The organism is Pannonibacter sp. (assembly GCF_051860505.1).
In the GTDB taxonomy this organism is placed as follows: Bacteria; Pseudomonadota; Alphaproteobacteria; order Rhizobiales; family Stappiaceae; genus Pannonibacter.
On sequence record NZ_JBHYDX010000026.1, the window covers coordinates 1 to 56981 of the forward strand.

Here is a 56981-nt window from a genome sequence, read left to right on the forward strand (position 1 = left end):
ACGGTGCTCCGCCCGCGGACCATTCACGCTCCACCAGATCAATCTGGCAAGAGGCGCTCGGATAGACAGGGGTGACGCAGAGCAAGGCGTGATCTGTCCCCCAAAAACAAAACGGGGCCTGACGGCCCCGTTCATAATCTCATGCTGCGAGCAGGATCAACCCTTGGTCCAGGACGCCATGACCTGCTCCAGGGCGCGGGCGCCGGGTGTGCCCTTTTCCAGGGTCAGGATGGCGCGCTTGCCGGTCTCATAGAGCATCGGAATATCGATCCAGCCGCGTTCGCGCAGCAAGGCGAGGTTGCGGTCGCGCTCGTTGTCGATGCTTGACAGGGCAATCCAGAAGAAGCCCGGCGAGACTTTCACCGAGGCCCCCATCAGCGCATCCCCACGCGCCTCTTCGGTCGGCTTCATCACGAGCCCCGGAACATTGGCAACGTCCTTGCCGGTAAAGCCGTCGGGAAGCTGATACTGGATCTCGACCAGATGGCTGGCCGGAAGCGAGGCATCGGTGTTCGGCTTGATTCGCACGGAGACGGCGATATTGCGGTCGGGGATCTCAGCTTGAGCGGCCAGAACCTGTACCGGCTTGCCGGAACTATCGGTTTCCTCGATGACGCTCCAGGCCACGCGGCCCTGGGACGCGGTTCCCGAGCCGGAAGCATCCTCACCCTCTTCATAGAGGATGGACCGCTGCGCCACGATGGATTCAACCGGAACTTCCGCAACCGGTGCCGGGGGCGTTATCGGCGCAACTGCGGCCGGTGCCTCGACAGCTGGCGCCGCCGGAGCTGGTTCAGGAGCCGCCTGTGCTGTTTCAGGGGCCGCAGGCTGCTGCGACGGGGTGATAAGCGTTGTGGTCACGGTGCGCGCGTCAGGCGCCACGGCAGGCTCACCATTGTCCGTCAGAAGACGGTCATTGGCCTTCTCGACCTTGCCATTCTCGGCAGGGGCGGATGCAGCCGGATCAGACGCTGCGGCCGGATCTGACGGGGCAACCGCAACAGCCGGAGTGCTGTCACCCGAGAACAGGCCCGCGATCAGATCGCGCTGGCCGAACAGAACAGCTGCAAGCCCGATGATGATCAGAACGAGACCGCCCAGCAGGGCATAACGCGTGACAGGAACACCGCCGCCATGTTCCATCTTGCGCGCACGGGGCGGCTTGCGGTCGGCATGGGAAGCAGCGGAGACAGGCTCCGGTACATAATCCGGCTCGATGCGGCGGTCGCGGCGCGGCTCGGCCTGGCGCGGGGCTGCAGGGGTCAGGGCATCATAGGACGGCGCGGAGATGGCACGGGGCGAAGCGTTGCTAGCACCGGCGATCTGGCCCTGACCGGCCGGGGGCGCAACCGGTTCTGCCCCGAAGCTCGGCTCGCGGCGCTGGACCGGTTCGGCCGGCTGAGGCGCCACAGGATCGGGGGCAAAGGCATCGCGTGCGGTCTGGACAGCCCGGGCCGAAGCCTGGCCAAGCCGCTCGGCCTCCTGGACGGTGTTGCCCAGAGGCGTGCGCGCGGCAGGAGCCGCAGGCGACGTGTCGGAGGTCCTGGGAGCCGCCGGGGCCGAAACCGGAGCAGCCGGCTGCGGACCATCAGCGGCAACCGGGGCAGCCGGACGGCTGGCCATCAGAGTTTCGCGGGCGGCTTCTGCCTCAACCTTCCGGATCGCCTCTTCCAACCGAAGCTGTTCCGCGGTGATCTCGGAGGGGGAAAGGGGCGGCTCGTAGGCCTTGAGCTGATTGACGATCGCGTTGCGCGCGCGGCTGTAGACATTTCTGCGGGCCGCACCGTTGTTTTCCGGCAACGAGGCGATCGTTTTCTTCAGGATCGAATAGTAATCAGCCATTGGCTCGCTCGTGAGGGGCTCCGGTGCCGCCAGTGTCCCGCAAATCAGGGACCGCAGACATCAACCATTTGTAGGCGCATCGCCGTCATGCGCAAGTGCCGTTTCTGACCTGCCGTAAAGGCAGAAATGGGGCGGTGCTGCCACCGCCCCCTTCATGGGGCATGCCCCGTGTCTCAATCCTGGAACGGGTTATGCACCAAGATAGTGTCGTCGCGCTCCGGGCTGGTCGACAGGATCGCCACCGGAGCGCCGATCAGTTCCTCGACATAGCGGACATATTTGACCGCCTGTGCCGGCAGTTCGGCCCAGCTGCGCGCGCCCTTGGTGGTTTCTTTCCACCCCGGAAGGGTTTCATAGATGGGGACGACGCGGGCCTGCGCGCCCTGCGATGCCGGCAGGTAATCGATGCGCTTGCCATCGAGTTCATAGGCAACGCAGATCTTCAGCTCATCGAGGCCGTCCAGGACATCGAGCTTGGTCAGCGCGATGCCGGTGATGCCCGACGTGCAGACCGTCTGGCGAACGAGAACCGCATCGAACCAGCCGCAGCGGCGCTTGCGCCCCGTAACGGTACCGAATTCATGGCCCTTGGTGCCGAGGAAGGTGCCGATCTCATCGTTCAGCTCGGTCGGGAACGGACCTTCGCCGACGCGGGTGGTGTAGGCCTTGGTGATGCCGAGGACGTAGTCGATGGCATTGGGGCCAAGACCAGAACCAGCCGAAGCCTGGCCGGCAACGGTGTTGGACGAGGTCACGAAGGGATAGGTGCCGTGGTCGATGTCGAGCAGAGCGCCTTGCGCACCTTCGAACAGCAGGCGCTTGCCTTCGCGGCGCTGGCCATCGAGCAGGCGCCAGACCGAGTCCATGTACGGCAGGACGGTTTCGGCAACGGAGGCCAGCTCCTGGTAGATCGCCTCGGCGGAAATCTCGGACTGACCAAGGCCACGGCGCAGCGGATTGTGATGCGCCAGCAACCGGTCGATCTTGGCTGGAAGGGACTCCAGATTGGCAAGGTCCATCAGGCGGATCGACCGGCGGCCGACCTTGTCCTCATAGGCCGGGCCAATGCCGCGGCCGGTGGTGCCTATCCGGGTGCCGGTGTTGGAGTTCTCCCGCAGGGCATCCAACTCGCGGTGCAGCGACAGGATCAGCGTCGCGTTCTCGGCAATGCGCAGGGTTTCCGGCTCGACGGAAACGCCCTGGTCGCGCAGGCGGCCGATCTCGGCAACCAGCGCATGCGGATCGACGACAACGCCGTTGCCGATGACGGAGAGCTTGCCTGGACGCACGACGCCCGAGGGCAGCAGGGAGAGCTTGTAGCTGACGCCATCGATGACGAGCGTATGGCCGGCATTGTGCCCGCCCTGGAACCGGACGATCACGTCTGCCTGGACGGACAGCCAGTCGACGATCTTGCCCTTGCCTTCATCGCCCCACTGGGAACCGACGACAACCACATTGGCCATTGGTGCCAAGCCCTCCTTGAAAAGGAAAAACAGGTCGGAGGCCCCGAATGCCCCCAACATACAAAGCCCCGGAGGGTACCGGGGCAAACGCGGCGGACTATAGCCACTTGCGCGCGATCATGCGAGCCGAAACGTGCGCGTTTTGGGCTTTACCGGCCAGATCGCCTTTCGGGTGGGAAGAAATGGTGTCTCATGCTAGGCGAACGAAACCGACATCCGCCTCGCGGCCTGACCCTTCCGACTGGACCTGATCATGAGCCTCATCAACTGGCTGCTGCTGGCAGCCCTCAGCGCCTTGTGGGGCGGTGCCTTCCTGTTTGCCAAAGTTGCGGTCAGCGAAATCCCGCCCTTCGTGCTGGTGTTCCTGCGAGTTGCGCTCGCGGCCGCGCTTCTGCATGTCGTCCTGCGGCTGTCCGGCCATCGGCTGCCGCTGGACCGCAAGAGCCTCGCCGCGTTCCTCGGGATGGGGCTGCTCAACAACGTCATCCCCTTTTCCCTGATTTTCTGGGGCCAGACGGGGATCGCAGCCGGGCTTGCCTCGATCCTGAATGCCACGACACCGATGTTCACCTTTTTCGTCGCAGCCGTCATCCTGCGCCAGGAGCCCGTGGCGGGAAACCGGATCGCCGGCGTGCTGCTGGGGTTCGCCGGTGTGGCGGCCATGCTGTCGGCAGGTCTCGCCGGACTGACCTCCGACCCGCTCTGGGCGCAGGCAGCCTGCCTGGGTGCGGCCCTGTCCTATGCCTTCGCCGGCGCCTTCGGCCGCAGGTTCCGTGAGACGCCGCCAATGGTAACCGCCACCGGCCAGTTGACCGCCTCGACCCTGATCATGACGCCCGTCGCCCTGATGACCGCAGGCGACTGGTCACCCGGCACCGTCAGTCTTCTGGTCTGGGCGAATGTCGCGGCGCTTGGCATCTTTGCAACTGCCCTCGCCTATCTGCTGTTCTTCCGCCTGCTCGCCCGTGCCGGGGCAACCAACACGTCGCTGGTCACCCTGTTGATCCCGGTTTGCGCCCTCATCTTCGGGCACCTGTTGCTGGGAGAAAGGCTCTACCCGACCCAGTTTGCCGGGCTTGTCGTGCTTCTGGCGGGACTTGCGCTGCTGGACGGGCGGATTCTCGCCCCGTTCCGCCGCAAGACCAAAGCGTGATGCAAAAGGGCGGCGGCCAGGTTTCCGGCCGCCGCCCGCTCAGGCATGGAACCTGTCCTGCCCTGGGAGAGATCAGAAGCGCAGCGGCTTTACCTGCTTGACCATCGGCAGGGAAGCGATGGCTGAAAGTGTATCGGCCGGCACCTCGCCGTCGACTTCCAACAAGGCAATCGCATCGCCGCCCGGCCCGGTGCGGCCGAGGTTGAAGGTGGCGATATTGATGCCGGCATCGCCCAGAAGGCTGCCGAACTTGCCGATGAAGCCCGGCTTGTCCTCATTGGTGATGTAGACCATGTGCGGGCCGACACCGGCTTCCATGTTGATGCCCTTCACCTGGATGATCCGCGGCTTGCCGTCGCCGAACACGGTGCCGGCGACAGAGCGTTCCTGCCGGTCAGTGACGACGGTCAGGCGGATATAGGTTTCATAGGCGCCGGTCTGGCCACGGCGCACTTCCTCAACCTGGATGTTGCGGTCGCGGGCGATGGACGGGGCAGAGACCATGTTGACGGTTTGCAGCAGCGGCGTCAGGACGCCGGTCAGCGCAGCCGCCGTGAGCGCGCGCGTGTTCATCTCGGCGACCGCCCCGGCATATTCGAGGCGCACGGCCTTGATGCCCGTTTCCGTCAGCTGGCCGGCGAAGGAGCCGAGCTGCTCGGCAAGACGCACGAAGGGCACGAGACGCGGGGCTTCCTCGGCCGTGATCGAGGGCATGTTGAGGGCGTTGGTGACGGCGCCAGCCACAAGATAGTCCGAGATCTGCTCGGCCACCTGCAGGGCGACATTCTCCTGCGCTTCCGTGGTCGAGGCGCCCAGATGCGGCGTGCAGACCATGTTGGGCGCGTTGAACAGCACGTTCTCCTTGGCCGGCTCCTCGACGAAGACGTCGAAGGCAGCGCCGGCAACATGGCCGCTGTCGAGGGCCGCGCGCAGGGCATGTTCATCCACCAGACCACCACGGGCACAGTTGATCAGATAGACCCCGCGCTTGGTCTTCTGCAGCGCATCGGCGGAAATGATGTTGCGCGTCTTGTCGGTCAGCGGCGTGTGCAGCGAGATGAAGTCCGCGCGGGCGAGCAGAGCGTCCAGATCGACCTTCTCCACGCCGAGATCCAGAGCCCGCTCCGCCGTCAGGAACGGATCGTAAGCGATCACCTTCATCTTAAGGCCGAGGGCGCGTTCGGCGACAATCGAGCCGATGTTGCCGCAGCCGATGAGGCCGAGCATCTTGCCGGTGATTTCGACCCCCATGAAGCGGGTCTTTTCCCACTTGCCGGCCTGGGTCGAGGCATTGGCCTCCGGGATCTGGCGGGCGACGGAGAACATCATCGCGATGGCATGTTCTGCCGTGGTGATGGCGTTGCCGAAGGGCGTGTTCATCACGATGATGCCCTTGGCGGTGGCGGCCGGAATGTCGACATTGTCGACGCCGATGCCGGCCCGGCCGATGACCTTCAGGTTGGCCGCCGCCGCAATGACCTTCTCGGTCACTTTGGTGGCGGAACGGATGGCAAGGCCATCATACTGGCCGATGACGGCGAGCAGCGCGTCCTTGTCCTTGCCGAGTTCGGGGCGGAAGTCGACCTCGACCCCGCGCGACTTGAAGATCTGAATGGCAGCGTCGGACAACTGGTCCGAAATGAGAACTCTGGGAGCCATGACTGATTTGTCTCCTGCGACCGGGAGCAACGTCAGCACCTCAAAGGGGATGCACGTTCAGGCTCGACCGGCGATGAGGTTGCAAGGGGCTGCCGGGAAACCCGGCTGCCGGAGTTGCGAGAAAAACGTCAGAATGCCTCAGGCTGCAATCTGCAGCTTGGCCTTCTGGATCTCGAAGGCCCAGTCGAGCCAGGGCAGCAGCGCGGCGACGCTTGCCGGATCGACCGTGGCACCGCACCAGATGCGGAAGCCCGTCGGCGCATCACGATAGGAGCCGATGTCATAGGCAACGCCTTCGGCCTCCAGCGCCGCGACCATTGCTTTTGCAAATGCGGCCTGGCCGGCCTCATCGAGCGCGGTGACGGCAGGATCCACAATCTTCAAGCAGACGGAGGTGTTGGACCGGGTTGCCGGATCGACCGCCAGGAAATCGACCCAAGGGGTGCGACCGACCCAGCCGGTGATCTGCGCCGTGCTTTCGTTGGCGCGGGCGATCAGCCCCTCGAGACCGCCGATGGACGAGGCCCATTCCAGCGCGTCGATATAGTCCTCGACGCAGAGCATCGACGGGGTGTTGATCGTCTCGCCCTTGAAGATGCCTTCGTTGATCTTGCCCTTGGAGGTGAGGCGGAAGATCTTGGGCATCGGCCAGGCCGGGGTGTAGCTCTCCAGCCGCTCCACAGCACGCGGGCTGAGGATCAGCATGCCATGTGCGCCTTCCCCGCCGAGCGCCTTCTGCCAGGAGAAGGTGACGACATCGAGCTTTGAGAAATCCATGTTCTGCGCAAAGGCGGAGGAGGTGGCATCGCAGATGGTCAGGCCTTCACGGTCGGCCGGGATCCAGTCGGCGTTCGGCACGCGCACGCCGGAGGTGGTGCCATTCCAGGTGAAGACGACATCGCGGCTGAAATCGACCTGCGACAGGTCCGGCAGCTCGCCGTAAGGGGCATCAAGCACACGCGCGTCGAGCTTCAGCTGCTTGACCACATCGGTCACCCAGGTGGCACCGAAGCTTTCCCAGGCGAGCATGTCAACGCCGCGGGCGCCGAGCAGCGACCACAGCGCCATCTCGACCGCGCCGGTGTCCGAGGCCGGAACGATCCCGATGCGGTAATCCGCCGGAACCTTCAGCACGTCGCGGGTCATGGCAATGGCGAGCTCAAGCCGGCTCTTGCCGATCTTGGCGCGGTGGGAGCGGCCAAGCGAGGTCGTGGCAAGCGCGGCGGCAGACCAGCCGGGGCGCTTGGCGCAAGGACCAGACGAAAAATGGGGATTGGCCGGGCGAAGTGCCGGCTTTGCAGTCGCTGTCATGTAACTACCCTCTCAGATAGGTGCCCCTCGTTGGGGAGGGGTGTCCCACGGACGGTGGTAATGGCTGCGACCGTTTGCGTCAAGATGAAAGCCTGGAGCGGACAAGATCCGGAAAGCGCGCCGCACAACCCAGCATTTTTATTCCGTCAGGAGCGGGCCAGACGCAAGATAGCGTCGCCCCCTTCCCGAGCCGGTCGACGGCTACCGGGTAAACAAAAAGGCCCGCACGGGGCGGGCCTTTCACATTGCAAATCTTTGTCGGATCAGAAGCGGCGGGAAATCGCGTCGCCCTGGTACAGCATCGGCTGGGAGACCGGGGCGCTGTCGAAGTTGTAGCGCACGCCGAGACGGATCTCATGCGCGGTCAGGTCCTTGTAGGTGATGCGCGTCTGGCCTGTGCCGACGTTGTAGAGCTTGACCGACTTGGCATCGCCCAGGTTCTTGTAGCGATAGCCAGCGTCGATGCTCCAGTTCGGGGTCACCGCATAGGACGCACCGGCCATCAGGGCCCAGGCGAGGTTCCACTTGCTGTGCGACCCGTCGTAGCTCGGGCTGCCACCACCCGGATTGACGGACTTGGTGCCGGAGGTGTTGACCCAGGCACCACCGAGGCCGGCACCGATATAAGGCGTCAGGCCGTTCCAGGTACCGACATCGACATAACCGTTCAGCATGACGGTCCAGACGTCGATCTTGGTGCTTTCCTTGGAGAAGCCGCCCACGCAGCCGCCGCAGACGGCGTAGCCGGTGTAGTCAGCCGGGGTTTCGTAGTCGACGGTCACGTCCGCACGGAAGTAATCGTTGAACTTGTAACCGACACCGGCGCCAAACATCCAGGCGTCATCGAGATTATTGCGCTGAAAGCGCAAGTCACCAATGACAGGGTCGTTGAACGAGCCCTTTGGCTCTTCGTAGATCTTGTAGGCGATATCGCCACGCAGATACCAGCCGCCGACAGCAGGCACTTCCGGGATATGCTCAATGATTGGCGCCGGCATATCTGCTGCGAAAACCGACGTGGAAATGGCCATCGCAACACCGGCCAAAGACAATTGCTTGAACACGTTGCCCATGTCCTGGTCCTTCGAAACAAGCGTCCGCACCGAACAGGGTGGGTCGCGTTGGGGAAACACAGGCAGAGTTTTGACCGGAAACGATTAAGAGCGACTTAACCGTATTCTTTAACTGTAATTTTTTACCTTAACAAAGACTTACTGCGCTTGAATTTCGGTAACCAAACATTAACAAAAAGGCCCCAGCGCGAAGGCTGGGGCTCAGAGGCAACTGCAGGACGAGACGTCAGGCGGCGCTGCGGGCGACGACGTCGACGATCTCGTCCACGACCTCATTGACGAGGGCCGCGTCGTCCCCTTCCGCCATGACGCGGATCAGGGGTTCCGTCCCCGACGGGCGGATGACAAGACGGCCGGAACCGCCCAGGCGATCTCGGCCGGCGTCAATGGCGGTCTTGACGCTCTCGTTTTCAAGCGGTGCACCGCCGCGATATCGAACATTCTTCAGCACCTGCGGCACGGGCGTGAACTTGGCACAGACTTCCGAAACCGGACGCCCCTCCTCGCGGACGCAGGCCAAGATCTGCAAGGCAGCGATGAGGCCATCACCGGTGGTGGCGTAATCGGACAGCACCAGATGGCCGGACTGTTCGCCGCCCACGTTGAAGCCGTGGCTGCGCATGTGTTCGACCACATAGCGGTCACCCACCTTGGTGCGCGCCAGCGACAGGCCCTTGCCGGCCAGGAACCGCTCAAGTCCAAGATTGGACATGATGGTGGCAACGATGCCCGGCGCCGACAGGCGGCCAGCAGCATGCCAGCTCTCGGCCACAACGGCCATCAGCTGGTCGCCATCGACCACCTGGCCGCGTTCGTCGACGATGATGACTCGATCCGCATCACCATCGAGCGCGATGCCAATGTCGGCGCGCACTTCATGCACCTTGCGCGACAGGGCATCGGTCGACGTGGAGCCGCAATCCTTGTTGATGTTGTAGCCGTCCGGATTGACGCCGATGGAGATGACTTCGGCTCCCAGTTCCCACAGCGCATCAGGCGCGACCTTGTAGGCGGCACCGTTAGCGCAGTCGACGACGATGCGCATGCCTTCGAGGCTCATGTCACGCGGCAGCGCACGCTTGGCGAATTCGATGTAGCGCTGCTGCGCCCCGTCGATACGTTTGGCCCGGCCAAGCTCATGCGATCCGGCCAGACGTGGTGCAAGATCACTTTCAAGCAGGCTTTCGATCTCCAGCTCGATCTCGTCGGACAGCTTGAACCCGTCCGGGCCGAAGAACTTGATGCCATTGTCGGCAAAGGGATTGTGCGATGCCGAGATCATCACACCGAGATCCGCCCGCAGAGAGCGGGTGAGCATCGCGACAGCTGGTGTCGGCAGCGGGCCAAGCAGGAAAACGTCAAGCCCCACTGATGTGAAGCCCGCCACCATGGCGTTCTCGAGCATGTAGCCGGACAAACGCGTGTCCTTGCCGATGACGACCCGGCTGCGATGGCCGCCGTTGCGGAACATCAAGCCCGCGGCCATTGCGACCTTCAGAGCGACCTCTGCCGTCATCGGGTGTGTATTGGCCTTGCCGCGAATGCCATCGGTGCCGAAATACTTGCGCATGGTGGAATCACTGCCTGTCTGGAATGAGTTCATGAATGCATGTAGCGCATAGAGAAGCATAGGAGCGTTCAAAAACTGTGAGCGAGTGTTACGGCGCAGCACGGATGACCGGGCGAAAAGCAAGACGCCCGGCACAAGGGCCGGGCGTCTCGAACTTGGTCTTGAGCGACAGGATCAGGCGCTCGGCTGCGGTTCCATCCCGGAGGGCGCGCCCCCTTCACCGCCGCGCTTGACGCCGGTGGAGGGAACCGCGGAAGAGCGGCCAACAGGGGTATCATCCCCGTTGTCGCGAACCGGCGGCTTGCCCTCGAGCAGGTTCTTGATCTCCTCGCCGGACAGGGTCTCATATTCGATCAGGCCCTTGGCCAGCGCTTCGAGCTGATCGGCCTTCTCGGTCAGGATCCGCTTGGCTTCCTCGTAGCCCTCGTCCACATAACGGCGGACTTCGGCGTCGATGATACGGGCGGTCTCTTCAGAGACATTCTGCTGCCGGGCGACAGAGTGACCGAGGAACACTTCTTCCTGGTTGTCGCCATAAGCCACCTTGCTGAGCTTGTCGGAGAAGCCCCACTGGGTGACCATCGCACGGGCAAGACGCGTCGCCTGCTTGATGTCGGAGGACGCGCCGGAGGTGATGTTCTCCTTGCCGAAAATCAGCTCCTCGGCGACGCGGCCTGCCATCATGATCGCCAGACGCGAGGTCATCTGCGTGTAGCTCATAGAAATTTCATCGCGTTCCGGCAACTGCATCACCATGCCAAGCGCACGGCCACGCGGGATAATGGTCGCCTTGTGCACCGGATGCGCCTTCGGCACGATCAGGGCAACCAGCGCATGGCCAGCTTCATGATAGGCCGTGCAACGCTTTTCTTCCTCGCTCATGACCAGCGTGCGACGCTCCGCACCCATCATGACCTTGTCCTTGGCATCCTCGAACTCGGACATGGTGACCAGCCGCTTGGAGCGGCGGGCGGCCAGAAGCGCGGCCTCGTTCACGAGGTTCATGAGGTCTGCGCCCGAGAAGCCGGGAGTGCCGCGTGCGAGCGTCTTGACGTCGACGTCCGGCGCCAGCGGAACCTTGCGCATGTGCACCTTGAGGATCTTCTCGCGGCCGGTGATGTCCGGGTTCGGAACCACGATCTGCCGGTCGAAACGGCCTGGGCGCAGCAGCGCCGGGTCCAGCACGTCCGGACGGTTGGTCGCGGCGATGATGATGATGCCTTCGTTGGGCTCGAAGCCGTCCATCTCGACGAGGAGCTGGTTCAGTGTCTGCTCCCGCTCGTCATTGCCACCGCCAAGGCCTGCCCCACGGTGACGGCCGACGGCGTCGATTTCGTCGATAAAGATGATGCAAGGCGCGTTCTTCTTGGCCTGCTCAAACATGTCGCGAACGCGCGAAGCACCCACGCCGACGAACATTTCAACGAAGTCGGAACCGGAGATGGTGAAGAACGGCACATTGGCTTCGCCAGCGACGGCGCGGGCCGTCAGCGTCTTGCCGGTGCCCGGGGGGCCGACGAGGAGCACACCGCGCGGAATGCGGCCACCCAGACGCTGGAATTTCTGCGGATCACGCAGGAACTCGACGATTTCCTGGAGATCTTCCTTGGCTTCGTCGATGCCGGCGACATCGTCAAACGTCACGCGGCCATGCGCTTCGGTCAGAAGTTTGGCCTTGGACTTGCCAAAGCCCATGGCCTTGCCACCGGCACCGCCCTGCATCTGGCGCATCACGAAGATCCAGATCCCGAGGATGATCAGCATCGGGAACCAGGAGATCAGAGCGCCGATGAGCGAAAAGTTCTCCGACGGCGGACGAGCATTGATCAGAACGCCCTTGTTGCGCAACTCGTCAACATACTGCGCGCCATCGGGAGCATAGGATGTGAAAGCGGTGTTGTTTGTCGTCCGGCCAGTGATCAGCTGCTGCTGGATTGTCACCTCGCGGATTTCGCCCTGATCAGCCTGGTTAAGGAACTGCGAGAACGGAATCTCATTGCTCGGCGCTTTCTGTCCCGGGCCCTGGAAGAGCTGGAACAGCGCGATCAGCAAGAGCGCGATGATCACCCAGAGTGCGAAATTGCGGAAGTTTGCGTTCATTTCGATCCCTTGTCCGCCATCCGGCGGCCAGTTACGCGGAGAACCCTGTCCCCTGTTTGATCCCAAGATAGGTCGCGGGACAGGCCCTGCCAAGGCGGTGTGGCAGTGTTGCGCAGCCGGGCTCACTTTTTTCTTAAAAAAGCTGGCGAAAGAACGGCAACAGGCCGGATTTCAAGCTCCTTGACCGAAATGCCATGCAAATAATCGACAGGACGGGCGCGACTATCCCCGCAAGTCACAGGCGCAGCGGCAGGTGAGCGAGACTTACACCGGCAGGCAAGGGCGAGAAACCGGGGACAACAGCCGGCGCATCGTCCGCTGAGCTGGCACTGACAAGCACCGGCGATCGGACAAAGGCTTCGGCCGGGAACCCGGCGCGCAGGTCCCGGTCAAATCCGGAATGACAACCGCCAGCCGGACCGATGCGCAGCCTTTCAGCAGCAGCTGACAGGCTCAGACGAAAACGGCCGTCCCAGAGCAGGGAGCTGCCAGGTTGAACGTTGACACTGTCAGCAGGCTGCCGACCCGGTTCGCGCCAGAAGCCGACATAGGCCGGTTCGGCGGCAATCACGCAGCCGGCAAGCGTCTGCCGGGTGGTTCCGCTGGAGGAGAGAACACTGTCCAGCCGTTCAAGCCGTTCAAACCGGGGCGGATAGGCCTCGCCGCCAATGTGGCCAAGAACCCGCTGCAGCAGCCGCATCCGCACTTCAGCCGGCAGGGCAGCAAGGACCGACCGGTCAAGCCAGCCGGGGCCTGCGGGGTGTTGGGAGAAGTTCTGTTTCAACACCTCGCTGCCCCAGGCATCCAGCGCCTCGGCGGCCGAGGCCATGCGCTGAACGGTCACCAGAAGCCGTTCAGGATCAAGTCCCTCGCTGCCAAGGTGGGCCATCAGTCGGCGCAAGCGGACGCGCTTGAACGTCTGATCTTCGTTCGACGGATCTTCGCTATGGGCAATGCCAGCCGCTGACAAGGTCGCCCGCAGGCGCGCGCCCGGAACGGAAAGCAGTGGCCGCAGAATGCGCAAACCACATGGCCCGTCGTGGACATCAGGCCGCATCGCAGCAAGCCCGTAAACCCCGGAGCCGCGCGTCAGGCGGTCGAGGAAGGTCTCGATCTGGTCGTCGCGGTGATGCGCCGTCGCCAGTGCCTCGATGCCGCGCCTGGCCATGGCTTCGCCCAGCAGCGCATAACGCGCATGGCGGGCTTCAGCCTGAAGATTTGTGAGATCGGTTGGCGGGGACCAGGTCAGCAGTTCGGCGGGAAGACTGAGCCGGGCACAGAGCGCCACAACCTCTTGCGCTTCTGCGCGGGCCTGGGGGCGCAGGCCATGATCGACCGTGAAAACAACAACATCGGGTGCCGGGAGGGCTGCTGTTCGGCGGCGCTTCAACCAGTCAGCGACCAGCCAGAGAAGACAGGTGGAATCGGCACCGCCCGAGACGGCGAGCGCGACGGCGGGCAAACCGGACAGTGGCGCAAGCAGAAGGTCCGCCTCCGCAGCGTCAATCGGGTGCCACGCGGAGGGGTCAGGAGCAGCGGACACGCTGCTGTTCGGCACGGGCCTGATCCCGCACGGCCTTCGGTGCTTCGGGATACTTGGACAGAAGTTCGGCAAAGGTCGCGCAAGCGGCCGTTCCCTCGCCAAGGCCTTCCAGCGACAGGCCGAGCTTGAGAAGGCTTTCGGGCCCCTTTGTCGTGTTCGGATATTGGGTGTAGGTCTTCAGGAACGCATCCGCCGCCTGACGATAGTCCTGCTGACCGTAATAGCTCTCCCCCAGCCAGTACTGGGCGTTCGGGACGAGATCACTCTTGGGATAGGCGTCAAGAAACGCGCGGAACGACTGCTCTGCTGCGACATAGTCGCCGTTCAGCGCATGGGAATAGGCCGCGTCATAGTCCGTGCGCGGATCGCCGGTCAGGCTGAGGCTGGCCAGTTGTCCGGCGAGCGGATCCGGCCGCGCGGCAACGCCTGGAGGGGTCAAGGTCCGCGCACTGCCGGATGCCGGGTCCACAACCGATGTCTGGCCGCGCGCGAGGGCCGAAAGATCGAGCGGACCACCTGCCCCCGGCAACGTGACAATCTCGCCCTGCGTAACCTGATCAGCCGGAAGCTGGCCCAAGGTCCCGGCGGCAGGGGCAAGTCCGCTGCTTGCGGACAAATCCTGGCCCTGCACCTGGCCTGCAATTTGCCCGGAAATCTGGCCGGAAACTTGACCCGTGGCCGGGGCAGCGCCCTGCGGTTGGACCGCAGGGGCTGCATCCGAGCGCTTGCCGGGCTTCGGCGCGGATTCGAGTTGCTGGAACCGGTACTCGTTGTCTTCCTGCATGCGCCGCAGTTGCTCCTGCAACTCGCGCATCTGGAAGGTCAGCTGCTCGATCTGGCCATTCAGCCGGCGCATCTGATCTTCCATGTCATTGAGGCGCACCTGCGCATCACCGCCTCCGCTGCTCCCGCCAAACAGCTGGGCATTTGCCTGGGGCGCGAACGCGCTGACCATGCAAACGGCAGCAAGCGCTGCAACGAGCGTCTTCCAATTCACCATGCTTCACCTCCGGTTTGCCTCATGGCAGCCGATGGATAGCACAGGGCGCGCCGACTTCGGCCAAATTTTGACGCGCTGCGCGGACGTTACACCGCAGATGCAAAAAGGGCGCAACCTTGCGGCTGCGCCCTTTTGCAAATAACCGAGAGACCTTGCCAGATCAGGAACCGGCGCTGTTCAGCACGGTCACCGCGCGGCGGTTCTGCGACCAGCAGCTGTTGTCGTTGCAGACGGCGACGGGGCGCTCCTTGCCGTAGGAGATCGTGCGCAGGCGCGAACCGGCGACGCCGCGCGACACCAGATAGTCGCGAGCCGCGGTGGCGCGGCGGGCACCCAGGGCAATGTTGTACTGGCGCGTGCCGCGCTCATCGGCATGGCCTTCGATCGTGACCATGTACTTGCCATAGGTGCTCAGCCACTGGGCCTGCTTGTCCAAAGTGGCGCGCGCCTGGACGTTGACGGTCGACTGATCTTCCTCAAAGAAGATGCGGTCGCCGACATTGACGACGAAGTCCTGGCTGGAGCCCGGAGTGGCAGCCGCGTTGCCGTCAAGGCCGTCCGGCTTGGTCTGTGCGCAAGCGGCCAGCGTCAGGGCAAAGCCGAAGACCGCCGCAATGCGCGCCCCGCGAGTCATGATACCCGAATTCAACATCTCTCTGCTCCTCGTCCCCACCGTCCCCCGACAGGGTGAACGCAATCTATATTGGGTTGGTTAACAGCCGGTACGCGATCACGGTAAAGACTTTGTCAATCCCGCGCCTGCGTCCAGCATTCCTGCGACATTTCTGTCGCGCTCAAGAGCTGCCGCCGTGGCGGCAGTTTTCCGTTTGGCCCGTCAAGGCGCTCAATCGATCAGCGGCGACCAGGACGGATCCGAAGCAAATGCCGGCGTTGCGATGAGTTGCTCGTTGTAGCCGGTGAGGTCCACGGTCCAGACTTTCGGGCCGCCATTGGCGCCCGGCGCATCACGGAAGAACGTCAGCACACGGCCGTTCGGCGCCCAGGCCGGACCTTCATTGTGATAGCCTTCGGTCAGGATGCGCTCGCCCTTGCCGTCCGGCTTCATGACGCCGATCATGAAGCGACCCTGGTGCTGCTTGGTGAAGGCAATCAGATCGCCACGCGGCGACCACACCGGTGTGGAGTAACGGCCCGGACCGAAGCTGATGCGCTGCGGGTTGGACCCGTCTCCGCCCATCACATAGATCTGCTGCGTGCCGCCACGATCGGATTCGAACACGATCTGCGACCCATCGGGCGAGTAGGACGGGCTGGTGTCGATGGCCGGGGTATTGGTCAGGCGCGTGGTCGCGCGCGACCGCAGGTCCATGACAAAGATGTTGGCGTTGCCGCCCTGCTGCAGGCTCATCACGACGCGCTGACCATCGGGCGAGAAGCGCGGGGCAAAGGTCATGCCGGGGAAATTGCCGACAATCTCACGCTGACCCGTCTCGATATTGAGCAGGAACACGCTGGGATCATTGCCGGTGTAGGCCATGTAGGTGATTTCCTGGGTCGTCGGCGAGAAGCGCGGCGTCAGCACCAGTTCGTCGCCCCGGGTCAGGTAGCGCACATTGGCACCGTCCTGGTCCATGATGGCCAGGCGCTTGACGCGGTTGTTCTTCGGGCCGCTCTCGTCGACGAAAACGATGCGGGTGTCGAAGTAGCCCTTTTCACCGGTCAGGCGCTCATAGATCGCATCGGCAATGATATGCGCAAGGCGGCGCCAGTTTTCCTGAGTGGTGAAAAACTGCTGTCCAAGCATCTGCTCGCCGGCGAAGACGTCCCACAGGCGGAACTCGGCCCGCAAGCGGCCATCGGCCTGACGGGCCAGAGACCCGGCCACAAGCGCCTGTGCGCTGATCGTGCGCCAATCGCCGAAGCGCGGCGAGGAATTGGCTGTGATCCCCTTTTCAATGAAACTGGCCGGATCAAGCGGCTTGAACAGCCCGGAGCGGCGCAGGTCGTTGGCGATCACCGCCGTCAGTTCACGCGCCAACTGCGCATCCGCCCCTTCCGGGGCAAAATCAGGCAGCGCGATCGGCAGCGGCTCGACCGTGCCCTGGGTGATGTCGATCTCGATCAGGGCCTGCGCCGGGACAACCGGCGCAAGGCTGGCCAGGGCGAACAGGCAGCCGGCCGCAGTTGCCTTGATCCAGGCAACACACCCGGTCTTGGTGCGAAGGTTTCTCATGGGCAACAGGGCTCCAGGTTCACGTTTCACGCTCAGCCCCCCAGCATTTCTCGGGGGTCGAAATTGATGATCACTTCCCGCCAGGCGTTGTATTTCTCAGCTGGCAAGGAATAAGGCGCACAGCGCATGACAGCCCGGATGGCACTGTCAGAGGCCGCACGGAACGACGGATTGCCGTTGGAATTCAGGATCCTCGGCGCGCCCTGCACCTCACCGGCCTCGGTGAGGTTGAACTGGACACGAACTTTCAGATCCTCAGCCCCCACAGCGCCGGCAGGCGGGTTCCAGCAGCGCGATATCTGGCCACGCAATGCATCCAGCTCGGAAACCGTCATCTTGACATTGTTGTTCCCGTCGCGGCTGCCAAGCGAGGCGCTTTCCTTGTTGGCGGCCGAGCCCCCGCCGGACGGATCCACCTTGTTCAGAAGCGCGCTGATCTGGTTCGGATTGAAGTCCTGCGGCTTGGCCGGCTGCGCCTGGGCGGTCTGGGTTGGCGTTGCCGGTTTCGGCGGCGTCGGCTTGGACTTCGGCGTCACCTTCACAGGCTCGAAGGGAACAGCCTTCGGGGCTTCTTCGGCCGGCTTTGCCTCGGCGACCTCCGGCTTTTCCGGTGCCGGGGTCGGCGGCGGCGGCGTTTCGACCGGCTTCGGCGGTTCAGGTTTGGGCGGCGTCGGCTCGGGCGGCGTGGGAGCCGGTGGCGGCGTGGAGGCCGGCTCGGGGGCTTTCACGGGCTGCGGCGTCGGGCGCGGAGTGGGCGGCGTCGGCAACTCCACCTTCGATTCTCCGGCCGCCTTGTCCGGCTCCGCCTTGGCGTTCTTGGTCTCCTTGGACGTGGACTCGCTCGGCTTCTCCTTCAGCTCGGCGGTCTTCTCGCCTTTGTTGGGCTGGGTGAACTCGCCAATCGGCACCAGATCCACCGGCAAGGATTCCACCGGCTTGGTCTCAAAACCCTCCACGGCCGGGAGCCCGACAAGCGCCCAGATGCAAATGGCCACATGACCCGTCAGCGATGCAATCAGGCCGGCACGCATAAGGCGTCAGGACCCTTCTTCAATCGTCACAAGCCCAAGGCGCTTGAAACCGGCCGCATTGATACGGGCCATGATCTTCATCATGGTGCCGTAGTCGGCGTTCTGGTCGCCCCGCACATAAATCCGCTCTTCATAGCCATTGGCGGCGATGGCGGTGAGTTTCGGCACCACCTCGTCGAGCGGGATTTCGGTGTTCTGAATGTAGATCTGCCCGGATGAATTCACCGAGATCGTGATCGGCTCCTTGTCGCCTTGCAGCGGCTTGGCGGCCGTCTCCGGCAAATCAATCGGCACGCCAACAGTCAGCAGCGGCGCAGCGACCATGAAGATGATCAAAAGCACGAGCATCACGTCCACGAAGGGCGTGATATTGATCTCGGCGATCGGGGCGGCCCGTCGTCCACGGCGTCTGCGGCCACCGCCACCTCCGCCGCCTTTTCCAACGCTCATCCCCATGGCTTACATCCGCTCGTCGATCTGCCGCGACAGGATCGCGGAGAATTCATCGGCAAAGCCTTCCATCCGGGACGCCAGCTTGCTCGCGTCCGTCTGCAGCTTGTTGTAGGCGATAACTGCCGGAATAGCCGCGACAAGACCGATGGCCGTGGCCAGAAGCGCTTCTGCAATACCGGGCGCGACAACGGCCAGCGAGGTGTTCTCGGACTGCGCAATCGCCTGGAAAGCGGTCATGATGCCCCAGACCGTCCCGAACAGACCGATAAACGGAGCGGCCGCGCCGACAGTCGCCAGCACCAGAAGCTGCGATTCCAGGCGCTCGCTTTCACGCTGGATGGTGACATCCATGACCCGGTCGATGCGCTGCTGCAGGCTGTGCAGGGCCGGGCGGGCGCCTTCATGGCTGCGCTTCCATTCCCGCATTGCAGCAACGAACAGAGCCGCCATGGAATGGTTGGCCCGGCTCGACAGCGTCTTGTACAGTTCCTCCAGCGACTGGCCGGACCAGAACACCGTCTCGAACCGCGACATCTGCCGCTTGGTGCGCGTGTAGAGCAACGTTTTGTCGACGATGATCGCCCATGTCCAGACCGACGCCGCAAGCAGGCCGATCATCACGAGCTTGACGACAAAGTGGGCCTGCAGGAACAGGCCGAGAAACGACATGTCACCATGCTGCGCCGCCATGGTCGTCTGGGCAATTTCATTCATCGATAAAGGACCTCTCGGCCGTAAAGTTGTTTTGAGTGTTTGACTGCAGCTGGAGACCGTCACTTCGCCGCCGCTCGGCAAGCCCCGGAACTTCGCCTTCCTGACGGCTGAATTTGGCAAAACTGGGACTGCATGCTGCAATGCAGTTCGCCCTAGAAAGACCGGTTTATGGTTACCACGGTGTTAATTGCGTGAATTTTCCGCGAACAATCAACCACATCACCAGATTGACAAACACGGTTTCCGCACGACAAAGTTTCCGGCAGGAAAAATAAAAGTCGATCATGTCATGAGATTAGTGACTGTTTTTCTCTTTGCCTGCTTCGTTTCGGCGGCAGCCTCTGCTGTAGAGCCACCCGTCATCGCGGAAATGCCAAAAGAAACGTTGGCCGTTTCGAGTGCAATCGCGACGCGCCTGGCTCAGAACTATTCCTGCACGCCGGCGCGCACCTGCAAGGCGATTGCCAGTTGCGAGGAGGCCAGGTGGTATCTGCAGAACTGCCCCTGGGGCGGCAAGCTGGACAGGGACAGGGATGGCCATCCCTGCGAAAGCGGCCCCTGCTGACGTCACGCCGCGCCGGCTCTCCTCAGACAGCCGGATGGCCCATAGCCGCAAGCCGCGCTGCCAGCGCCGACGGGAGCCGGACAGGCCGGCCATCGGCCGTGATGACCGCGACGGTCACGTCTGCCTCGGCAAGAACCTCGGCATCCCGCAGGCCTTTCTGGTGCAGCGCAATCCTTGCGCCCCGCGCTTCGACCAGGGTGGTCACGATTTCGAGAACATCGTCGATCCGCGCCGGACGCAGGTAGCTGACATTCAGTTGCCGGACAGCAAAAGCAATGGAAGGACCATGCGCCCCGTCGGCAAGCTCGGCGTGATGGATCCCGCAATGACGCAGGAAATCCGACCGCCCACGTTCGAAGAAGCGGACATAGGAGCCATGATAGACAAGGCCGGTAAAATCCGTGTCCTCGTAATAAACGCGAACGGGAAGCACATGGCTCCCCGATGTGAGATGACCTGAAAGATCGGTCCAGTCCTGCTGCATGTCAGCCCTTTCCGGCGAGATGACCTTGGCTTAGGCGCAAGGCACCGGACATGCAAGACCCCGCCGAAGCGGGGTCCCAAAGTTCGTAGACTGCAAGTCAGGCACTGATCAGGCGGCGGCCACCTGGGACAGGAAGCGCTCGACCGACTGGCGCAGGGTATCGGCCTGCCGCTTCATGGCGATGGTGGCCTCACGCATCGTCTCGGCTGCCGTGGAGTTGTCCGTGATGTCGGAGTTGAGCGTCGCAATCGCGCCGGTCACCGCCATCGTGCCACGGGCTGCTTCGGACACATTGCGCGAAATCTCGCCCGTTGCCGCGCCCTGCTCACGCACGGCACCGGCGATGGAGGCAGTGTAGCTGTTCACCTCTTCCATCGACTGCGACACTTCACCGATCTCGTCCACGGCATCGGACGTCGAGGCCTGGATCGCCGCGATCTGGGCCGAGATTTCCTCGGTCGCCTTCGATGTCTGGTTGGCCAGTTCCTTCACTTCGGCGGCGACGACCGCAAAGCCGCGACCGGCCTCGCCGGCGCGAGCAGCCTCAATGGTCGCGTTAAGCGCCAGAAGGTTGGTCTGCTCGGCAATCGCCCGGATGAGATCGACGACCTCACCGATCTTGTTGGCGGCCTGGGCAAGGCCGGCAATCTTGACGTTGGACGACTGGGCGTTGGCCGTGGTCCGGCCGACGACTTCCGCCGTTGTGGCGACCTGACGTGCGATTTCGGAGATCGAGGCGTTCAGCTCTTCCGTGGCAGAGGCCACGGCCTGCACGTTCCCAGAAGCATTCTCGGAGTCCATGACGGCCTGCGACCCACGCTGCGCGGCTTCGGCAGCGCGCGCATTCAGGACGCTCGACAGTTCCTCGACATGCACAAGGTTCTCCTCCACCGCGCTCAGCACCGACTGTGCTTCATGGCGGAAGGAATTGATCATGGCGTCAATCGCGTGCTCACGCTGTTCACGGGCGACGTGACCGGCGCGACGTTCTTCAGCAAGGCGCTCGCGTTCAATGGAATTGTCCTTGAACACCTCGACGCAGCGCGCCATCTCGCCGATCTCGTCCTTGCGGTCGAGCGCATTGACCACGACAGTAAGATCGCCGTCGGCAATCTTACGGGCGCCGCCGGCCAGGGCCTGCAACGGGGCAAACATGCGGGCGGTCAGGAACCAGATCACAGCAACAATCGGCAGCAAGGCGACAACACCGGTGATGATCGCACCGAAAGTGATCTCCCGGGCAGCTTCTGCCAGTTCCGACACAGAGACAGCAGACCCGACGGCATAGCTGGTGCCCATCAGGTCACCGGTCTCGGTCGAGTACTGGTAGGAAGTGCCGGTGATGTCGACGGTGTTGGATCCGGTCGAGATCTGGGCCAGCGGCGCGGCCGTGCCCTGAACATCGCCGGCGTCAAAGATCGCCGCAACTCCCTTCGGGTCGACCAGGAGCGCATGTTCCGTCCGGCCAACGCCGCTTTCCTTGACGATCAGCGGGATCAGCTTGTCCATCGCGATCTGGAAACCGATGATGCCGAAGAACCGGTCATGCGAAAACACCGGCGTGGCAAACAGCAGCTCTACGTTGCCTTCAGGGCTAACACGGAAGCCGGATGTCGCGATTGCAGGCATACCGGTTGGCGTCCGATCGCTTGCTGCAAGCAGCGGCCCAACAGCAGCCTTGAGGGCAGATTCGCTGAGTTCAGGCGCGTTCAGGTTGCGCGCAAACTCCTCGCCCTTCTGGTAGCTGTAGATCACGTTGCCATCCACATCGACCAGCATCAGATCGCTGAACAGGCCCTGACCGATCAGGTTGCTCATCGATTGATGAATTGGCTTGTGATTGTTGGCATAGAAATTGGAGACCTGCGGCTCGATGAGCTTGTAGCGCTCGCCGGCCGGGTTCGGGTTGTCGTCAACGAAAATCTTGCGCAACTGGGCGGTGTGATTCTCTTTCAGAACCTTCCAGCCAGCCGTCATCTTCATCATCGCGTCCTTGGCGTCCGAGACCGACGCGAAGAAGCGGGCACTGTCCTGACGCTGCGCGAGCGCCAGAGCGAGGGTCTGGCTTTTGCCCAGTGTTGCACTGTTCAGGGCGCGTGCGGCCTGTTCATCGGCAACGCGGCCAGCAAGTTGCGAGGTGACCAGCACAGTGGCTGCGCACATGACAGAAGCGCCGATGAAGAACATCAGAGCCATCTTGTTAGACAAGCGATTTAGGATCATAGCAGCGTTCCCGCCCTCCGGTTTTGTTAGACGGTGGCGGAAAGTCACAAAAAAAACCTTAACCCGATCCAGCAGTATCCCAAATTCTCACTAGTTCCAGAAACAGTTAGTCTGGATAATCTGCATCGACAGCCTAGAACATGCTTAAAATCCGAGCATTCCCCGTAACTTGACGTTGCTGGGTCAGGCATCGGGCTCTTCTGAAAAAAGTCCGAGCTGCGGAGCATCCGGGCGCGGAGGGACGGCCAAGCCGAGATGCCTAAACGATTGCGGCGTCAGGATCCGCCCGCGTGGCGTGCGCTGAATAAATCCGTTCTGAATCAGGAACGGCTCGACGATCTCCTCGATCGCATCGCGTGGCTCGGACAAGGCTGCCGCAATCGTTTCAATCCCGACGGGGCCGCCGCCGAAGTTCAGGGCAATCTGTGTCAGGTAGCGGCGGTCAAGGCTGTCGAGACCGGCGCTGTCGACTTCGAGCTGCGACAAGGCCCGGTCGGCGGTTGCCCGGTCCACGGTGTCGTTGCCGGCATAGACGGTAAAATCACGCACCCGGCGCAAGAGACGTCCGGCAATGCGGGGCGTACCCCGGGCACGGCGGGCGATTTCACGGGCACCATCCGGCGCCATGCCAATGCCCAGCAGGCGGGCACCGCGATTGACGATATGCTCCAGTTCCTCGACCGTATAGAACTCGAGCCGGACCGGAATGCCGAAACGGTCGCGCAGCGGCGTGGTCAGCAGGCCGAGGCGCGTGGTGGCGGCAACAAGCGTGAACTTGGCAAGGTCAATCTTCACCGAGCGCGCCGCCGGACCTTCGCCGATAATCAGATCGAGCTGGAAATCCTCCATCGCCGGATAGAGCACTTCTTCCACCGCCGGGCTGAGGCGATGGATCTCGTCGATGAACAGAACATCACGTTCTTCGAGATTGGTCAGCAGCGCGGCCAGATCACCCGCCTTGGCAATGACGGGGCCGGATGTCGCCCGGAAGTTGACGCCAAGCTCGCGTGCCATGATCTGCGCCAGCGTCGTCTTGCCGAGCCCCGGAGGACCGACGAACAGCACGTGGTCCAGCGCCTCACCGCGCGCCTTTGCCGCGCCGATAAACACCTTGAGATTGGCGCGCGCCTGTGCCTGGCCGACAAACTCGTCCAGCGACTGCGGCCGCATGGTGGTGTCGATTTCGTCGCCCCGGATCTGCGGGCTGACCAGCCGTTCGCTGTCGTCCATACGCCTTCACTTTCCACGCCGCGGCAGCGCACTGCCGGCAAACCGGTTACTGGACCGCCAGTTCCTTGAGGCCGAGGCGGATGAGGGTTTCCGTTGTTGCCCCCTCCCCGGCCGATTTCACGGCCTTGGCCACCGCCGCGCTCGCCTGCGCCGGGGCATAGCCCAGATTGCTCAGCGCCGAAACTGCCTCGGCGACCGGACGGACGGCGACATTCTCGCTGACTGTCTGCGCCACGGCCAGCGTCTCAGCGTCCAGCGCCGAATACCCCGGCGCCTTGTCCTTCAGCTCAATAACGAGACGCTCGGCGACACGCTTGCCAACGCCCGGCGCGCGGGAAAGTGCGGTCTTGTCGCCAAGGGCAATCGCGGTCGCCACATCGCTGGCCTTCATCACGCCGAGAACCGCAAGAGCGACTTTTGCCCCGACGCCCTGCACGGTCATGAGAAGCCGGAACCATTCGCGCTCCGCCTCGGAGGCAAAGCCGTAGAGACGGATCATGTCCTCGCGCACGATGGTCTCGATGAACAGCACGGCCGCCTCGCCCGCGCGCGGCAGCTGCTGCAGCACACGCGAGGGGCAGAAGACCTGATATCCGACCCCATGCACATCGAGGATCAGATGGTCCTCGCCGAAGCTGTCGATCGTACCCTTGAGTTTTCCGATCATGCCGCACCTCTCGTGGCTGCGGCGATCTTTGCCGCCATTTTTGTTTCCAAGCTGGCCGCCCCCCGGTGATGGGCATGACAAACCGCAATCGCCAGCGCATCCGCCGCATCGTCGCTGTCGAACTTTGCCTTGGGAAGCAGGATCTTGACCATGTGGCGGATCTGGTCCTTTTCCGCGTGGCCGGTGCCGACCACGGTCTTCTTCACGAGGTTCGGCGCGTATTCAGACACGGCAAGCCCATGCAGCGACGGTACCAGCAGCGCAATGCCGCGCGCCTGGCCGAGTTTCAGCGTCGCGCCGGCATCCTTGTTGACGAAGGTCAGTTCGACGGCCGCCTCATGTGGCGACTGCGTGGCAATTACCTGCTGCAACCCGTCATGCAACTGCACCAGACGTTCGGCCAGATCATTTTTCTCGCTGGAGGTGACCGTCCCTGCAGCCACAAAGCTCAACCGGTTGCCCAGCGCCTCAATGAGACCCCAGCCGGTACGGCGCAGACCGGGATCAATCCCGAGGATTCGAATCGGATGGTTCATAGAACAAAGCGGTAACAAAACTCGCGCCCCGACGCCAGCACAGACGGTCAGGGGGGAGGAGAACAGCTCGTTTTCGATGATTGGCGCTGCGGAAAACGTCGCGTGGCGAGGGAAGTAGTGCTGCCTGCCTCTCATTGGTCATCCCGGACGCAGCGAAGCGGAGATCCGGGACCGGAGAGCCAAAGCGTCTGCGACGTTTACTCATTCAAACATCGGCACCTCGACCCTCCGGTCCCGGCTCAGCGCTGCGCTTGGCCGGGATGACTTGAGTGGGGCAGAGGTGTAGCAACAGTCCAACCCCAGCAAACGGCCGGGATTGGACAAGCATGATCTGGCCGTCAGCCTGCGAGGCTGGCCATGGTGTCTTCGTCGATGTCGAAGTTGGCGTAGACATTCTGGACGTCGTCGTCGTCTTCGAGGAGACCAACGAGCTTCATCAGAGTCTGGGCCTTTTCGGCGTCGACCGGGATGAGGTTCTGCGGCTTCCAGATAATCTTGACGGACTCCGGCTCGCCCAGCGTCGCCTCGAGCGCCTTGGACACATCCCCAAGGTCCTCGAAGGCGCAGATGATGGTGTGGCTCTCGGCGTCCGACTGGACGTCCTCGGCACCGGCCTCGATCGCTGCTTCCAGCACGGCATCCGCAGCCCCGGCCTTGGCCGGATAGAGGATCTCGCCGACCTTGTCGAACATGAATGAGACCGAACCGGTTTCGCCCATCGCCCCGCCGCACTTGGCGAAGTAGGAGCGGACGTTCGGCGCCGTGCGGTTGCGGTTGTCGGTCAATGCCTCTACGATGATGGCAACGCCTCCGGGGCCGTAACCCTCGTAGCGGATCTCGTCATAGGACTCGGCATCGCCCCCCTGAGACTTGTTGATGGCCCGCTGGATATTGTCCTTGGGCATCGACTGGGCCTTGGCGTTCTGGATCGCCAGACGCAGGCGCGGGTTGGCAGCCGGATCGGGGTCACCATGCTTGGCAGCAACGGTGATTTCCTTGGAGAGCTTTGAAAACAGCTTCGACCGGACCGCATCCTGGCGGCCCTTGCGATGCATGATGTTCTTGAACTGTGAATGTCCGGCCATGGTCTTCCCGGCAGTTGAGCTTGCTTACGCGTGGAGAATGCGCCGCTTATAGGCAAAGCGCGCAACAAAATCCAGCCACCCTGCCCTTCGGATCATTGCAGAGCCGGGGCCTCGCTCTTACGACAGCCAGAAGGACGGCAAGACCGGATCAAGGCGGCCGCCGATCCGAAGCGGTGAAATGGCCGTGGCAAGGCCGGTGCGGTCATCTGTCTCGACCGCAACGCCGCAGATCGTTGCCTCGCCTTGCGCTGGTGTGAAACGGGCTCCGGGCACCTTGCGGAGGAACCGGTTCAGCGGCTCATCCTTCTCCATGCCGAGCACGCTGTCATAGTCGCCGCACATGCCGGCATCCGACAGATAGGCTGTACCACCGGTGAGGATCTGGTGATCGGCCGTCGGCACATGGGTGTGCGTGCCGACAACAAGGCTGACACGGCCATCCAGGAAATGACCCATCGCCTGCTTTTCGCTGGTCGCCTCGGCATGCATGTCGACAACGATGGCATCGGCGACAAGGCCGAGCGGGCAGTCGGCGATGGCCTTCTCGACACAGGCAAACGGATCGTCGAGCGCATCCATGTAGACACGGCCCATGACATTGACCACGGCAACCCTGGCACCGTTACGGGCAGTAAAGAGGTTGACGCCGCGACCTGGCGTGCCGGGCGGGTAATTGACCGGGCGCAGCAGGCGCGGCTGGCGCTCGATATAGACGAGGGTTTCGCGCTGGTCCCAGATATGATTGCCTGTCGTGACCACATCCGCCCCGGCATCCAGCACGTCCTGGAGGATCTCCTCGGTGATGCCGAAACCGGAGGCGGAGTTCTCGCCATTGACGATGACGAAGTCGAGATGATGATCGGACACCAGGCCCGGCAAGGCATCGATCACGGCATTGCGGCCCGCCCGGCCGACCAGATCACCCAGAAATAACAGTCTCATGCGCCCTCGCGCTCGTTAAACCGGGCAAGGCCGCGCTCCGTCAGGATCGCCTCAAGCCGCTGGTCGTGGGGTTCAGTCGGCACGTGATCCACCTCCTGCACCGAAAAGGCAAGTCCGATCCGGCGAACCGGATGGCCGTCCGCCGCAAATCCGGCAATAGCCGTGTCATAGAAGCCGCGACCATAACCAAGCCGCCAGCCGTTGGCGTCATAGGCGGACAGCGGCATCAGCAGCACATCCGGACGCAGCTCGGGCGAGGCATCGCCCGGCACGATGGTACCGAACCCGGCCTTGACCAGCGTCGTCTCCCGGTCCAGGCGGCGGAAAATCAGGCGCAGCCCTACGACGACCGGCAGGCACAGCGGATGCCCCCTTTGCCCAAGGGCATGCATCAGCGGGCGTGGGTCGATCTCGTCCCGGATGGGCCAGAAGCCGGCGACAACCGAAACAGGGTCAAGATCCAGCATGTCAACGGCCTCGCAGAGCGCCAGCGAGGCCTCGATGCGATCGGCGACAGACAAGGCCGCGCGCCGGCCGAGTGCCAGCGCCCGCACGGCAGCCTTGCGTTCGGATATGGCAGCAGATGCCGGGGAAGCGGGGTGAACGGTCAAGCTGCCTCCAGGCCAGGCGGGCCACAGGGAGTGACGCAGGATCGGATGGAAAAGTGCGTAGCCACAACAACCGTTGGAAGTCGCAATCCCGGGAAACCTACTAAGTAGGTGGGCGCCGTGTGCCCAGGCCCACGAGCCTGGACAAGTACAGCTCCCTAAGGAGTGCGTAAGGCCCCGGGGATATGGTTCCTGACGTGAAGCGCAGCCACGCCCGACAGATATAGACCTTGGCCAGCCCTATTACCAGCCCGGCGAACAGCAAGCCGGTGAAGCTTCTGTGCGCATCATTCCTCGCGCAGGCTGCGGGTCAGTCCATCGGCCAGGGTTTCGATCCGGCGCGCGGCTTCGTCGATGCGTCCGATGACACTGGCCTCGTTGCGGTTGAGGTGTTCCAGCGCATGCATCCGGGCCTCGCGGGCCGTGGCCAGTTCCTGCTCAAGCACCCGGATCTTCTTTTCCAGTTCAGACAATTCGTCGACCACCATGATCCCGGCCATGACCGTCAGCCGCTGGTCGCCAATTTCACCGAAACTCTTGCGCAGGTCCTCGATGCAGCCATCGAAGCGTCGGGCGAGGCCGATCAGCCGCTCTTCCTCGCCGTCGTCGCAGGCCATGCGAAAGGCCCGTCCGTTGATGGTGACTGATATCTGCGCCATGCAGCCGCTCAGCCTCCGTGCGCTTCAAGAACGGAACGGATCGATTCCATTGCAGAGACCAGCCGACGCGACACGTCGCGGTTGGCTTCTTCCAATCCGTTGGCGCGGCCTTCGGCGCGATCGAGCGCGGCAGCGAGTTCGGAGCGGTCCTCCCCCAGCCGCTGCAGATCTTCCTGCAGCGCATTCAGCGAACGGTCACTGTCCAGCCTCCGGCCGACCGCCGTCTCCAGGTGTCCCAGAGCCGTCGTCAAGCGCGCCAAGGCCGCTTCCAGTGAATGGCTCTGCCCCGAGCCGTAATCCGCCATCCGCTTTGATCCACCTTCACAGCCAGTCGGGAGAGGGCCCGGCTGCGCAACGCCCATTGTCACGGCCTTCGATCCAAGGCAGCACCCATGCCGCGCAAACGATCTCCACCGACAGCGACCGTTCGAGACACGAAATGAGGCTCGACACCCGAGACATATCCGGCGAAAGCACGGATTGCCACCAAGCGCGCAAAAACTAAAGCAAACTGCGAGCGCACCGCAATAAGGTCATGAACGAACTTAACGCTTTTGAATTCGCTTGCCGCCGCATTCGTAACTTTACGCAAGGCCCGAATCCGCCGTCAATGGCGCAATCGCGGGGTTTTCCGGGTTCTCCCCTGCCCTTACCCATGCGTTAGGGATTTCTTCGCCTTTGTTGACAGGACCAAGGTTCCTGTTATTTGTCGGGCGCCCTAAACCGGCCTCCCAAGGCTGCCCGGACAAGTCAGGCTGCCCGGTGTGCTCCGCCCCTCCGGACCGCCATGGCAGCCGGACTGCGAGTCGCGCGGGTGGTGGCCGGGAGGACGCGAACCTCTCAAGCCGGCGTTGCACGCCGCTTCCTAAGCAACGGGATGAACATGACCGATCTCGAAAAGCACCACCGGATGGCCAATGCGATCCGTTTCCTGGCCATGGACGCGGTGGAAAAGGCCAAGTCCGGTCACCCCGGCCTGCCAATGGGCGCGGCTGACATCGCCACTGTGCTTTTCACGCAAGTTCTGAAGTTCGACCCGACCGCACCACACTGGGCCGACCGTGACCGCTTCGTGCTGTCTGCCGGCCATGGCTCGATGCTGCTCTATGCCACGCTCTATCTGCTGGGCTATGAGGACTTCCCGCTCGACCAGATCAAGAAGTTCCGCCAGATCGGTGCCCGCACCGCCGGTCACCCGGAGTTCGGCCACGGCGCCGGCATCGAGACGACCACCGGTCCGCTCGGCCAGGGTCTCGCCAATGCCGTCGGCATGGCCATTGCCGAGAAGCTGCAGGCTGCCCGTTTCGGCGAGGCGCTGGTCGACCACTACACCTACGTTCTGGCCGGTGACGGCTGCCTGATGGAAGGCATCAGCCAGGAAGCCCTGACGCTGGCCGGCCACCTGAAGCTGAACAAGCTGATCGTGATCTGGGACGACAACGGCATCTCCATCGACGGCAAGATCGATGTGACCGATTCCACCGACCAGATCGCCCGCTTCGAAGCCTCAAAGTGGAACACCATCCGCGTCGACGGCCATGATCCGGTTGCCCTCGCCGCCGCCTTCCGCAAGGCGCAGGACAGCGACCGCCCGACCCTGATCGCCGCCAAGACCGTGATCGGTTTCGGCTCGCCGACCAAGGCCGGCACCGCCAAGGTGCACGGCTCGCCGCTCGGCGCCGACGAGATCGCGGCCACCCGCAAGGCGCTGAACTGGTCGCACGAACCGTTCGAGATCCCGAGCGACGTGCTGGACGCCTGGCGCATTGCCGGCCTGCGCTCCGCCCACGCCCACAAGGACTGGGAAAAGCGCTTTGCCGCTGCGGACGCAGAAACCCGTGCCGAGTTCGAGCGCCGCAACCGCGGTGACCTGCCGGCGGCCCTGAAGCCGGCGCTGATGGCCTACAAGCAGAAGCTGGCCGACGAGCGCCCGACGCTCGCCACCCGCCAGGCGTCGGAAAACGTGCTCACCGTCATCAACGAGGTGGTTCCGGAAACCATCGGCGGCTCCGCCGATCTCACCGGTTCCAACAACACCAAGACGGCCCAGACCAAGCCGGTCACCCCGGATGACTTCTCCGGCCGCTACATCCACTGGGGCATCCGCGAGCACGGCATGGCCGCCGCGATGAACGGCATGGCGCTGCATGGCGGCATGATCCCCTATTCCGGCACATTCCTCGTGTTCGCCGACTATTGCCGCCCGTCGCTGCGCCTCGCAGCCCTGATGGAACAGCGCGTCATCCACGTGATGACCCACGATTCCATTGGCCTTGGCGAAGACGGCCCGACGCACCAGCCGGTCGAGCACTATGCCTCGCTGCGCGCCATCCCGAACCTCAACTTCTTCCGTCCGGCCGATGTGACCGAGACGCTGGAGTGCTGGCAGCTGGCCTTGACTGCCTCGAAGACCCCGTCCGTTCTGGCTCTGACCCGTCAGGGTCTGGTTGCCCAGCGCAAGACCTTCGAGGAAGAGAACCTCTGCGCCCGCGGCGCCTATGTTCTGGCCGACACGGACGAGACCGCAGACGTGACGATCTTCGCCTCCGGCTCGGAAGTCGAGATTGCCATGGACGCCCGCGCCAAGCTGGAAGCCGAAGGCGTTTCCGCCCGTGTTGTTTCGGTGCCGTGTTTCGAGCTGTTCGAACTGCAGTCGACCGACTACCAGGCCGCCGTCATCGGCACGTCCAAGGTCAAGATCGCGGTCGAGGCCGGCATCCGCATGGGCTGGGACCGCTTCATCGGCAATGACGGCGTGTTCGTCGGAATGACCGGCTTCGGCGCCTCGGGCCCCTACAAGGAACTCTACGCCCACTTCGGCATCACGGCGGACGCCGTGGCGGCTGCGGCAAAGGCGGGTCTGGCCGCCTGAGGCTGACTGCATCACAGGTTGACTGACGTGCCCGCTTCAACGTGGGCACGTCCCTCATGCGGGGTGGAGCCCTCCATCCCTCGGACTGCCGGCCCGGTCGCGGGACCGGTAACTGCGCGCCTGACAGAATGGCGCCATGCTTGCTCGGGAGTGTCTCATGGTGACGAAGGTTTCTATCAATGGCTTTGGCCGCATCGGCCGCAATGTGCTGCGCGCGATTGTCGAATCCGGCCGCACTGACATTGAAGTCGTGCACATCAATGACCTGGGCCCGGTTGAGACCAACGCGCATCTGCTGCGCTATGACTCGGTCCATGGCAAGTTCCCCGCGACCGTGACGGTCGAAGGTGACAGCATCCGCATCAATGGCGGCAACCCGATCAAGGTCACCGCGATCCGCGATCCGAAAGATCTGCCGCACGCAGCCCTTGGCGTTGATGTCGCCATGGAATGCACGGGCATTTTCACCGACAAGCCGAAGGCCGAAGCGCATCTGGCCGCCGGCGCCAAGCGCGTGCTGGTCTCCGCTCCGTCCAATGGCGCTGACAAGACCATCGTGTTCGGCGTCAACCACGAAGCGCTGACCGCGACCGACATGGTCGTCTCCAACGCTTCCTGCACCACCAACTGCCTGGCTCCTGTCGCCTATGTCCTCAATGCCGCCATCGGCATCGAGAAGGGCTTCATGACCACCATTCACTCCTACACCGGTGACCAGCCGACCCTGGACACCATGCACAAGGACCTGTACCGCGCCCGCGCTGCCGCGATGTCGATGATCCCGACCTCGACCGGTGCCGCCAAGGCCGTCGGCCTCGTGCTGCCGGAACTGAACGGCAAGCTGGACGGCGTGTCCGTGCGCGTGCCGACCCCGAATGTCTCGGTCGTGGACTTCAAGTTCATCGCCAAGCGCGCCACCACCGTCGAAGAAGTCAACGGCGCCATCCGTGATGCTGCCAACGGCCGCCTCAAGGGCATCCTCGGCTTCACCGACGAGCCGCTGGTGTCCATCGACTTCAACCATGACAGCCACTCGTCCATCTTCCACATGGACCAGACCAAGGTCATGGACGGCACCCTGGTGCGCGTCATGAGCTGGTACGACAACGAGTGGGGCTTCTCCAACCGCATGTCGGACACCGCTGTGGCGCTGGCCAAGCTGATCTGATAGCTTTACCCTAAAGGGGTAAGTTCATGGACGACGCATCGAAGCCGGTGGAAGACTTTAGGCAACTGGTTGATTTGATATCAGACCGGTTTCCCAATCTCCGCTGTCTTCGATGCAGCCATGACGGCTTTTATATGTCTCAAGATCTGTCCCCTCCTGGCTTCAGCTTCGGTGAAGTTCCGGATATAATACTGGCTTCAGAACGTGCGGGCATACGCCCTGTCACGACACTTGTTTGCAGGCGTTGCGGCCACATTGAGCAGCATCTGACCAAGATTTTGATCAACATGCTTCCAGAAAAGGGTGAATCCTGATGGCGAGCATTGTCCCCTTTCCAACGGGTAAGGAACCCCAGTCTGGAGGGGGATCAGGAGGAACGACGATGGAACAGCGTGTGGCTGCTCTCGAAGCGACCTGTTCCCGTATCGAGACGGCACTTTCCAGACTTGAGCCTGCAATCCGCCAGATTGCCGAGGACAATAAAGATTTCAAGAAAAGCCTGACCAGCCTTGAGGTCAATGCCGCCAAACTTGACGGCAGACTGTCAGGGATTGAGGGACGCCTTTCCGGACTGGCGGACAAACTTTCGGCAATGCCGACAATGTTTCAGCTGGTGCTTGCACTCGTCACCACGTGGGGAGCAGGAAGCGCCATTGTTTTCACCGTAATGAGATACGCTCAGCCATGACCTTCAAGACCATCGACGACATCAAGGATGCCGCCGGTAAGCGCGTCCTCGTCCGCGTTGACCTCAACGTCCCGATGAAGGACGGCAAGATCACCGACGACACGCGGATCCGCGCCGTTGCCCCGACGATCCGCGACCTGTCGGCCATGGGTGCCAAGGTGATCCTGCTCGCGCATTTCGGCCGTCCGAACGGCGAAGTAGTCGCCGACATGAGCCTTGCGCCGGTTGCCCCCGCCGTTGCCGCCGTCGTCGGCCGTCCGGTCGCCTTCGCCAGCGACTGCATCGGCGCCGCTGCTGCTGACGCCGTTGCCAAGCTCGGCAATGGCGACATCCTGCTGCTGGAGAACACCCGCTTCCACAAGGCGGAAGAAAAGAACGGCGCGGATTTCGCCAAGGCGCTGGCCGAAAACGGTGACGCATACGTCAACGATGCGTTCTCCGCCGCCCACCGCGCCCATGCCTCGACCGAAGGTCTGGCCCATCTGCTTCCGGCCTTCGCCGGCCGCTCCATGCAGGCCGAACTGACCGCTCTCAGCGCCGCGCTCGGCCAGCCGAAGCGTCCGGTTCTGGCAGTTGTCGGCGGCGCGAAGGTGTCCTCCAAGATCGACCTTCTCGAAAACCTCGTCGGCAAGGTTGACCTGCTCGTCATCGGCGGTGGCATGGCCAACACCTTCCTCGCAGCCAAGGGCGTCAACGTCGGCAAGTCCCTGTGCGAGCATGACCTCGCCGACACCGCACGCAAGATCATGGCCGCTGCCGAAAAGTCCGGCTGCGAGATCGTGCTGCCGGTGGATGCGGTCGTTGCCCGTGAGTTCAAGGCAGGCGCTGCCAACGAGACCGTCGGCCTGAACGCGATCCCGGCGGATGCAATGATGCTGGACGTGGGTGCGGCTTCGATTGCAACGGTCAAGACCAAGATCGACGGCGCCGCCACGCTGGTCTGGAACGGCCCGCTGGGTGCGTTCGAGATCGAGCCCTTCGACCGCGCCACGGTTGCCGCCGCCCAGCACGCGGCCGCCCGCACCATGGACGGCAAGCTGCTGTCCGTCGCCGGTGGCGGCGACACGGTCGCAGCGCTGAACCACGCCGGGGCAGCCGGCGATTTCTCCTATGTCTCGACGGCAGGCGGCGCCTTCCTCGAATGGCTGGAAGGCAAGGACCTGCCGGGCGTCAAGGCACTCGGCGCCTGAGCGGACGTTTTCTAGAGGCGGTCCATCGGGCCGCCTCTTTTTTTGGGGAGACTTCGATGTTGCCCAGCCCTTGTTCCGAGTCACCCCGGCCAAGCGTAGCGCGAGCCGGGGCCTACTCGCTTCCAGAGCCTTTTGACAACACGATGTACAGGAACGCTCGTATTGACGCGCTGATCCCACGCGTGAACCACCGCTCTGCGAACGAGTAGGCCCCGGGTCTCGCGTTGCTCGCCCGGGGTGACACCGGCGGGGCGATCAGCCGCCTCCCAAATGAGCCGAACCGCCTCGCTTTTTCGCCTTGGCTGGCTCATATATTTCAAGCGCCAAATTAAATCTGTTGCCAGAATTCGCTCAAGTTTCAGCATTTTAATTGATTTATGTCTTCAGGCCCCACCTTCCAAATCCGCAGTGTTTTGTTAGAACCACGCGAGCCTTTGACGCAGGGCGACAGCATGCTGGTGGACAGGCATACTGCCGACATCGCAAGTCGCCGGACGACGGGAGTTAATCATGGCACGTATTACGCTTCGCCAGCTGCTCGATCATGCTGCAGAGCATGACTATGGTGTACCGGCCTTCAACATCAACAACATGGAACAGGCGCTTTCGATCATGGAAGCGGCTGATGCCCTCGACGCGCCGGTGATCATCCAGGCTTCGCGCGGGGCCCGCTCCTACGCCCATGACGTGATGCTGAAGCACATGATGGACGCGGTCACGGAAATCTACCCGCACATCCCGGTCTGCGTGCATCTCGACCACGGCAACGAGCCGGCGACCTGCATGACCGCGATCCAGGCCGGCTTCACCTCAGTGATGATGGACGGCTCGCTGAAGGCCGACGGCAAGACCCCGGCTGACTGGGCCTACAACGTTGGCGTGACCAAGACCGTCACCGACATGGCGCATCTGGGCGGCATCTCCGTCGAGGGCGAACTCGGCGTGCTTGGCAGCCTGGAAAGCGGCATGGGCGAGGCGGAAGACGGCCATGGCGCCGAAGGCCAGCTCAGCCACGACCAGCTCCTAACCGATCCGGAAGAGGCGGTGAAGTTCGTGCGCGAGACCCGCGTCGACGCGCTGGCCATCGCCATGGGCACCAGCCACGGCGCCTACAAGTTCACCCGCAAACCGGACGGCGCGATCCTTGCCATGCATGTGATCGAGGAAATCCACCGCCGCCTGCCGGAAACCCACCTGGTCATGCACGGCTCCTCCTCGGTGCCGCAGGACCTGCAGGACATCATCAACCAGTACGGCGGCAAGATGCCCCAGACCTGGGGGGTGCCGATCGAGGAAATCCAGCGCGGCATCAAGAACGGCGTGCGCAAGATCAACATCGACACCGACAACCGCATGGCGATGACCGGCCAGATCCGCAAGATCCTGGCCGAGAACCCGGGCGAGTTCGATCCGCGCAAGTATCTGAAGCCGGCCCGCGACGCCATGACCAAGCTGTGCAAGCTGCGCCTCGAAGCCTTCAACACCGCCGGCCAGGCCTCCAAGATCAAGAAGGTCCTCACCCTCTCGGAAATGGCCGCCCGCTACAAGAGCGGCGCCCTCGACGCCAAGATCGCATAAGCGGTCAGCGCAAAGGTCAGACAGTCACGAAGGCCGGGGCACTGCTCCGGCTTTTTCGTTTTCTTTGCCAACGCGGCCACTCTGTCGTCATTCCGGACAAGGTGAGCGACAGCGAACCGCAGATCCGGAATCCAGCGCTTCTGTGCAAGCGTGAGCGAGCGCATATCGGATTTGGCGTTCCTGCAGCTACCGGGTCTGTTTTGTCGCGCTCCGCGCGGCTGATCTCTGGATTCCGGATCTGCGGTTCGCTGTCGCTCACCTTGTCCGGAATGACGGTTGCTGGTTCCGCGGTTGGCCGGCATTTGCGATGCGAGGACCTACCCTCACAGACGTTTTCGCTCGCCAACCGGTCCAAACGCAGAACCCGTGCTTGCGTCGTGCTTTTGCCGTCTTTAGGGACATAGCTATGTTCCATGCGCCCGAACGCCGGGCGCCAACTGACGGATGACGCCGTGAACCGCCCTCGCCTTTATCTGATTACTCCGCCGCAGTTTGACGTTGCCGAATTCCTGCCGCGCCTTGAAGATGCGCTGAGCGGCGGCGATGTCGCCTGCGTGCTCATCTACCAGCCGGACGCCAACAGCCGTGACCTGCAGGAGACGGCGGCCAAGCTGGTTCCGGTGATCCAGAAGGCAGGCGCGGCCGCCCTCGTCTATCGCGACACCCAGGTGGCCGGCCGCACCGGTGCCGATGGCGCGCATGTCGACACCACCTTTGAAGACATCAAGCTGGCGCTGGAAAGCCTGCAGCCTGCGCGGATTGTGGGCGCTGGCGGCACCAAGCTGAAGCACGAGGAAATGGAGATCGCTGAAGCCGGCGTCGACTATCTGATGCTCGGCCGCCTGGATCTGGAAGAACAAGCCGCCGCCCACGGCAAGACGCTGGAGCGGGCCGAGTGGTGGGCCGAACTGTTCTCTACCCCTTGCGTCGCGCTCGGCGGCAACGACCTTGCAACCCTCGACGAGACAGCAGCAACCGGCGCGGACTTCGTTGCCCTCAAGGATGCCGTCTGGCACCATCCGGACGGGCCGGCCGCCGCTGTTCGCGCGGCCAATGTGATTCTCGAGCAGCATCCCTTCGAAGAGGAAAGCTGATGGCAGTGCTGTTTGCGAAAACAGGTCCGACCGCCCGGTTGTCTGCCAACGCGCAGCCATACGACTGCGTGAAACTGCGGCGATTGCCGCTGCGGCACATGCTGGCAGCGGCGGTGATGACCGTTGCAACCCTGCCCGCCCTTGCGCAAACAGCAACGCCCCAGCCAAACCCTGCCCCGGACGCACCGGCTGCTTCTTCGACGCAGCAAGCGGAGCCGGGGGCCCCAGCACCTGAAGCCGGCACAACGCCCGCCCCGGGAGCGGCCACTACCCCGCCCCCGGCGGAGGGGTCGCCTGCCACTCCAGCCCCGGCGATCCCGCCGCTGCCGATGCTGCTCGACGCCGGAGCCCCTTTCATGGAGCCGGGCGAGCCAGTGACCGCTGACTTCGCCTATGGCGTGTTCCAGCGCGGCCTCTATCTGACCACCCTCGCCGTCGCCATGCCATTGGCCGAAGCGGGGGACAAGGCAGCCCAGACACTCGTCGGTGTGCTGCATGAGACCGGACTGGGCATCGCCCAGGACAAGACCAAGGCCGCCGAATGGTACCAGCTCGCCGCTGCAGCCGGAGACATGGGCGCTGCCTATCGGCTTGGCCAGATGTATCTGACCGGGGACGGCGTCGCGGCCGACAAGAAAAGAGCCGCCGACCTGTTCGAGAGCGCCGCTGGGGCCGGCAATCCAGCCGCCATGTACAATCTTGCCATCTTGTACCAGTCCGGCGAAGGCCGGCCCTACAATGAGGCTGAGGCCAATCGCCTGCTGCAGCAGGCAGCTGAGCTGGAGGATGTCGAGGCGCAATATGCGCTCGGCCTGCAGTTCCTGGAAGGCAACGAGACCGTTCGCGATCCGATCAAGGGCGCGAACTGGCTCGGCCGCGCCGCCCGGCGCGGGCATCTGTCGGCACAGGTTTACTACGGCATCCTGCGGTTCCAGGGGCGCGGCGTCGAGCCGGACGAAAAGGAGGCTGCCGACTGGTTCGAGCGCGCCGCCATCGCCGGCAATCCGGTTGGCATGAACCGCCTGGCCCGCATTTACGCCTTCGGCCGAGGGCGCGAGATTGATCCGGTCGAGGCGACCGCGTGGCATTATGTGGCCCGGGCCATCGGCCTTTCGGATCTGGAACTCGACGGCTACGTCGGATCGCTCGACAAGGAAACCGTCGACAAGGCCATGAAACGGGCAGAGGAATTAAGCGCCTCCCTGCTTCCGAAACAGCAGGATCCAGCCGCCGCGTCGCCCTGATCCGGCGTCTCCCTGGCTTTTTCCCTTGAATCCGGGGCCGATTTGTGGTGGACAGGCGGCTCGTCGGAACCGGCGTGGCTGCAAGGCCAGCGCAACGGCAGCCGCCCCGTATTCACGCCCCAAGCAATCGGTCGTCAAATGAAGATCAACGGTAACGAGATCAAGCCCGGCAACGTACTGCAGCACCAGGAAACGCTGTGGGCTGTGGTCAAGGTGGACCATGTCAAGCCAGGCAAGGGCGGCGCCTTCGCCCAGGTTGAAATGAAGAACCTCATCGACGGCCGCAAGCTCAACGAACGCTTCCGTTCGGAAGACAAGGTCGAGCGCGTTCGCCTGGAGCAGAAGGACTTCCAGTTCCTGTTCGTCCAGGAAGATGCCCTGATTTTCATGGACACCGAAACCTACGAGCAGCTTGAGCTGCAGAAGGATTTCGTTGGCGACCGCGCAGCCTTCCTGCAGGACGGCATGATGGTCACCGTGGAAATGCACGAAGAGCGCCCGATCGGCATCAACCTGCCGCAGTTCGTGACGCTGCAGATCACTGAAGCGGATGCCGTGGTGAAGGGCCAGACCCAGTCGTCGTCCTACAAGCCGGCCATCCTTGAAAACGGCGTGCGCGTGCTTGTTCCGCCGTTCATCACCGCCGGCGAAAAGATCATCGTCGACACCACCACCGTGGAGTATGTGCGCCGCGCCGAGTGACGCTGCCACTTTCCGGTTTCAATTTGTTCAGTGTTCAGCGCCATTCTGGCGCTGAACCAATTTAATCTGGCAGATCCCCATGGCACGTACAGCTATCCTCAACGTGATGGTCCAGGCAGCGATGAAGGCCGGTCGTGCCCTCGTGCGCGATTTCGGCGAAGTCGAAAACCTGCAGGTTTCCCGCAAGGGCCCGAGCGACTTTGTGTCCGCTGCCGACCGGCGCGCCGAGGAAGTCATCCGGGCCGAGCTGACCAAGGCGCGCCCCGGTTATGGCCTCCTGATGGAGGAGAGCGGGGAGATCGAAGGCGAGGACGGCCAGCACCGCTGGATCGTCGACCCGCTCGACGGCACCACCAACTTCCTGCACGGCATCCCGCTGTTCGCCATCTCGATCGCACTGGAACGCCAGGGCCAGATCGTTGCGGGCGTCATCTTCAATCCGGTCATGGACGAACTCTACACCTGCGAACGCGGGCGCGGCGTGTTCATGAACGACCGCCGCCTGCGCGTCGCCACCCGCTCCGCCCTGCCGGACTGCCTGATCGGCACCGGCCTGCCGTTCCTCGGCAAGGGCGACCACGGCCGGGCCCTGAAAGAACTGCGCTACGTCATGCCTGAAGTCGCCGGCATCCGCCGCTGCGGCGCCGCAGCACTCGACCTTGCCTTCGTGGCCTCCGGTCGCCTCGATGGCTTCTGGGAACACGGGCTCAATGCGTGGGATATTGCAGCCGGCCTTTTGATGGTGCGCGAGGCCGGCGGCTTCGTCAGCGACATCAACGGCAAGGACACCATGCTTGAAACCGGCTCGATCATTGCCGGCAACGAGTTCGTCCGCGGTCAGCTCTACAAGCTGCTGAAGAACGCCGCCGACTGAACCGGCACCGCCCTCCAGCCGCAGACAGCCATGGCAAACCGCCCGTCCGAACACTCGGGCGGGCATTTACCCGTGATTAACCTTTTGTCATCGCGCGATTAACGGTTTTCAACCGCTTTGAAATCGCGCTATCACAGGGGCCACCCGCAACAGGCGAAAGCTTGGCAGCTCATGGCCCGTGATTTCGACCCTTACAGCCTGTCCAGCCCGAAGGCATACCTGTCGATCATGATCATCTTCCTGGTGATCATCGCTTTCCTCGCCTTCATCCTGAACCAGCAGATCGCCGTCGCCTTCATGAGCAGCCCGGGCCTCAATGGCCTGATCGTGCTCGTCGGCGTCTTCGGCATCTTTCTGACCTTCGGCCGCGTCATTCGCCTGTTCCCGGAAATCCACTGGGTCAACGGCTTCCGGATTGGTGACCCTGGCATCGAGGTGCGCCGGCCTCCGGTGCTGCTGGCACCGATGGCAACGCTGCTGGGCAACAAGGTCGGCGAAATGGCGCTGACGCCGGCCACGGCCCGCTCGATCCTCGATTCCATCGGCATGCGTCTGGACGAAGCGCGCGAGATTGCCCGCTACATGACCGGGCTTCTGGTGTTCCTCGGCCTGCTCGGCACCTTCTGGGGCCTGTTGCAGACGGTGGGATCGGTCAGTTCCACAATCCAGTCGCTGGATGTCGGTTCGGGAGATGCCAATACCATCTTCAGCGACCTGAAGGCAGGCCTCGAAGCGCCGCTTTCGGGCATGGGCACCGCGTTCTCGTCCTCGCTGTTCGGCCTCACCGGCTCCCTGGTGCTCGGCTTTCTTGATCTGCAGGCCGGACAGGCGCAGAACCGGTTCTACACCGAGCTGGAAGACTGGCTGTCGACGGTGACCGCCATCGAGCCGGAAGACCGGACCGTGCAGGCCAGTGGCGCATCAGGTGATCTCGACAAGCTGCAGCTCACCCTCGAGCGGCTCAACCGGGCCATCGAGGAAGGCGGCGGCAAGGCGGCAAACCAGGCAATGGCGAACCTCGCCGAAGGCATCCAGGGCCTCGTCAAGCATGTGCGCTCCGAGCAGCAGATGATGCGCGAATGGTCCGAAACGCAATCGGCGCAGCAGAAGCGGATCGAAGCTCTGCTGACCTCCATCTCGGCCGCCTTCGACCGGGCCAAGGAGTAAGCCGATGGCCTCGTCGCGCGGGCGCCGGCGCGTCCAGGAGATGGACTACTGGCCAAGCTTCGTGGACGCCCTGACCACGCTGCTTCTGGTGCTGATTTTCCTGCTGTCCATCTTCATGGTGGCGCAGTTCTTCCTGAGCCAGCAACTCTCCGGCCGCGACAGTGTGCTGGCTCGCCTCAATGCCCAGATCAGCGAATTGACCGAACTGCTGGCGCTGGAACGCGCCTCCAGCGCTGAGCTGGAAACAACCATCGCAACATTGCAGAACAGCCTCGGCGACCTGACCGCTGATCGCGACCGGCTGTCCGGCCTGCTGGAAGCCCGCGACGGCGCCGCCGCCAGTGCTGGCGGCCAGCTGGCAACACTGGAAGGCGCGCTGGACGACGAGCGCCAGATCAGCCAGCGCGCGATGGCACAGGTCGAACTGCTCAACCAGCAGATTGCCGCCCTGCGCCGCCAGCTTGCCGCCGCCAATGCCGCGCTGGAAGCTTCTGAGTCCAAGGAGCAGGAAAGCCAGGCCAAGATCGCCAGCCTCGGCCGCCGCCTCAATGCGGCTCTGGTGCAGCGTGTGCAGGAACTGAACCGCTATCGTTCCGACTTCTTCGGTCGCCTGCGCGAGATCCTGTCGCAGCGCTCCGACATCCGGGTTGTCGGCGACCGGTTTGTGTTCCAGTCCGAGGTGCTGTTCGCTTCGGGAGCGGAAGACATCAATCCCAACGGCCGCGGGGAACTCGACAAGCTGGCCGAGGCGATCCTCGAACTGGAAAGCCAGATCCCGTCGGAGATCACCTGGGTGCTGCGCGTTGACGGCCACACCGACGCCGTTCCGCTCTCCGGAACGGGGCGGCTGCGCAACAACTGGGAACTGTCCGCCGCCCGCGCCATTTCCGTTGTCCGTTACCTGATCGAGAAGGGGGTGAGCCCGAAACGGCTTGTCGCAGCAGGCTTCGGCGAGTTCCAGCCGCTGGAGCCGGGTGACACGCCGGACATCAACGCCCGCAACCGCCGTATCGAGCTGAAGCTGACCGAGCGCTGAGTGGGATCTTGGACGCGCGTTGGACTCGGGCCCGCATTGCAGTGAAGCACCACGTCACCCCGGCCGAGCAACGCGAGAGCCGGGGCCTACTCGCTTGCAGAGCGTTGCAGCGATTGAATGTGAAGAATTTCTGCCGCGAAGGCGCATGACGCGCGGTCGCCCAATCAGTTGCCGCTCTGCGAACGAGTAGGCCCCGGGTCTCCGCTTCGCTCCGCCCGGGGTGACATCGGAGTAGATATCTGCAAACAAAAAAGGCCGCCGGAAACCAGCGGCCTTTTTGCATGTCGCGCGTCTGAACTGCTCAGAAGCGGAAGTCGTCCTCTTCCTCGTCCTCATCCTTGCGGGACTTCTTGAGCGAGTTGAGCTTGGCGAAGACGGCATCGGCATCGATTGCCTCTTCCTCTTCGCGCGGGCGGCGATCACGGGTGAAGGCAGCAGCGATCGCTTCGTCGCTGGTGGTCTCCTCGACCGGAGCAAGCAGTTCGCTGTAATCCGTCTCCGGACGCGGCGGGGCGTTCTTCGATGCGCGCTCGACCTCGAGATCCAGCTCGAGCTGGGAGCACAGACCCAGGGTCACCGGATCCGACGGGGTCAGGCTGCTGGAATTCCAGTGCGTACGGTCACGGATGGCCGCGATGGTCGGCTTGGTGGTACCGACCAGACGCATGATCTGCGCGTCCTTGAGTTCCGGGTGGTTGCGGACGAGCCAGAGGATCGCGTTCGGACGGTCCTGGCGACGCGACACCGGCGTGTAACGCGGGCCACGACGCTTGTTTTCCGGAACGACAACCTTCGAGCCCTGCAGCTTGAGCTGATAAGCCGGATCGCGTTGCGCCCGCTCGACCTCATCACGGCTGAGCTGGCCGGTGATGATCGGATCAAGACCCTTGATGCCCTGGGCCGCTTCGCCATCGGCGATGGCTTTCACTTCGAGCGGATGCAGTTTGCAGAAGGCTGCGATCTGCGTGAAACTCAGCGACGTGTTGTCGACGAGCCAGACGGCGGTCGCCTTCGGCATGAGCGGCGTGTTCGACATCGGCTAAAGTCCTCCTGGCGGCTCCCTCGCCTGGCCGGGCGAAAAAGCGATAGTGCGATGTGAATGATTGGAGATTGCCGACAATATACGTGGTGACGCCGGGAAACGCAAACACCGGCACGGCAGCCCATGCGTTTTTGTAACCGATTGGTCATCTTTTTTCAGCGCACGACGGTGGCCAACCGCCGCAGTCACCTGGATTCACCTGCTCAACTGACGGTCAGGACGATCTTGCCGATGTGGCCGGAGCTCTCCATCCGCAGATGCGCCTCGCTGGCCTGTTCGAACGGAAAGGTGGAATCCATCACCGGCTTGACCTGCCCCGATTCGATCAGCGGCCAGACTTTCTGCCTCAATGCCTCGGCAATTGCCGCCTTGAAGGCCCCATCGCGCGGACGCAAGGTCGACCCGGTATGCACCAGACGTTTGATCATCAACCGGTTGAAGTTGACCTGCTCGGCCGGCCCGTTGAGATTGGCAATCTGGCAAATCCGCCCCTCGACCGCAGCCGCCTGCCAGTTTTTCTCGACATAGTCCCCACCAACCATATCGAGAATGACATGCACGCCCTCCCCGGCGGTGATCCGGGCGATTTCAGCGACGAAATCATGGGTGTTGTAGTTGATCACATGGTCAGCGCCGAGCGTCCGGCAGGCGTCCGCCTTGGTGTCGCTCCCGACGGTGGTGAAGACCTCGGCGCCAAACGCCTTGGCGAGTTGGATGGCCGTCGTGCCGATGCCTGACGTGCCACCATGCACGAGGAAACGCTCGCCCGCCTTCAGGCCGACCCGGTCGAAGACATTGCTCCAGACCGTGAAGAAAGTCTCCGGCAGGGCGGCCGCCTCGACCATGCCGAGCCCGGCGGGAACAGGCAGCGCATGGCGGGCATCCACCGTCACATATTGAGCATACCCTCCACCTGCGACGAGCGCGGTGACTGCGTCACCGATGTTGTGGCCACTGACGCCGGGGCCGATGTCCGCGATCCAGCCAGATACCTCCAGACCAGGCAGGTCCGACGCGCCTTTCGGAGCTGGGTAAAGCCCCATGCGCTGGAGCACATCGGGACGATTCACCCCGGCGGCGGCAACCTTGATCAGGATCTCGCCGGCCTGCGCAACTGGAACATGCCGCTGCTCGGGTGCTAGGACATGCGGCCCTCCCGGCGCTGTGATGGCAATAGCGGTCATCATCTCGGGAAGGGTGGCCGGAATGCTGGTCATGCGTCATCTCCGCAAGTCGTGAGCGTGCCCCATCTAGCCTTCGCGCCGCGCCCGGGGCAAGCTTGCAGGAGAACCGAACAGAACATAAACGCAACGGCACAAGGGCTCACGCGAACGTGAAGAGACGCCCTTCCTTGCCGGCCATGGCCGGATCAGGCACCAGACACCGGATGAACAGGAGAAACGCTATGGAAGACCTCGAGCCACGGCTGCCCAGATCCGGGATGAATCCATGTGCCGGCGAAGACCTGTCGCGCCTGTCCGAAACCGAACTGACTGAACGAATTGACATTTTTGCGAAGGAGATCGCACGCCTGCAGGCCGAGCTGAGCAGACGGGATGGCGTCCGCGCAGCAGCGGAAGCACTTTTTGGAAAACCACCTAGTTAAAAACATCGATGCTCAAGTTGACCAGTATAGATTGACCCATTTTGGGTCAGGATTTACTTAGAATTTTAATCGTTTACCACTTATTAAGCTTTCCAAGAGATAACTGAGGGTATCCAGTCATCTGGATCTTGAGTGGCTCCTGTCCACTCTGTTTGACGCCTCCCTGTTAACGACTTCGAGCCGCGGACCCCGCGGCTCTTTTTTTTGCGCTCACGAACGGGTAAGGTTAAGTCAGGTTCAGAAGCTGGCTTGGCTTTCGATCCGGCATCCGGGACGGCAACTGGCACGGCAGTTGCTACTCAGGAACCAAATGGCCCAACCGTCCCGCTGCGGGACAGGAGGGTACAGGTTCCGGAAGGAGCCCGGTTTTCAGTAGAAGGCGTAAACCCATGACCGACGACTCCAAGAAGCTTTTTCCCGTGCCGGAAACAGTCAGTTTTGCCGACCGGCTTGCCGCATCGCAGAAGTTCCAGGCTTTGTTCCAGGAGGGCATGGCCCTCGTTGAGGAGACCGCCTGCTATCTGGATGGCGACGGCCGCTCCGAATCCAAGTCGCTCGACCGCCCGGCTTCACTGGCCTATGCGACCGAATCCATGCGCCTGACCACGCGCCTGATGCAGTTGGCCTCCTGGCTGTTGCTGCAGCGCGCCGTCAACGAAGGCGAAATGACCCCGATCCAGGCCGGCAGCGAGAAGAACAAGGTGCGCCTTGATCGCCTCAGTTCCTCGACCGGCGGCACTGCGTTCAATGACCTGCCGGAGCGCCTGCAGGACCTGGTCTTGCGCTCGGTCCGCCTGCAGGAACGGGTCCAGCATCTGGACGCCATGCTCTACCCGCGTGAAGACGCCGTGATCGAGGATGCGCCGGCCGAAAACCCGGTCGCCCAGCAGATCGACAAGCTGTTCGCCGCCTTCGGCCGCGCCAGCTGAACAAACACCCGACGGCCGGCTTCCAGTGCACGGATGGTTGACGCCTTCCCGTCCGTGCCGGGCCGGCCTGAAGGCTTGCCAGGAAACCCCTGGCAGCCACAATGGACCGAGGTCAGAGCGCCTTTGCCTGCTCCCTCAAGGCATATTTCTGGATCTTGCCCGTCGATGTCTTCGGAAGATCGCAGAACACAACGGTGCGCGGTGCCTTGAAATGGGCCATCCGCTGCCGGCAGAAGGCGATCAGGTCAGCTTCCGTAACAACTTCGCCGCCCTTCAGTTCCACAAAGGCACAGGGTGTCTCGCCCCATTTCTCATCCGGGCGGGCGACCACCGCCGCAGCCTGGACAGCCGGATGTTTGTAGAGAACGTCCTCGACCTCGATTGATGAAATGTTCTCGCCGCCGGAAATGATGATGTCCTTGGACCGGTCCTTGAGCTGGATATAGCCGTCCGGGTGCATAACGCCGAGATCCCCGCTGTGGAACCAGCCGCCGGCAAAGGCCTCCGCAGTGGCCTCTGGGTTCTTCAGGTAGCCCTTCATCACCACATTGCCGCGGAACATGACTTCGCCCAGCGTCTGGCCGTCGCGCGGAACCTCGGTCATGGTGACCGGGTCCATGACGGTCAGACCCTCGAGCGCAACATAGCGCACGCCCTGGCGCGCCTTCAGGGCCGCCCGGGCATCCGCAGCCAGATCGTCCCACTCGCCCTTCCAGTCATTGACCACAGCCGGCCCATAGACCTCGGTGAGGCCATAGAGATGCGTGACGTTGAAGCCGGCGTCCTGCATGGCAGCCAGCACCGATTCCGGCGGCGGCGCCGCGGCGGTGAAGAACTCGACCACGCGCGGCAGTGGCCGCTTGTCGATCTCCGGTGTTCCCAGCAGCGTCGACATGATAATCGGCGCACCGCACAGATGCGTCACGCCTTCGTCGGCAATCAGGTCCCAGATCGCCTTGGCCCGCACCCAGCGCAGGCACACATGGGTGCCGGCCACCACCGACAGGGACCAGGGGAAGCACCAGCCGTTGCAGTGGAACATCGGCAAGGTCCAGAGATAGACCGGATGCCGGCCCATCGCGGCTGTCAGGATGTTGGCCTGGGCCAGCAAATAGGCGCCACGGTGATGATAGACGACGCCCTTCGGATTGCCGGTTGTGCCAGATGTGTAGTTGAGCGCGATCGCATCCCATTCGTCGCCCGGCAGGGACCAGGCGAAATCCGGGTCGCCGGTTGCCAGCAGCTCGTCATAGTCCAGCGAGCCAAGCCTTTCGCCGGTCTGCGGATAGACCGGATCGGAGTAGTCGATGACGACCGGCTTCACCCGGGCCAGCGCCAGCGCCTGTTGCATCACCGGGGCGAACTCCCGGTCGGTGATCAGAACCTTCGTCTCGGCGTGATCGAGCTGGAAGGCGAGAACGGCCGCGTCCAGACGTGTGTTGAGCGAATGCAGCACGCCGCCGGCCATCGGCACGCCGTAGTGGGCCTCCAGCATCGGCGGCACATTGGGCAGCATCACCGTGACCGTATCGTTCTTGCCAATGCCAAGACGCGCCAGCACGGACGCAAGGCGCCGGCTGCGCGCAAGGAACTCGGCATAGGTCAGGCGCTGATGGCCATGCACCACGGCCGGACGATCCGGATAGATTTCAGCTGCCCGCGCAAGGAAACTCAAGGGACTGAGCGGTATATGGTTTGCTGCCGACCTTTCAAGGTCGCGGTCATAGGCGCTGGCATGCATGGTTGTTCCTCCCGGGTGTTGATGCCATCAAAGCGCTCCCGGGCCTGCCGCGCAATCCACCTTCAGGCTGATGTCAGCCGAACAGTCGGGTTACTCCGTCATAGACCAGCTTGACCCCGATCACGGTCATCGCCGCGTAGATGACACCGTAGAATGTCTGCGGCTTCACACGCTTCACCAGCCAGACACCTGCAAAGGTCGAAAGGGGTGCGAGCGGCAACAGCACGGCCGCAGTTGCCAGATTGCGCGCATCAAATTGGCCAAGATAGAAATAGGGCACCAGCTTCACCGCATTGATCGCGGAAAAGAAGATCACCGCCGTCCCGGCAAACAGGGACGGAGCCAGGCGCAACGGCACCATGTAGAGCTGGAATGGCGGTCCCCCGGTGTGGCTGACAAAACTGGTGAAGCCGGCCACGGCGCCCCAGAAGGCACCGGCCAGCGGGCGGTGGCCACGCGGCGCGTCACTGCCCTGCCGCTTTGGCCGAAACCGCTCGCCAACGAACAGCAGGCACAACAGGCCGACCAGCAGCGTCACATGGGCATCCTCGACAAGCGATGCCGTGGCCCAGCCGACGCCGACACCGGCAATGCCGGCAGGCAGCAGCAGGACCAGCGAGCGCCGGTCATAGACACCGCGATAGGCAAACAGCCCGATCAGGTCCATCACGACCAGGATCGGCAGCAGGATGCCCGCCGCCTGCACCGGCGGAATGGCCAGCGCCATCAGCGGAACCGCAAGCATGCCGATGGAGCCGCCGAAGCCCCCCTTCGACAGGCCGGCCAGCATCACAGCCGGCACGGCCAGGGCATAAAACAGCGGGTCAGCCAAGGGCAGCATGAGAGAGGGTCCGGAGCAGGGCAGGAACGTCGACAGATCAATCCTTGCAGCATATCCAAAGGGGTTACGTAAAGGCCCGCCCCTGCGAATGTCTTAGGGCATCAGCCTTTTTTGCCCCTTGCATCGCGCCGGGACGCGGCACACTCTGGATCAAACACAAGGATGCCGCTCGGGAAGGTCCCAAAGAACACCTCCGAGACAGGCCCGGACGGTCCCGGGAGGACAACATTCATATGAGCAGCCGTTACCACGCAATCTACGCTGCCTGGCAAGCGGACCCGGACGCATTCTGGGCCGAGGCAGCAAAGGGGATCGACTGGTTCCATCCCCATGACAAGGTGTTCGACCCGGAGCTTGGCGTCTACGGCCGCTGGTTCCCCGGCGCCACGACCAACACATGCCACAACTGCCTCGACCGACACGTCGAACAAGGACGGGCGGATCAGGCCGCATTGATCTACGACAGCCCCATCACCCAGGCCCGGCGCACCTACAGCTACAAAGAATTGCTCGACCAAGTTCAGGCCATGGCAGTTGTCATGGCCGATCGTGGCATCGGCAAGGGCGACCGGGTCATCCTCTACATGCCCATGATCCCCGAGGCCGTGATGGCAATGCTCGCCTGCGCACGCCTCGGGGCGATCCATTCGGTGGTCTTTGGCGGTTTTGCCGCGCACGAACTGGCCACCCGCATCGATGACGCGACCCCGAAGGCGATCATTTGCGCCTCCTGCGGTCTCGAACCGGGCCGCACCATTGCCTACAAGCCCCTGGTGGACGCTGCCATCGATCTGGCCGCCCACAAGCCGGACAATGTCCTCGTCATCCAGCGCCCGCAGTTCGCCGCAAACCTTGACCGGCCCGGCGACGTTGATCTCGGCGTCGAAATGGGCAAGGCGCTGGCTGAGGGGCGCAAGGTGCCTTGCACCCTCGTCGAGGCGACAGATCCGCTTTATATCCTCTACACCTCCGGCACCACCGGCCAGCCCAAGGGCGTCGTGCGCGATACCGGCGGCCACATGGTGGCGCTGAAATGGTCGATGGAAAACCTCTACGGCGTCGCCCCCGGAGAGGTGTTCTGGGCCGCGTCGGATGTCGGCTGGGTCGTCGGTCATTCCTACATCGTCTACGCCCCGCTGCTCCATGGCTGCACCACAGTGGTCTTCGAGGGCAAGCCGGTGGGAACACCGGACGCCGGCGTGTTCTGGCGCGTGATCGCTGACCACAAGGTGGTCGCGCTGTTCACCGCACCAACCGCCTTCCGCGCCATCAAGAAGGAAGACCCGAACGGCCGGTTCATCAGCGACTACGACCTCAGCCACTTCCGCACCCTGTTCCTGGCCGGCGAACGCGCCGACCCTGACACGATCCGCTGGGCGGAGGAAAGGTTGCAGGTGCCCGTCATTGACCACTGGTGGCAGACCGAGACCGGCTGGGCCATCGTCGGCAATCCCGTCGGGCTTGGGCAATTGCCGGTCAAGCACGGGTCCCCGACCGTGGCCATGCCGGGCTACGACGTGCGCGTGCTGGACGATGCCGGCCACCCCCTGCCCGCCGGCACCCTCGGCAACATTGTCGTCAAGTTGCCCTTGCCGCCCGGCTGCCTGCCAACACTCTGGAACGCAGACGCACGGTTCCGCTCGGCCTATCTCGACGAGTTTCCCGGCTACTACAAGACGGCGGATGCGGGCGTGATCGATGCGGACGGCTATCTCTCGATCATGGCGCGCACCGATGACATCATCAATGTTGCCGGGCACCGGCTTTCAACAGGCGCCATGGAGGAGGTCCTGTCCGGCCATCCGGACGTGGCCGAATGCGCCGTCATCGGCATTGCGGACCAGCTCAAGGGCCAGCTGCCCTGCGGCTTTGTCGTGCTGAAATCAGGCGTCAACCGAAGCCATGCGGACATCGAGGCCGAACTCGTCAAGCGCGTCCGCGATCTCATCGGACCTGTCGCGGCCTTCAAGATCGCCATCACCGTCGACCGATTGCCAAAGACCCGCTCCGGCAAGATCCTGCGCGGCACCATGCGTCAGATTGCCGACGGTCAGGACTACCGCATGCCGGCCACCATCGATGATCCGGCGATCCTGACGGAAATCGAGGCCGCCTTGAATGCCTATGGGGTCAGGACGAAGGCCTGAGGACACAGTTCGGCGGGCCATCGACAGGCCTGCCGCTTGACCCTATTGTTCCGGCGAAGCCGCATTGCGGCTCCCGCCCCGAACCCTGGTCAACTGCGAGGAAATCCCCTTGTCCCTCACCAACAAGGTCGCCATCATCACCGGCGCAGCCCGTGGCATCGGCTTTGCCATTGCCAAACGCTTCCTGAACGACGGTGCCAAGGTCGTGATCGCCGACGTGGACGATGAGGCCGGCGAAGCCGCCGTCGAGCAACTCAAGGGCCTTGGCGAGATCATTTATGTCAGCTGCAACGTCGCCGAGAAGCTGGACGTGCGCAATCTCGTCGCCGAAACGCTGAATGCCTTTGGCGACATCGATGTCCTCGTCAACAACGCCGGCATTGCCGTTGGCGCTGACTTCCTGACCCTGGAAGAGGCCGACTTCGACCGCGTGCTGCAGGTCAACCTGAAAGGCGCGTTTCTGGTCTCCCAGGCCGTTGCCCGCCACATGGTGGAGAAGGTGCAGGCCGGTGGCGCGCCCGGCGCCATCGTCAACATGTCCTCGGTCAATGCCGTCCTGGCGATCCCGTCGCAGATCCCCTATTGCGTCTCGAAGGGCGGCATGTCGCAGCTGACCAAGGCGACCGCATTGGCGCTCGCCCCGCATGGCATCCGCGTCAACGCCATCGGCCCCGGCTCGATCATGACCGACATGCTGGCCTCGGTGAACTCGGACAAGGCAGCGCGCAACCGCATCCTGTCGCGCACGCCGCTGAGCCGGGTGGGCGAGCCATCCGAGATCGCATCGGTTGCCGCGTTCCTGGCATCGGATGACGCCTCTTACATCACCGGCCAGACGATTTTTGCCGACGGTGGCCGCATGCCGCTGAACTACACGGTCGCCGTTCCGGACGCAGACTGACATCTACACAAGCCTGATGCCGCAGCCGATTTCAGCCGAAAGGCTGCGGCGTCAGTTGGATGTGTCACGTCCTCAGCCGCCAAGTGCCCTTGCGCCCGTTTCGAACTGCAACCGGGCCAGCCGGGCATAGAGCCCGTCCTGCGCCACCAGTTCGGCATGGCTGCCTGTTTCCACAACCATGCCCTGATCCATGACCAGGATCCGGTCCGCCTTCAGCACGGTGGCGAGCCGATGCGCGATGACGAGCGTGGTACGGCCCTGCATGAGCCGTTCCAGCGCCTGCTGCACCAGGGTCTCGCTTTCGGCGTCCAGCGCGCTGGTGGCCTCGTCCAGCAGCAGCACGGGGGCATCCTTCAACACAGCCCGCGCGATTGCGATGCGTTGGCGCTGGCCGCCAGAGAGTGTGATGCCGCGCTCGCCCAGGACCGTGTCATAGCCCTGAGGCAGCGCCGCGATGAAGTCATGCGCCAGCGCCAACCGCGCCGCGGCCTCGATGTCTGCGCGCAAGGCCGAGGGGCGACCGTAGGCAATGTTGTCGGCGGCGCTGCTGCCGAACACAACCGTATCCTGCGGCACAAGCGCAATCCGGGCCCTGACGGTTTCCGGGTCTGCGTCCCGCAGATCCACGCCATCCAACAGGATGCGGCCGCCGGTTGGATCGTAGAAGCGCATCAGAAGATGGAACAAGGTGGACTTGCCGGCACCCGACGGCCCCACGACCGCAATCGTTTCGCCCCGGCGGACATCGAGATCAATCTGGCGCAGCACCGGAATGGCTGCGGGCGTGCCCAGATCCTCGGCGGCCGGTTCCTGACGATTGTAGGCAAAGGCCACAGCCTCGAAGCGGATCTCCCCGCGCGGCGGCACGGGCAAAGGCACCGGCGTCGCAGGCGAAGCAATCGCCGGCTGGATGCGCAGCAGCTCGGCAAGGCGTTCCGCCGCCCCGGCAGCCTGCGATATCTCTCCCCAGACCTGCGACAGCTCGCCAAGAGCACCGGCAGCAAGGATCGAATACAGCAGGAACTGGCCAAGCTGGCCGCCTGTCATGCGGCCGGAGAAGACATCTCCGGCCCCGATCCACAACACGGCGACCACGCTTGAAGAAATGACAAAGATTGCGAACCCTGTAAGAAAGGCGCGTGCGCCGAGCGCGCCGCGCACCGATTGGAACGCGGATTCAATCGCCGCAGCATATCGCCCGGCAGCCATCCGCTCTGCCGTAAAGGCCTGCAGCGTGCGCACCGCACCGAGCATTTCCGAGGCAAAGGCGGAAGCATCGGCAAGCCGGTCCTGTGCCGCGCGCGAGCGTTTGCGCACCATGCGGCCGAACCCGATCAGCGGCAGCACGATGACCGGAATTGCCGCCAGCACGATGACCGAAAGCCGGGGGCTGGTATAGACCATCAGCGACACCGCCCCCACGAACATGACGAAGTTGCGCATGGCAATGGAGGCACTGGATCCGAAGGCAGCCTTGATCTGGGTCGTGTCCGCTGTCAGCCGGGACAGGATCTCGCCCGATCGGGCGCTGTCATAGAACGCCGGGCTGAGCCGCGTGAGATGGGCAAACACATCCGCGCGTACGTCCGAGACGATCCGCTCGCCAATCCACATGACAAGGAAAAACCGGCAGGAACTGGCGAGTGCGAGCGTTGCCGCCACGCCGATCAGCAACAGGAAGTAGGTGTTCACGAGCTGCGGATCATCGGCACCAAAGCCATGATCGATCATCTGTCGCACAGCCATCGGCAACACAAGTGTCGTGGCCGCAGCACTGACCAAGGCAAAAACCGCTGCAACCGCCATCAGCTTGTAGCGCGCGATATAGGGCAGAAGCTGGATCAGGGGACGCAGCGAACGGCTCCGGTTATCAGGCGCCGGCGCGGCTTTCGTCGTCTCTGGCGCGGTGTCTGCGGTAGCCAAGCCGGGAGTCTCCACATAAGCTGCTGGATTGCTGCAGGAGAGTTGGCGCATCCGCCCCGGATTTCCAAGCGGAAAAAGGCTGAAATCCGCAACCACGCGCCCTTGTTTTGCCAGCCGTCTTACGATATAGCAGCGCCTCATGTTTCAAGGGCTGGCCTTGCGCACGCGCGCGGTCGGCTGAACACCTAAGGATATGCATCTCGCCAGCCGGCCGTTCGTGGCTCAGGGCAGGTGCTGGAAAGGACCGGCGATGAAAGCGAACATCCATCCCGACTACCACGCCATCAAGGTCGTCATGACCGATGGTACGGAGTACATGACCCGCTCGACCTACGGCAAGGAAGGCGACACCCTGGCCCTCGACATCGATCCAATCTCCCATCCGGCCTGGACCGGTGGTGAGCGTCAGATCATGGACCGTGGCGGCCGCGTCTCGCGCTTCAAGAACAAGTTTGCGGGCTTCCTCGGCTCCTAAGACCTGTTTGCCGGCAGCATTTGCCAAGCACGGTTTCAAAAACCCTCGCAGCAGCGCTGCGGGGGTTTTTTGTTGCCCATGTCTCCGCGACATCAGTTGACCGGAACAACGAAAAACCCCGCCTGAGGCCAGACGGGGTTTGATCGATCCGGATCAGGGTCACTGATCCTCAATGCCAGTAACGGGCAATGCTCAATGCATCGTCTCTCCGCCACGCAGCTTCTGAATTTCGTCCTTGAGCCGGAGCTTGCGGCGCTTCATTTCGGCAACTTCAAGAGTGTCGACACTTGGATGCAACTGCGCTGTCTCGATTTCGCGCTCAAGCGCGGCGTGGCGGCGTTCCAGTTCGGAAATATGCGATTGCATTGACATGGAAGATGCTCCTTGTCTTATTGGCTCAGACAGCAAGATGGTGCCACATATTTTGCCGGCTTGTCGAATGCATAAATTGGGACCTGCCCTGCATCTCACGCATATCGCACTGCAAAACAAATTCTACGCTTACGTAAAGTTTAAGTTCTCCAGGGAACTTTGACCTTAAATCTTACGTAGCGTCGCATTCAATGAGGCTGCCTCACGCTTGCGAACCATGTGTTGGCAACAGTGTCGGCAAAAGGGGCTCGCTCAAAGTTCGGCTGCGGTGTACGATTTCACGGCGAATGGCAGCACAGCCACGTGTAATTCGCCGGAGAAGGACTTCAGTCTGTCCGGCACTGACTGGGCGGCACGTGTATTGTGTCTGGGGAGTGCAATGTCGGAAGCCAACGAAAAAGCCTTGCGGGTGGAACTCGCCCAGTTGCGTCAGGAACACAGAGACCTGGATATGGCTGTCCAGGCGCTTGCCGGCACCGGCAGCGCCGATGCCTTGCAACTCCAGCGCCTGAAAAAGAAAAAGCTGATGATCCGCGACCGAATCGCCGCGATCGAAGACCAACTTTTCCCCGACATCATCGCCTGAGCAGCCGGCACGTCTTTTTGCAGCGCAGCAGGCGTCCTGCCCTTGCGCGTCGCCTGCCACATCCTATAATCCGCGCCTTTCCGGACACAGCCTCACGCGAAGGAGATGCCATGGCACACGGGAGCGCCGCACCGGTCGCGATCATCATGGGCAGCCAGTCTGACTGGCCCACCATGAAACACGCAGCCGAAACCCTCGACAGGCTTGGTGTCGCCTATGAGGCCCGCATCGTTTCCGCCCATCGCACGCCGGAGCGCATGTTCGATTTCGCCAAGGCCGCGCGTGGCAATGGCGTCAAGGTGATCATCGCCGGGGCCGGCGGGGCCGCACATCTGCCCGGCATGACCGCCGCCCTGACACCGCTGCCGGTGTTCGGCGTGCCAATCGAGTCGCGCACCCTGAAGGGCGAAGACAGCCTTCTCTCCATCGTGCAGATGCCGGCCGGCATTCCTGTCGGCACGCTCGCCATCGGCAAGGCCGGGGCCGTCAATGCCGCCCTGATGGCCGCGTCTGTCCTGGCTCTGACGGACATGGGCCTTGCTGACCGGCTCGATGCCTTCCGCACCGCCCAGACCGAGGCCGTCGCCGACTTCCCGACCGACGAGGAATGATCCGACCATGACAGAAAGTGCAGCGCGCGTCCTCGCCCCGGGTGACACCATCGGCATTCTCGGCGGCGGGCAGCTCGGCCGCATGCTGGCGGAAGCTGCCTCGGCCCTCGGCCTGAAGGTGCATGTCTTCTGCCCGGAAGCAGGCAGCCCCGCCTTCGACGTTGCAGCTGTCCACACGCTTGGCGCCTATGAGGACACCGCAGCGCTCGACGCCTTCGCCGCTCAGGTCGATGTGGTGACCTACGAGTTCGAGAACGTGCCCGGTCCCACGGCTGCACATCTGGCGGCGCGCCTTCCGGTCCGCCCCGGCCCGAAGGCCCTGGCCGTGGCGCAGGACCGCCTCAGCGAAAAGGACTTCCTGTCGGCGGCCGGCATCGCGCTGGCTGGCTATGCCCGCATCGACAGCCTCGCTGACCTGGACGCAGCGCTCACCCGTTTTGGCGGACAGGGCGTGCTGAAGACCCGGCGGTTCGGCTATGACGGCAAGGGACAGGCGATGATCCGCGATGCCGCCAAGGCCGGTGAGGCATTCGCAGCACTGGGCGGCAAGGACCTGATCCTCGAGGCGCTGATCCCCTTCGTGCGCGAAGTGTCCGTGGTGGCCGCGCGTGGCGTGACGGGAGAGGTCGTTGCCTATGACATTACTGAAAACCATCACGAGCACCACATCCTGAAGACATCCACCGTGCCGGCGAATGTGGGGATGGCGACTGCCGATAGCGCGCGGGAGATCGCGGGACGCATTGTCACGGCACTCGACTATGTCGGCATCATCGGTGTGGAAATGTTCGTGGTTGGAACAGGCGCGGACGAGCATCTGCTGGTCAACGAGATCGCCCCGCGTGTGCACAATTCCGGCCACTGGACCCAGGACGCCTGCCTGGTCTCGCAGTTCGAACAGCACATCCGTGCCGTTGCCGGCTGGCCGCTTGGCAAGGCCACACGACACAGCGACGTGGTGATGGAAAACCTCATCGGCGCGGAAGCGGACGACTGGGCCCGGATCCTGGCCGAACCGAATGCGCGTCTGCACCTCTATGGCAAGGCGGAGAGCCGACCGGGCCGCAAGATGGGCCACGTCAACCGCATCACGCCGAAGCGCTGAGACTGGTTTTGCTGCCGGCCCGCTCAGACGGCCGGCAGAAGCCCCGCTTCTTTGCGGCGGGCAAAGCGCCAGATCGCCATGATCGCAGTCGAGGCAAGCCCGCCAGCCAGACCCCACCAGATGCCGACACCGCCAAGACCAAGCGGAAACGCCAGGACATAGGACAGCGTCATGCCAATGGCCATGTAGCCAACCAGCGCGTAGAGCAGCGGCGTCATCGTGTCGCCAAGCCCGCGCAGGATGCTGCCTCCGGCCACCTGGGCGCCATCCGCAATCTGGAAAACGGCCGCGACCCCGAGCAGGCCCACCGCGATGGTCAGAACTTCAGCCGAGGCCGGATTGTCGAAGTCGAGGAACAATGAGACCAGCGTTTCCGGAATGGTCCAGAAGACAATAGCCGCTAGCGTCATGAAGCCGAGGGTCAGCCACAGGGCCGTCCAGCCGGCCCGCGCAATCCCGTCCAGATCCCGCTGCCCCGCAGCCAGACCCACCCGTGTCATGCCGGCCTGTGAAATGCCGAGCGGCACCATGAAGGTGATCGAGGCGATCTGCAGGGCGATGCCATGGGCGGCCAGCGGCAATGTCCCGACCCACCCCATCATCATCGTCGACCCGGTGAACAGAAAGCCCTCGGCAACGATGGTCAGGCCAATCGGCGCGCCCATGCGCAGGATCTGGAAGAACACCGGCCAGTCGCTGCGCCAGAGCCTCCCGAAGACATTGAACCGGCGCAGCCGTGGCTGGGTCACCACATAGGCGGCGAGAATCGCGAAAGCGACGACCTGGGTACAGACAGAGGCAATCGCTGCCCCCTGCAGCTCCAGCCGCGGAAAGCCGAAGTTTCCGAAAATCAGCAGATAGTTGAGCGCTGCGTTCAAAACGGCGGCGCCAATGGTCGCCCACAGCACGATCTGGGGCCGCCCCATGACCGTCACGAACGCACGTGTTGCCATGATCGCCATCGACGGCAGCAACATCCAT

Annotated in this window: 53 protein-coding genes and 1 other RNA gene (1 of these 54 running past the window's edge); 22 read left to right on the forward strand and 32 right to left on the reverse strand. The window is 63.2% G+C overall.

Going from position 1 to position 56981, the window contains the following annotated elements; genetic code table 11:
• Positions 1–156 precede the first annotated feature (156 nt).
• Together ACTIFE_RS16655 and ACTIFE_RS16660 are read right to left on the reverse strand one after the other, a co-directional pair.
• On the reverse strand, positions 157–1842 hold the full coding sequence (locus tag ACTIFE_RS16655; RefSeq protein ID WP_439530291.1) for a hypothetical protein: 1686 nt from the start codon (positions 1840–1842) through the stop codon (positions 157–159).
• 173 nt (positions 1843–2015) lie between these two features.
• Positions 2016–3308, reverse strand: coding sequence for an adenylosuccinate synthase (locus ACTIFE_RS16660; protein ID WP_439530292.1), 1293 nt, complete (start codon positions 3306–3308; stop codon positions 2016–2018).
• A gap of 253 nt (positions 3309–3561) precedes the next feature.
• On the opposite strand from ACTIFE_RS16660, the gene ACTIFE_RS16665 reads away from it, so the two are divergent.
• Positions 3562–4461 carry a DMT family transporter gene (locus ACTIFE_RS16665; RefSeq protein ID WP_439530293.1) on the forward strand — a complete coding sequence of 300 codons (900 nt, stop codon included), beginning with the start codon at positions 3562–3564 and terminating at the stop codon, positions 4459–4461.
• Between the two features lie 72 nt (positions 4462–4533).
• Here the strand turns inward: ACTIFE_RS16665 and serA are convergent, their stop codons facing one another.
• The 12 genes from serA to tolQ all read right to left on the reverse strand — a co-directional run bounded on the left by serA (position 4534) and on the right by tolQ (position 19109).
• Positions 4534–6120, reverse strand: coding sequence for a phosphoglycerate dehydrogenase (gene serA, locus ACTIFE_RS16670; RefSeq protein WP_439530294.1), 1587 nt, complete (start codon positions 6118–6120; stop codon positions 4534–4536).
• Positions 6121–6258: 138 nt separating this feature from the next.
• Positions 6259–7431 (reverse strand): phosphoserine transaminase, encoded by a 1173-nt coding sequence (locus ACTIFE_RS16675; protein WP_439530295.1) that lies wholly within the window; start codon positions 7429–7431, stop codon positions 6259–6261.
• 263 nt (positions 7432–7694) lie between these two features.
• A complete protein-coding gene (locus tag ACTIFE_RS16680) occupies positions 7695–8504 on the reverse strand; it encodes an outer membrane protein (protein WP_439530296.1) in 810 nt (269 codons plus the stop codon).
• Positions 8505–8730: 226 nt separating this feature from the next.
• The gene (gene glmM, locus ACTIFE_RS16685) at positions 8731–10074 is read right to left on the reverse strand and encodes a phosphoglucosamine mutase (RefSeq protein WP_439530348.1); all 1344 of its coding nucleotides are present in this window, start codon (positions 10072–10074) and stop codon (positions 8731–8733) included.
• Between the two features lie 174 nt (positions 10075–10248).
• On the reverse strand, positions 10249–12174 hold the full coding sequence (ftsH, locus tag ACTIFE_RS16690) for an ATP-dependent zinc metalloprotease FtsH (protein WP_439530297.1): 1926 nt from the start codon (positions 12172–12174) through the stop codon (positions 10249–10251).
• Between the two features lie 235 nt (positions 12175–12409).
• Positions 12410–13732: a tRNA lysidine(34) synthetase TilS gene (tilS, locus tag ACTIFE_RS16695; RefSeq protein ID WP_439530298.1), complete on the reverse strand. Its 1323-nt coding sequence runs from the start codon at positions 13730–13732 to the stop codon at positions 12410–12412.
• A complete protein-coding gene (gene ybgF / locus ACTIFE_RS16700) occupies positions 13701–14717 on the reverse strand; it encodes a tol-pal system protein YbgF (RefSeq protein ID WP_439530299.1) in 1017 nt (338 codons plus the stop codon). Before ybgF ends, tilS begins: the two co-directional genes overlap by 32 nt.
• A gap of 160 nt (positions 14718–14877) precedes the next feature.
• Positions 14878–15369, reverse strand: a complete 492-nt coding sequence (gene pal / locus ACTIFE_RS16705; protein ID WP_439530300.1) for a peptidoglycan-associated lipoprotein Pal — start codon at positions 15367–15369, stop codon at positions 14878–14880.
• A 192-nt stretch (positions 15370–15561) separates the two neighbouring features.
• On the reverse strand, positions 15562–16911 hold the full coding sequence (gene tolB / locus ACTIFE_RS16710) for a Tol-Pal system beta propeller repeat protein TolB (RefSeq protein ID WP_439530301.1): 1350 nt from the start codon (positions 16909–16911) through the stop codon (positions 15562–15564).
• A gap of 32 nt (positions 16912–16943) precedes the next feature.
• The gene (locus ACTIFE_RS16715) at positions 16944–17942 is read right to left on the reverse strand and encodes a cell envelope biogenesis protein TolA (RefSeq protein ID WP_439530302.1); all 999 of its coding nucleotides are present in this window, start codon (positions 17940–17942) and stop codon (positions 16944–16946) included.
• A 6-nt stretch (positions 17943–17948) separates the two neighbouring features.
• On the reverse strand, positions 17949–18398 hold the full coding sequence (gene tolR, locus ACTIFE_RS16720; protein WP_106751425.1) for a protein TolR: 450 nt from the start codon (positions 18396–18398) through the stop codon (positions 17949–17951).
• 3 nt (positions 18399–18401) lie between these two features.
• On the reverse strand, positions 18402–19109 hold the full coding sequence (gene tolQ / locus ACTIFE_RS16725) for a protein TolQ (RefSeq protein WP_439530303.1): 708 nt from the start codon (positions 19107–19109) through the stop codon (positions 18402–18404).
• Between the two features lie 187 nt (positions 19110–19296).
• On the opposite strand from tolQ, the gene ACTIFE_RS16730 reads away from it, so the two are divergent.
• The gene (locus ACTIFE_RS16730) at positions 19297–19674 is read left to right on the forward strand and encodes an excalibur calcium-binding domain-containing protein (RefSeq protein WP_439530304.1); all 378 of its coding nucleotides are present in this window, start codon (positions 19297–19299) and stop codon (positions 19672–19674) included.
• Positions 19675–19696: 22 nt separating this feature from the next.
• Here ACTIFE_RS16730 and ACTIFE_RS16735 read toward each other — a convergent pair whose 3' ends face one another.
• The 11 genes from ACTIFE_RS16735 to ACTIFE_RS16785 all read right to left on the reverse strand — a co-directional run bounded on the left by ACTIFE_RS16735 (position 19697) and on the right by ACTIFE_RS16785 (position 28413).
• Complete coding sequence (locus ACTIFE_RS16735) at positions 19697–20158, reverse strand: YbgC/FadM family acyl-CoA thioesterase (RefSeq protein WP_439530305.1); 462 nt, start codon at positions 20156–20158, stop codon at positions 19697–19699.
• Between the two features lie 108 nt (positions 20159–20266).
• Positions 20267–22366, reverse strand: coding sequence for a methyl-accepting chemotaxis protein (locus ACTIFE_RS16740; protein WP_439530306.1), 2100 nt, complete (start codon positions 22364–22366; stop codon positions 20267–20269).
• A gap of 198 nt (positions 22367–22564) precedes the next feature.
• Positions 22565–23611, reverse strand: coding sequence for a Holliday junction branch migration DNA helicase RuvB (gene ruvB, locus ACTIFE_RS16745; RefSeq protein ID WP_439530307.1), 1047 nt, complete (start codon positions 23609–23611; stop codon positions 22565–22567).
• Positions 23612–23657: 46 nt separating this feature from the next.
• Positions 23658–24278: a Holliday junction branch migration protein RuvA gene (gene ruvA / locus ACTIFE_RS16750; RefSeq protein ID WP_439530308.1), complete on the reverse strand. Its 621-nt coding sequence runs from the start codon at positions 24276–24278 to the stop codon at positions 23658–23660.
• Positions 24275–24814, reverse strand: a complete 540-nt coding sequence (gene ruvC, locus ACTIFE_RS16755) for a crossover junction endodeoxyribonuclease RuvC (protein WP_439530309.1) — start codon at positions 24812–24814, stop codon at positions 24275–24277. Before ruvC ends, ruvA begins: the two co-directional genes overlap by 4 nt.
• 338 nt (positions 24815–25152) lie before the next feature.
• Positions 25153–25899 (reverse strand): YebC/PmpR family DNA-binding transcriptional regulator, encoded by a 747-nt coding sequence (locus tag ACTIFE_RS16760; protein ID WP_439530310.1) that lies wholly within the window; start codon positions 25897–25899, stop codon positions 25153–25155.
• A 117-nt stretch (positions 25900–26016) separates the two neighbouring features.
• A complete protein-coding gene (locus tag ACTIFE_RS16765) occupies positions 26017–26841 on the reverse strand; it encodes a TIGR00282 family metallophosphoesterase (RefSeq protein WP_439530311.1) in 825 nt (274 codons plus the stop codon).
• Positions 26838–27452, reverse strand: a complete 615-nt coding sequence (locus tag ACTIFE_RS16770) for a 5-formyltetrahydrofolate cyclo-ligase (protein ID WP_439530312.1) — start codon at positions 27450–27452, stop codon at positions 26838–26840. The genes ACTIFE_RS16765 and ACTIFE_RS16770 overlap by 4 nt, the downstream gene beginning before the upstream one ends.
• A 54-nt stretch (positions 27453–27506) precedes the next feature.
• A non-coding RNA gene (ssrS, locus tag ACTIFE_RS16775) (6S RNA) lies at positions 27507–27663 on the reverse strand.
• Between the two features lie 73 nt (positions 27664–27736).
• Positions 27737–28108, reverse strand: a complete 372-nt coding sequence (locus ACTIFE_RS16780) for a cell division protein ZapA (protein WP_439530313.1) — start codon at positions 28106–28108, stop codon at positions 27737–27739.
• Between the two features lie 8 nt (positions 28109–28116).
• Entirely contained in the window at positions 28117–28413 is a 297-nt protein-coding gene (locus tag ACTIFE_RS16785) for a DUF4164 domain-containing protein (protein ID WP_106751436.1), read from the reverse strand.
• Between the two features lie 578 nt (positions 28414–28991).
• Here ACTIFE_RS16785 and tkt point away from each other — a divergent pair.
• The 12 genes from tkt to ACTIFE_RS16845 all read left to right on the forward strand — a co-directional run bounded on the left by tkt (position 28992) and on the right by ACTIFE_RS16845 (position 41721).
• Positions 28992–30980, forward strand: coding sequence for a transketolase (tkt, locus tag ACTIFE_RS16790; RefSeq protein ID WP_439530314.1), 1989 nt, complete (start codon positions 28992–28994; stop codon positions 30978–30980).
• A 157-nt stretch (positions 30981–31137) separates the two neighbouring features.
• Positions 31138–32148 (forward strand): type I glyceraldehyde-3-phosphate dehydrogenase, encoded by a 1011-nt coding sequence (gap, locus tag ACTIFE_RS16795; RefSeq protein WP_439530315.1) that lies wholly within the window; start codon positions 31138–31140, stop codon positions 32146–32148.
• A 26-nt stretch (positions 32149–32174) separates the two neighbouring features.
• Positions 32175–32462 (forward strand): hypothetical protein, encoded by a 288-nt coding sequence (locus ACTIFE_RS16800; RefSeq protein ID WP_157757112.1) that lies wholly within the window; start codon positions 32175–32177, stop codon positions 32460–32462.
• Between the two features lie 68 nt (positions 32463–32530).
• A complete protein-coding gene (locus tag ACTIFE_RS16805) occupies positions 32531–32836 on the forward strand; it encodes a ribonuclease (protein WP_439530316.1) in 306 nt (101 codons plus the stop codon).
• The gene (locus tag ACTIFE_RS16810) at positions 32833–34026 is read left to right on the forward strand and encodes a phosphoglycerate kinase (RefSeq protein WP_439530317.1); all 1194 of its coding nucleotides are present in this window, start codon (positions 32833–32835) and stop codon (positions 34024–34026) included. The genes ACTIFE_RS16805 and ACTIFE_RS16810 overlap by 4 nt, the downstream gene beginning before the upstream one ends.
• Before the next feature lie 510 nt (positions 34027–34536).
• Positions 34537–35604: a class II fructose-bisphosphate aldolase gene (gene fba, locus ACTIFE_RS16815; RefSeq protein ID WP_439530318.1), complete on the forward strand. Its 1068-nt coding sequence runs from the start codon at positions 34537–34539 to the stop codon at positions 35602–35604.
• Between the two features lie 452 nt (positions 35605–36056).
• Positions 36057–36698: a thiamine phosphate synthase gene (locus tag ACTIFE_RS16820; protein WP_439530319.1), complete on the forward strand. Its 642-nt coding sequence runs from the start codon at positions 36057–36059 to the stop codon at positions 36696–36698.
• Complete coding sequence (locus tag ACTIFE_RS16825; protein ID WP_439530320.1) at positions 36698–37942, forward strand: tetratricopeptide repeat protein; 1245 nt, start codon at positions 36698–36700, stop codon at positions 37940–37942. The genes ACTIFE_RS16820 and ACTIFE_RS16825 overlap by 1 nt, the downstream gene beginning before the upstream one ends.
• A gap of 138 nt (positions 37943–38080) precedes the next feature.
• Positions 38081–38644, forward strand: coding sequence for an elongation factor P (efp, locus tag ACTIFE_RS16830; protein ID WP_439530321.1), 564 nt, complete (start codon positions 38081–38083; stop codon positions 38642–38644).
• Between the two features lie 79 nt (positions 38645–38723).
• Complete coding sequence (locus ACTIFE_RS16835; protein WP_439530322.1) at positions 38724–39518, forward strand: inositol monophosphatase family protein; 795 nt, start codon at positions 38724–38726, stop codon at positions 39516–39518.
• 171 nt (positions 39519–39689) lie between these two features.
• A complete protein-coding gene (locus tag ACTIFE_RS16840; protein ID WP_439530323.1) occupies positions 39690–40685 on the forward strand; it encodes a flagellar motor protein MotA in 996 nt (331 codons plus the stop codon).
• A gap of 4 nt (positions 40686–40689) precedes the next feature.
• On the forward strand, positions 40690–41721 hold the full coding sequence (locus ACTIFE_RS16845) for a peptidoglycan -binding protein (protein ID WP_439530324.1): 1032 nt from the start codon (positions 40690–40692) through the stop codon (positions 41719–41721).
• Between the two features lie 301 nt (positions 41722–42022).
• Here ACTIFE_RS16845 and ACTIFE_RS16850 read toward each other — a convergent pair whose 3' ends face one another.
• Positions 42023–42757 (reverse strand): DUF1013 domain-containing protein, encoded by a 735-nt coding sequence (locus tag ACTIFE_RS16850; protein WP_439530325.1) that lies wholly within the window; start codon positions 42755–42757, stop codon positions 42023–42025.
• A gap of 209 nt (positions 42758–42966) precedes the next feature.
• Positions 42967–43980, reverse strand: coding sequence for an NAD(P)H-quinone oxidoreductase (locus tag ACTIFE_RS16855; protein ID WP_439530326.1), 1014 nt, complete (start codon positions 43978–43980; stop codon positions 42967–42969).
• Positions 43981–44168: 188 nt separating this feature from the next.
• Here ACTIFE_RS16855 and ACTIFE_RS16860 point away from each other — a divergent pair, with 188 nt between their 5' ends.
• Both ACTIFE_RS16860 and rcdA read left to right on the forward strand, forming a co-directional pair.
• The gene (locus ACTIFE_RS16860) at positions 44169–44369 is read left to right on the forward strand and encodes a DUF1192 family protein (RefSeq protein WP_439530327.1); all 201 of its coding nucleotides are present in this window, start codon (positions 44169–44171) and stop codon (positions 44367–44369) included.
• Between the two features lie 389 nt (positions 44370–44758).
• Positions 44759–45298 (forward strand): protease adaptor protein RcdA, encoded by a 540-nt coding sequence (gene rcdA / locus ACTIFE_RS16865; RefSeq protein ID WP_439530328.1) that lies wholly within the window; start codon positions 44759–44761, stop codon positions 45296–45298.
• Positions 45299–45410: 112 nt separating this feature from the next.
• On the opposite strand, the gene ACTIFE_RS16870 is transcribed toward rcdA, so the two are convergent.
• Positions 45411–47039 (reverse strand): acyl-CoA synthetase, encoded by a 1629-nt coding sequence (locus ACTIFE_RS16870; RefSeq protein ID WP_439530329.1) that lies wholly within the window; start codon positions 47037–47039, stop codon positions 45411–45413.
• A gap of 73 nt (positions 47040–47112) precedes the next feature.
• Entirely contained in the window at positions 47113–47880 is a 768-nt protein-coding gene (locus ACTIFE_RS16875) for a sulfite exporter TauE/SafE family protein (protein WP_439530330.1), read from the reverse strand.
• 233 nt (positions 47881–48113) lie between these two features.
• On the opposite strand from ACTIFE_RS16875, the gene ACTIFE_RS16880 reads away from it, so the two are divergent.
• Together ACTIFE_RS16880 and ACTIFE_RS16885 are read left to right on the forward strand one after the other, a co-directional pair.
• Positions 48114–50027 (forward strand): propionyl-CoA synthetase, encoded by a 1914-nt coding sequence (locus ACTIFE_RS16880; RefSeq protein WP_439530331.1) that lies wholly within the window; start codon positions 48114–48116, stop codon positions 50025–50027.
• Positions 50028–50136: 109 nt separating this feature from the next.
• Positions 50137–50928: an SDR family NAD(P)-dependent oxidoreductase gene (locus ACTIFE_RS16885; RefSeq protein WP_439530332.1), complete on the forward strand. Its 792-nt coding sequence runs from the start codon at positions 50137–50139 to the stop codon at positions 50926–50928.
• A 72-nt stretch (positions 50929–51000) separates the two neighbouring features.
• Here the strand turns inward: ACTIFE_RS16885 and ACTIFE_RS16890 are convergent, their stop codons facing one another.
• Positions 51001–52902: an ABC transporter transmembrane domain-containing protein gene (locus tag ACTIFE_RS16890; protein WP_439530333.1), complete on the reverse strand. Its 1902-nt coding sequence runs from the start codon at positions 52900–52902 to the stop codon at positions 51001–51003.
• A gap of 199 nt (positions 52903–53101) precedes the next feature.
• On the opposite strand from ACTIFE_RS16890, the gene rpmE reads away from it, so the two are divergent.
• Positions 53102–53326, forward strand: a complete 225-nt coding sequence (gene rpmE / locus ACTIFE_RS16895) for a 50S ribosomal protein L31 (protein WP_106751454.1) — start codon at positions 53102–53104, stop codon at positions 53324–53326.
• A gap of 192 nt (positions 53327–53518) precedes the next feature.
• On the opposite strand, the gene ACTIFE_RS16900 is transcribed toward rpmE, so the two are convergent.
• Positions 53519–53698: a YdcH family protein gene (locus ACTIFE_RS16900; protein ID WP_439530334.1), complete on the reverse strand. Its 180-nt coding sequence runs from the start codon at positions 53696–53698 to the stop codon at positions 53519–53521.
• A gap of 379 nt (positions 53699–54077) precedes the next feature.
• Between ACTIFE_RS16900 and ACTIFE_RS16905 the strand changes: the two genes are divergently transcribed.
• The 3 genes from ACTIFE_RS16905 to ACTIFE_RS16915 all read left to right on the forward strand — a co-directional run bounded on the left by ACTIFE_RS16905 (position 54078) and on the right by ACTIFE_RS16915 (position 56000).
• A complete protein-coding gene (locus tag ACTIFE_RS16905) occupies positions 54078–54284 on the forward strand; it encodes a YdcH family protein (RefSeq protein ID WP_106751456.1) in 207 nt (68 codons plus the stop codon).
• A 110-nt stretch (positions 54285–54394) separates the two neighbouring features.
• Entirely contained in the window at positions 54395–54895 is a 501-nt protein-coding gene (gene purE / locus ACTIFE_RS16910; protein ID WP_439530335.1) for a 5-(carboxyamino)imidazole ribonucleotide mutase, read from the forward strand.
• A 7-nt stretch (positions 54896–54902) separates the two neighbouring features.
• A complete protein-coding gene (locus tag ACTIFE_RS16915) occupies positions 54903–56000 on the forward strand; it encodes a 5-(carboxyamino)imidazole ribonucleotide synthase (RefSeq protein WP_439530336.1) in 1098 nt (365 codons plus the stop codon).
• A gap of 23 nt (positions 56001–56023) precedes the next feature.
• Here the strand turns inward: ACTIFE_RS16915 and ACTIFE_RS16920 are convergent, their stop codons facing one another.
• On the reverse strand, positions 56024–56981 hold the 3' portion of the coding sequence (locus tag ACTIFE_RS16920; RefSeq protein ID WP_439530349.1) for an MATE family efflux transporter. It continues 422 nt past the right edge of the window; 958 of the gene's 1380 nt are visible here — the last part of the coding sequence; its start codon lies off the right edge, out of view; it ends in the stop codon at positions 56024–56026.

Bases quoted from the DNA above. Each gene is read 5' to 3' on its own strand.
- ACTIFE_RS16655 (WP_439530291.1), bottom strand. From the start codon at position 1,842: ATGGCTGATTACTATTCGATCCTGAAGAAAACGATCGCCTCGTTGCCG.
- ACTIFE_RS16660 (WP_439530292.1), bottom strand. From the start codon at position 3,308: ATGGCCAATGTGGTTGTCGTCGGTTCCCAGTGGGGCGATGAAGGCAAG.
- ACTIFE_RS16665 (WP_439530293.1), top strand. From the start codon at position 3,562: ATGAGCCTCATCAACTGGCTGCTGCTGGCAGCCCTCAGCGCCTTGTGG.
- serA (WP_439530294.1), bottom strand. From the start codon at position 6,120: ATGGCTCCCAGAGTTCTCATTTCGGACCAGTTGTCCGACGCTGCCATT.
- ACTIFE_RS16675 (WP_439530295.1), bottom strand. From the start codon at position 7,431: ATGACAGCGACTGCAAAGCCGGCACTTCGCCCGGCCAATCCCCATTTT.
- ACTIFE_RS16680 (WP_439530296.1), bottom strand. From the start codon at position 8,504: ATGGGCAACGTGTTCAAGCAATTGTCTTTGGCCGGTGTTGCGATGGCC.
- glmM (WP_439530348.1), bottom strand. From the start codon at position 10,074: ATGCGCAAGTATTTCGGCACCGATGGCATTCGCGGCAAGGCCAATACA.
- ftsH (WP_439530297.1), bottom strand. From the start codon at position 12,174: ATGAACGCAAACTTCCGCAATTTCGCACTCTGGGTGATCATCGCGCTC.
- ybgF (WP_439530299.1), bottom strand. From the start codon at position 14,717: ATGGTGAATTGGAAGACGCTCGTTGCAGCGCTTGCTGCCGTTTGCATG.
- pal (WP_439530300.1), bottom strand. From the start codon at position 15,369: ATGTTGAATTCGGGTATCATGACTCGCGGGGCGCGCATTGCGGCGGTC.
- tolB (WP_439530301.1), bottom strand. From the start codon at position 16,911: ATGAGAAACCTTCGCACCAAGACCGGGTGTGTTGCCTGGATCAAGGCA.
- ACTIFE_RS16715 (WP_439530302.1), bottom strand. From the start codon at position 17,942: ATGCGTGCCGGCCTGATTGCATCGCTGACGGGTCATGTGGCCATTTGC.
- tolR (WP_106751425.1), bottom strand. From the start codon at position 18,398: ATGGGGATGAGCGTTGGAAAAGGCGGCGGAGGTGGCGGTGGCCGCAGA.
- tolQ (WP_439530303.1), bottom strand. From the start codon at position 19,109: ATGAATGAAATTGCCCAGACGACCATGGCGGCGCAGCATGGTGACATG.
- ACTIFE_RS16735 (WP_439530305.1), bottom strand. From the start codon at position 20,158: ATGCAGCAGGACTGGACCGATCTTTCAGGTCATCTCACATCGGGGAGC.
- ruvB (WP_439530307.1), bottom strand. From the start codon at position 23,611: ATGGACGACAGCGAACGGCTGGTCAGCCCGCAGATCCGGGGCGACGAA.
- ruvA (WP_439530308.1), bottom strand. From the start codon at position 24,278: ATGATCGGAAAACTCAAGGGTACGATCGACAGCTTCGGCGAGGACCAT.
- ruvC (WP_439530309.1), bottom strand. From the start codon at position 24,814: ATGAACCATCCGATTCGAATCCTCGGGATTGATCCCGGTCTGCGCCGT.
- ACTIFE_RS16760 (WP_439530310.1), bottom strand. From the start codon at position 25,899: ATGGCCGGACATTCACAGTTCAAGAACATCATGCATCGCAAGGGCCGC.
- ACTIFE_RS16765 (WP_439530311.1), bottom strand. From the start codon at position 26,841: ATGAGACTGTTATTTCTGGGTGATCTGGTCGGCCGGGCGGGCCGCAAT.
- ACTIFE_RS16780 (WP_439530313.1), bottom strand. From the start codon at position 28,108: ATGGCGCAGATATCAGTCACCATCAACGGACGGGCCTTTCGCATGGCC.
- ACTIFE_RS16785 (WP_106751436.1), bottom strand. From the start codon at position 28,413: ATGGCGGATTACGGCTCGGGGCAGAGCCATTCACTGGAAGCGGCCTTG.
- tkt (WP_439530314.1), top strand. From the start codon at position 28,992: ATGACCGATCTCGAAAAGCACCACCGGATGGCCAATGCGATCCGTTTC.
- gap (WP_439530315.1), top strand. From the start codon at position 31,138: ATGGTGACGAAGGTTTCTATCAATGGCTTTGGCCGCATCGGCCGCAAT.
- ACTIFE_RS16800 (WP_157757112.1), top strand. From the start codon at position 32,175: ATGGACGACGCATCGAAGCCGGTGGAAGACTTTAGGCAACTGGTTGAT.
- ACTIFE_RS16805 (WP_439530316.1), top strand. From the start codon at position 32,531: ATGGAACAGCGTGTGGCTGCTCTCGAAGCGACCTGTTCCCGTATCGAG.
- ACTIFE_RS16810 (WP_439530317.1), top strand. From the start codon at position 32,833: ATGACCTTCAAGACCATCGACGACATCAAGGATGCCGCCGGTAAGCGC.
- fba (WP_439530318.1), top strand. From the start codon at position 34,537: ATGGCACGTATTACGCTTCGCCAGCTGCTCGATCATGCTGCAGAGCAT.
- ACTIFE_RS16825 (WP_439530320.1), top strand. From the start codon at position 36,698: ATGGCAGTGCTGTTTGCGAAAACAGGTCCGACCGCCCGGTTGTCTGCC.
- efp (WP_439530321.1), top strand. From the start codon at position 38,081: ATGAAGATCAACGGTAACGAGATCAAGCCCGGCAACGTACTGCAGCAC.
- ACTIFE_RS16835 (WP_439530322.1), top strand. From the start codon at position 38,724: ATGGCACGTACAGCTATCCTCAACGTGATGGTCCAGGCAGCGATGAAG.
- ACTIFE_RS16840 (WP_439530323.1), top strand. From the start codon at position 39,690: ATGGCCCGTGATTTCGACCCTTACAGCCTGTCCAGCCCGAAGGCATAC.
- ACTIFE_RS16845 (WP_439530324.1), top strand. From the start codon at position 40,690: ATGGCCTCGTCGCGCGGGCGCCGGCGCGTCCAGGAGATGGACTACTGG.
- ACTIFE_RS16850 (WP_439530325.1), bottom strand. From the start codon at position 42,757: ATGTCGAACACGCCGCTCATGCCGAAGGCGACCGCCGTCTGGCTCGTC.
- ACTIFE_RS16855 (WP_439530326.1), bottom strand. From the start codon at position 43,980: ATGACCAGCATTCCGGCCACCCTTCCCGAGATGATGACCGCTATTGCC.
- ACTIFE_RS16860 (WP_439530327.1), top strand. From the start codon at position 44,169: ATGGAAGACCTCGAGCCACGGCTGCCCAGATCCGGGATGAATCCATGT.
- rcdA (WP_439530328.1), top strand. From the start codon at position 44,759: ATGACCGACGACTCCAAGAAGCTTTTTCCCGTGCCGGAAACAGTCAGT.
- ACTIFE_RS16870 (WP_439530329.1), bottom strand. From the start codon at position 47,039: ATGCATGCCAGCGCCTATGACCGCGACCTTGAAAGGTCGGCAGCAAAC.
- ACTIFE_RS16875 (WP_439530330.1), bottom strand. From the start codon at position 47,880: ATGCTGCCCTTGGCTGACCCGCTGTTTTATGCCCTGGCCGTGCCGGCT.
- ACTIFE_RS16880 (WP_439530331.1), top strand. From the start codon at position 48,114: ATGAGCAGCCGTTACCACGCAATCTACGCTGCCTGGCAAGCGGACCCG.
- ACTIFE_RS16890 (WP_439530333.1), bottom strand. From the start codon at position 52,902: ATGCGCCAACTCTCCTGCAGCAATCCAGCAGCTTATGTGGAGACTCCC.
- rpmE (WP_106751454.1), top strand. From the start codon at position 53,102: ATGAAAGCGAACATCCATCCCGACTACCACGCCATCAAGGTCGTCATG.
- ACTIFE_RS16900 (WP_439530334.1), bottom strand. From the start codon at position 53,698: ATGTCAATGCAATCGCATATTTCCGAACTGGAACGCCGCCACGCCGCG.
- ACTIFE_RS16905 (WP_106751456.1), top strand. From the start codon at position 54,078: ATGTCGGAAGCCAACGAAAAAGCCTTGCGGGTGGAACTCGCCCAGTTG.
- purE (WP_439530335.1), top strand. From the start codon at position 54,395: ATGGCACACGGGAGCGCCGCACCGGTCGCGATCATCATGGGCAGCCAG.
- ACTIFE_RS16915 (WP_439530336.1), top strand. From the start codon at position 54,903: ATGACAGAAAGTGCAGCGCGCGTCCTCGCCCCGGGTGACACCATCGGC.